This is a genomic window from Paenibacillus nanensis, from assembly GCF_003583765.1.
Taxonomy (GTDB): Bacteria; Bacillota; Bacilli; order Paenibacillales; family Paenibacillaceae; genus Pristimantibacillus; species Pristimantibacillus nanensis.
On sequence record NZ_QXQA01000007.1, the window covers coordinates 1 to 57,671 of the forward strand.

Annotated in this window: 46 protein-coding genes, 6 tRNA genes and 1 rRNA gene (1 of these 53 running past the window's edge); 39 read left to right on the top strand and 14 right to left on the bottom strand. The window is 52.5% G+C overall.

Going from position 1 to position 57,671, the window contains the following annotated elements:
- The 8 genes from D3P08_RS12635 to pdaA all read left to right on the top strand — a co-directional run.
- A 23S ribosomal RNA gene (locus tag D3P08_RS12635) occupies positions 1-225 on the top strand; the annotation flags it as partial.
- Positions 226-364: 139 nt separating this feature from the next.
- Positions 365-440, top strand: a tRNA-Asn gene (locus D3P08_RS12640).
- 6 nt (positions 441-446) lie between these two features.
- Positions 447-534: transfer RNA gene (locus D3P08_RS12645), tRNA-Ser, on the top strand.
- A 30-nt stretch (positions 535-564) separates the two neighbouring features.
- A tRNA-Glu gene (locus tag D3P08_RS12650) sits at positions 565-639 on the top strand.
- Between the two features lie 8 nt (positions 640-647).
- Positions 648-723: transfer RNA gene (locus D3P08_RS12655), tRNA-Thr, on the top strand.
- Positions 724-729: 6 nt separating this feature from the next.
- Positions 730-804, top strand: a tRNA-Gly gene (locus D3P08_RS12660).
- Between the two features lie 6 nt (positions 805-810).
- Positions 811-887 (top strand) — tRNA-Pro (locus D3P08_RS12665).
- A gap of 197 nt (positions 888-1,084) precedes the next feature.
- The gene (pdaA, locus tag D3P08_RS12670; protein ID WP_119600221.1) at positions 1,085-1,861 is read left to right on the top strand and encodes a delta-lactam-biosynthetic de-N-acetylase; all 777 of its coding nucleotides are present in this window, start codon (positions 1,085-1,087) and stop codon (positions 1,859-1,861) included.
- A gap of 50 nt (positions 1,862-1,911) precedes the next feature.
- Here the strand turns inward: pdaA and D3P08_RS12675 are convergent, their stop codons facing one another.
- Genes D3P08_RS12675 through D3P08_RS12705 form a run of 7 tightly spaced genes read right to left on the bottom strand, consistent with a single transcriptional unit; the run spans position 1,912 to position 8,917 of the window.
- Positions 1,912-2,652 (bottom strand): glycosyltransferase family 2 protein, encoded by a 741-nt coding sequence (locus D3P08_RS12675; protein ID WP_119600062.1) that lies wholly within the window; start codon positions 2,650-2,652, stop codon positions 1,912-1,914.
- A complete protein-coding gene (locus tag D3P08_RS12680) occupies positions 2,649-3,881 on the bottom strand; it encodes a glycosyltransferase (protein WP_119600063.1) in 1,233 nt (410 codons plus the stop codon). The genes D3P08_RS12675 and D3P08_RS12680 overlap by 4 nt, the downstream gene beginning before the upstream one ends.
- 14 nt (positions 3,882-3,895) lie before the next feature.
- The gene (locus tag D3P08_RS12685) at positions 3,896-4,750 is read right to left on the bottom strand and encodes an SDR family oxidoreductase (protein WP_119600064.1); all 855 of its coding nucleotides are present in this window, start codon (positions 4,748-4,750) and stop codon (positions 3,896-3,898) included.
- Positions 4,747-5,733 (bottom strand): polysaccharide biosynthesis protein, encoded by a 987-nt coding sequence (locus D3P08_RS12690; protein WP_119600065.1) that lies wholly within the window; start codon positions 5,731-5,733, stop codon positions 4,747-4,749. The genes D3P08_RS12685 and D3P08_RS12690 overlap by 4 nt, the downstream gene beginning before the upstream one ends.
- Positions 5,726-6,817, bottom strand: a complete 1,092-nt coding sequence (wecB, locus tag D3P08_RS12695; protein WP_119600066.1) for a non-hydrolyzing UDP-N-acetylglucosamine 2-epimerase — start codon at positions 6,815-6,817, stop codon at positions 5,726-5,728. The genes D3P08_RS12690 and wecB overlap by 8 nt, the downstream gene beginning before the upstream one ends.
- A 16-nt stretch (positions 6,818-6,833) precedes the next feature.
- Positions 6,834-7,811, bottom strand: a complete 978-nt coding sequence (locus D3P08_RS12700) for a Rossmann-fold NAD(P)-binding domain-containing protein (protein WP_119600067.1) — start codon at positions 7,809-7,811, stop codon at positions 6,834-6,836.
- Positions 7,808-8,917, bottom strand: a complete 1,110-nt coding sequence (locus D3P08_RS12705; protein WP_119600068.1) for a UDP-N-acetylglucosamine 4,6-dehydratase family protein — start codon at positions 8,915-8,917, stop codon at positions 7,808-7,810. The genes D3P08_RS12700 and D3P08_RS12705 overlap by 4 nt, the downstream gene beginning before the upstream one ends.
- Positions 8,918-8,981: 64 nt before the next feature.
- Here D3P08_RS12705 and D3P08_RS27885 point away from each other — a divergent pair, with 64 nt between their 5' ends.
- Entirely contained in the window at positions 8,982-9,116 is a 135-nt protein-coding gene (locus D3P08_RS27885; RefSeq protein WP_276311157.1) for a hypothetical protein, read from the top strand.
- A gap of 13 nt (positions 9,117-9,129) precedes the next feature.
- Entirely contained in the window at positions 9,130-10,137 is a 1,008-nt protein-coding gene (locus tag D3P08_RS12710; protein WP_119600069.1) for a glycosyltransferase family 4 protein, read from the top strand.
- On the opposite strand, the gene D3P08_RS12715 is transcribed toward D3P08_RS12710, so the two are convergent.
- Positions 10,132-10,947, bottom strand: a complete 816-nt coding sequence (locus D3P08_RS12715; protein WP_119600070.1) for a helix-turn-helix domain-containing protein — start codon at positions 10,945-10,947, stop codon at positions 10,132-10,134. The two genes, D3P08_RS12710 and D3P08_RS12715, sit on opposite strands and share 6 nt — an antisense overlap.
- Before the next feature lie 173 nt (positions 10,948-11,120).
- Here D3P08_RS12715 and D3P08_RS12720 point away from each other — a divergent pair, with 173 nt between their 5' ends.
- Together D3P08_RS12720 and D3P08_RS12725 are read left to right on the top strand one after the other, a co-directional pair.
- Entirely contained in the window at positions 11,121-11,918 is a 798-nt protein-coding gene (locus D3P08_RS12720) for a phytanoyl-CoA dioxygenase family protein (protein ID WP_420819034.1), read from the top strand.
- Between the two features lie 28 nt (positions 11,919-11,946).
- On the top strand, positions 11,947-12,750 hold the full coding sequence (locus D3P08_RS12725; RefSeq protein WP_119600222.1) for a sugar phosphate isomerase/epimerase family protein: 804 nt from the start codon (positions 11,947-11,949) through the stop codon (positions 12,748-12,750).
- Between the two features lie 58 nt (positions 12,751-12,808).
- Here the strand turns inward: D3P08_RS12725 and melA are convergent, their stop codons facing one another.
- Positions 12,809-14,110, bottom strand: coding sequence for an alpha-glucosidase/alpha-galactosidase (melA, locus tag D3P08_RS12730; RefSeq protein WP_119600072.1), 1,302 nt, complete (start codon positions 14,108-14,110; stop codon positions 12,809-12,811).
- 167 nt (positions 14,111-14,277) lie between these two features.
- On the opposite strand from melA, the gene D3P08_RS12735 reads away from it, so the two are divergent.
- The 9 genes from D3P08_RS12735 (at position 14,278) to D3P08_RS12775 (ending at position 26,211) form a co-directional block, all read left to right on the top strand.
- Positions 14,278-15,186 (top strand): AraC family transcriptional regulator, encoded by a 909-nt coding sequence (locus D3P08_RS12735; protein ID WP_119600073.1) that lies wholly within the window; start codon positions 14,278-14,280, stop codon positions 15,184-15,186.
- Between the two features lie 285 nt (positions 15,187-15,471).
- Entirely contained in the window at positions 15,472-17,064 is a 1,593-nt protein-coding gene (locus D3P08_RS12740; protein ID WP_119600074.1) for a response regulator, read from the top strand.
- 13 nt (positions 17,065-17,077) lie between these two features.
- Positions 17,078-18,859 carry a cache domain-containing sensor histidine kinase gene (locus D3P08_RS12745; protein ID WP_119600075.1) on the top strand — a complete coding sequence of 594 codons (1,782 nt, stop codon included), beginning with the start codon at positions 17,078-17,080 and terminating at the stop codon, positions 18,857-18,859.
- Between the two features lie 101 nt (positions 18,860-18,960).
- Positions 18,961-20,310 carry an ABC transporter substrate-binding protein gene (locus tag D3P08_RS12750; RefSeq protein WP_119600076.1) on the top strand — a complete coding sequence of 450 codons (1,350 nt, stop codon included), beginning with the start codon at positions 18,961-18,963 and terminating at the stop codon, positions 20,308-20,310.
- An 82-nt stretch (positions 20,311-20,392) separates the two neighbouring features.
- On the top strand, positions 20,393-21,298 hold the full coding sequence (locus D3P08_RS12755) for a carbohydrate ABC transporter permease (RefSeq protein ID WP_119600077.1): 906 nt from the start codon (positions 20,393-20,395) through the stop codon (positions 21,296-21,298).
- 1 nt (position 21,299) lies between these two features.
- The gene (locus D3P08_RS12760; RefSeq protein ID WP_119600078.1) at positions 21,300-22,142 is read left to right on the top strand and encodes a carbohydrate ABC transporter permease; all 843 of its coding nucleotides are present in this window, start codon (positions 21,300-21,302) and stop codon (positions 22,140-22,142) included.
- Positions 22,143-22,259: 117 nt separating this feature from the next.
- Positions 22,260-23,414, top strand: coding sequence for an AGE family epimerase/isomerase (locus D3P08_RS12765; protein WP_119600079.1), 1,155 nt, complete (start codon positions 22,260-22,262; stop codon positions 23,412-23,414).
- Positions 23,415-23,503: 89 nt separating this feature from the next.
- Positions 23,504-25,090: a glycoside hydrolase family 43 protein gene (locus D3P08_RS12770; protein ID WP_206098955.1), complete on the top strand. Its 1,587-nt coding sequence runs from the start codon at positions 23,504-23,506 to the stop codon at positions 25,088-25,090.
- A 209-nt stretch (positions 25,091-25,299) separates the two neighbouring features.
- The gene (locus D3P08_RS12775) at positions 25,300-26,211 is read left to right on the top strand and encodes an AraC family transcriptional regulator (protein WP_119600081.1); all 912 of its coding nucleotides are present in this window, start codon (positions 25,300-25,302) and stop codon (positions 26,209-26,211) included.
- Here D3P08_RS12775 and D3P08_RS12780 read toward each other — a convergent pair.
- Both D3P08_RS12780 and D3P08_RS12785 read right to left on the bottom strand, forming a co-directional pair.
- Positions 26,174-27,058 (bottom strand): hypothetical protein, encoded by an 885-nt coding sequence (locus D3P08_RS12780; protein WP_119600082.1) that lies wholly within the window; start codon positions 27,056-27,058, stop codon positions 26,174-26,176. The two genes, D3P08_RS12775 and D3P08_RS12780, sit on opposite strands and share 38 nt — an antisense overlap.
- Before the next feature lie 75 nt (positions 27,059-27,133).
- Positions 27,134-30,532, bottom strand: a complete 3,399-nt coding sequence (locus tag D3P08_RS12785; RefSeq protein WP_162848453.1) for a dockerin type I domain-containing protein — start codon at positions 30,530-30,532, stop codon at positions 27,134-27,136.
- 297 nt (positions 30,533-30,829) lie between these two features.
- Between D3P08_RS12785 and D3P08_RS12790 the strand changes: the two genes are divergently transcribed.
- The 11 genes from D3P08_RS12790 (at position 30,830) to D3P08_RS12840 (ending at position 41,403) form a co-directional block, all read left to right on the top strand.
- Positions 30,830-31,198 carry a CidA/LrgA family protein gene (locus tag D3P08_RS12790; protein ID WP_119600084.1) on the top strand — a complete coding sequence of 123 codons (369 nt, stop codon included), beginning with the start codon at positions 30,830-30,832 and terminating at the stop codon, positions 31,196-31,198.
- Entirely contained in the window at positions 31,170-31,856 is a 687-nt protein-coding gene (locus D3P08_RS12795) for an LrgB family protein (protein WP_119600085.1), read from the top strand. The genes D3P08_RS12790 and D3P08_RS12795 overlap by 29 nt, the downstream gene beginning before the upstream one ends.
- A 34-nt stretch (positions 31,857-31,890) precedes the next feature.
- Positions 31,891-33,678 (top strand): sensor histidine kinase, encoded by a 1,788-nt coding sequence (locus D3P08_RS12800; protein ID WP_119600086.1) that lies wholly within the window; start codon positions 31,891-31,893, stop codon positions 33,676-33,678.
- Positions 33,668-34,870, top strand: coding sequence for a response regulator transcription factor (locus D3P08_RS12805; protein WP_119600087.1), 1,203 nt, complete (start codon positions 33,668-33,670; stop codon positions 34,868-34,870). Before D3P08_RS12800 ends, D3P08_RS12805 begins: the two co-directional genes overlap by 11 nt.
- Before the next feature lie 194 nt (positions 34,871-35,064).
- Positions 35,065-35,541, top strand: coding sequence for a NanQ anomerase/TabA/YiaL family protein (locus tag D3P08_RS12810; protein ID WP_162848454.1), 477 nt, complete (start codon positions 35,065-35,067; stop codon positions 35,539-35,541).
- A 70-nt stretch (positions 35,542-35,611) separates the two neighbouring features.
- Positions 35,612-37,027 (top strand): ABC transporter substrate-binding protein, encoded by a 1,416-nt coding sequence (locus D3P08_RS12815; RefSeq protein ID WP_119600089.1) that lies wholly within the window; start codon positions 35,612-35,614, stop codon positions 37,025-37,027.
- A gap of 98 nt (positions 37,028-37,125) precedes the next feature.
- Entirely contained in the window at positions 37,126-38,001 is an 876-nt protein-coding gene (locus D3P08_RS12820) for a carbohydrate ABC transporter permease (protein ID WP_119600090.1), read from the top strand.
- Positions 38,002-38,011: 10 nt separating this feature from the next.
- Complete coding sequence (locus D3P08_RS12825; RefSeq protein WP_119600091.1) at positions 38,012-38,860, top strand: carbohydrate ABC transporter permease; 849 nt, start codon at positions 38,012-38,014, stop codon at positions 38,858-38,860.
- A gap of 10 nt (positions 38,861-38,870) precedes the next feature.
- Entirely contained in the window at positions 38,871-39,770 is a 900-nt protein-coding gene (locus tag D3P08_RS12830) for an ROK family protein (protein WP_119600092.1), read from the top strand.
- 2 nt (positions 39,771-39,772) lie between these two features.
- Positions 39,773-40,687 carry a dihydrodipicolinate synthase family protein gene (locus D3P08_RS12835; RefSeq protein WP_119600223.1) on the top strand — a complete coding sequence of 305 codons (915 nt, stop codon included), beginning with the start codon at positions 39,773-39,775 and terminating at the stop codon, positions 40,685-40,687.
- Between the two features lie 14 nt (positions 40,688-40,701).
- On the top strand, positions 40,702-41,403 hold the full coding sequence (locus tag D3P08_RS12840; RefSeq protein WP_119600093.1) for an N-acetylmannosamine-6-phosphate 2-epimerase: 702 nt from the start codon (positions 40,702-40,704) through the stop codon (positions 41,401-41,403).
- Between the two features lie 115 nt (positions 41,404-41,518).
- Here D3P08_RS12840 and D3P08_RS12845 read toward each other — a convergent pair whose 3' ends face one another.
- Entirely contained in the window at positions 41,519-43,363 is a 1,845-nt protein-coding gene (locus D3P08_RS12845) for a cache domain-containing sensor histidine kinase (RefSeq protein WP_119600094.1), read from the bottom strand.
- Positions 43,364-43,367: 4 nt separating this feature from the next.
- On the bottom strand, positions 43,368-45,011 hold the full coding sequence (locus D3P08_RS12850; protein ID WP_119600095.1) for a response regulator transcription factor: 1,644 nt from the start codon (positions 45,009-45,011) through the stop codon (positions 43,368-43,370).
- A 225-nt stretch (positions 45,012-45,236) separates the two neighbouring features.
- Here D3P08_RS12850 and D3P08_RS12855 point away from each other — a divergent pair, with 225 nt between their 5' ends.
- From D3P08_RS12855 to D3P08_RS12865, 3 genes are all read left to right on the top strand, one after another.
- Entirely contained in the window at positions 45,237-46,628 is a 1,392-nt protein-coding gene (locus tag D3P08_RS12855; protein ID WP_119600096.1) for an ABC transporter substrate-binding protein, read from the top strand.
- An 82-nt stretch (positions 46,629-46,710) separates the two neighbouring features.
- Positions 46,711-47,607, top strand: a complete 897-nt coding sequence (locus D3P08_RS12860) for a carbohydrate ABC transporter permease (RefSeq protein WP_476703856.1) — start codon at positions 46,711-46,713, stop codon at positions 47,605-47,607.
- 10 nt (positions 47,608-47,617) lie between these two features.
- Positions 47,618-48,436, top strand: a complete 819-nt coding sequence (locus D3P08_RS12865; RefSeq protein ID WP_119600097.1) for a carbohydrate ABC transporter permease — start codon at positions 47,618-47,620, stop codon at positions 48,434-48,436.
- Between the two features lie 69 nt (positions 48,437-48,505).
- Here D3P08_RS12865 and D3P08_RS12870 read toward each other — a convergent pair whose 3' ends face one another.
- Positions 48,506-49,429 carry an AraC family transcriptional regulator gene (locus D3P08_RS12870; protein WP_119600098.1) on the bottom strand — a complete coding sequence of 308 codons (924 nt, stop codon included), beginning with the start codon at positions 49,427-49,429 and terminating at the stop codon, positions 48,506-48,508.
- Positions 49,430-49,596: 167 nt separating this feature from the next.
- Here D3P08_RS12870 and D3P08_RS12875 point away from each other — a divergent pair, with 167 nt between their 5' ends.
- From D3P08_RS12875 to D3P08_RS12890, 4 genes are all read left to right on the top strand, one after another.
- Positions 49,597-51,348 (top strand): glycoside hydrolase family 35 protein, encoded by a 1,752-nt coding sequence (locus D3P08_RS12875; RefSeq protein WP_119600225.1) that lies wholly within the window; start codon positions 49,597-49,599, stop codon positions 51,346-51,348.
- A gap of 37 nt (positions 51,349-51,385) precedes the next feature.
- Positions 51,386-52,867 (top strand): arylsulfatase, encoded by a 1,482-nt coding sequence (locus D3P08_RS12880; protein ID WP_119600099.1) that lies wholly within the window; start codon positions 51,386-51,388, stop codon positions 52,865-52,867.
- A 91-nt stretch (positions 52,868-52,958) separates the two neighbouring features.
- Complete coding sequence (locus tag D3P08_RS12885; RefSeq protein ID WP_119600100.1) at positions 52,959-54,371, top strand: alpha-L-fucosidase; 1,413 nt, start codon at positions 52,959-52,961, stop codon at positions 54,369-54,371.
- Between the two features lie 531 nt (positions 54,372-54,902).
- Positions 54,903-57,671, top strand: the 5' portion of a protein-coding gene (locus tag D3P08_RS12890; RefSeq protein ID WP_162848455.1) for a GDSL-type esterase/lipase family protein. It continues 459 nt past the right edge of the window; 2,769 of the gene's 3,228 nt are visible here — the first part of the coding sequence; the start codon lies at positions 54,903-54,905; the stop codon falls past the right edge of the window.

Below are 57,671 nucleotides of genomic sequence, written 5' to 3' on the forward strand. Positions count from 1 at the left end.
CGGGATGGACGTACCGCTGGTGTACCAGTTGTTCCGCCAGGAGCACCGCTGGGTAGCCAAGTACGGACGGGATAAGCGCTGAAAGCATCTAAGCGTGAAGCCCCCCTCAAGATGAGATTTCCCAATTAGTAAGACCCCTTGAAGACGACGAGGTTGATAGGTTCGGGGTGGAAGCACGGCAACGTGTGGAGCTGACGAATACTAATCGGTCGAGGGCTTATCCTAAATGATACCCAAAACAGCTAAAACGATCACTACAGCTAAACTTTCGTATCCAGTTTTCAAGGTACAAAAACCTTGGAAGAGCATGGTTGCGTCTTTTCTGAAGTCATTCACGAAGCGTAGCCAGCGAATAACGCCATATTCCCTGATAGCTCAGTTGGTAGAGCACTCGACTGTTAATCGAGTTGTCACAGGTTCGAGTCCTGTTCGGGGAGCCATTTCCTGGAGAAGTACCCAAGTGGCTCAAGGGGACCCTCTGCTAAGGGGTTAGACTGCGTAAGTGGTGCGAGGGTTCGAATCCCTCCTTCTCCGTTCGAACTTTTTCATCCGATCATTACATACGGCCCGTTGGTCAAGGGGTTAAGACACCTCCCTTTCACGGAGGTAACAGGGGTTCGAATCCCCTACGGGTCACCATCTTTTATGCCGCTGTAGCTCAATTGGTAGAGCAACTGACTTGTAATCAGTAGGTTGGGGGTTCAAGTCCTCTCGGCGGCACCACCTTATGCGGAAGTGGCTCAGCGGTAGAGCATCGCCTTGCCAAGGCGAGGGTCGCGGGTTCGATTCCCGTCTTCCGCTCCATAATGTCGGGACGTAGCTCAGCTTGGTAGAGCACCTGGTTTGGGACCAGGGGGTCGCATGTTCAAATCGTGTCGTCCCGACCATTTTCAAACAAATAAAGATTTACATATAAAGCATCGCCATTCGGATAACGAAGGGCGATGTTTTTTTGCAGTCGGCATGGTTTCCCTTCACTTAGGCAATAGTAAGATACGATGACATTACCGAGCGAAGGTGAAAGGAGAACGAGCAGTTGTTTAAGAACTATCGCAAACAAACCTTGTTATCGGCATTCTTGGTTATGCTTGCTTTAACAAGCGGGCTAACGAGCGCGTCTGCCGAGCCGTCGGCCTATCATTTCGGATTCAAGAGGAGTATCGAAGGACGGCTGCCTTCGATTGACCAGGAAGGCTTTAAGCCGATTGTAACGAAGCACGGCGCTTTGTTTCTTGGAGACACAACACGCAAGGAGCTATTTCTTACTTTCGACAACGGCTATGAGAACGGCTACACCGCAAAAATTTTGGATGTCCTTCAACAAAAGAAAGTGCCAGCAACCTTTTTTGTAACCGGACATTACGTGAAGGACCAGCCGGAGCTGCTGAAGCGTATGGTAACCGAAGGCCATATTATTGGCAATCATTCATGGAGCCATCCCGATATGACGCAGCTGTCAGAGCAGTCGATTAAATCGGAGCTGGAAAAGGTGAAAGAACAGGTTACCGCCGTTACCGGACAGCAAGAGATGAAGTATTTACGACCGCCTAGAGGCATTTTTAATGAAAAGGTTTTGGAGGCTAGCAAACGATTCGGATATACGAGCGTATTCTGGTCGATTGCGTATAAGGACTGGGACGTAAACGCGCAGCGGGGGGCTGACTTTGCCATGCAGCAAGTCACCAAGCAGCTGCACCCAGGAGCGATTCTGCTGCTTCACTCCGTGTCAAAGGATAACGCAGAAGCACTAGGCAGCATCATTGATGAGGCGCGGCGTCAAGGGTACGAGTTCAAAAGCCTGGATCAAATCGGCAGCAGCAGCCCGCAGCAGAATACGCAGCAACAACAAACACAGCAATAACGAAACGAAAGCAGCTTATGACCATCGATCGGTCGTAAGCTGCTTTTTGATTACCGGTTTTGACTTATTAAGCGGTCAAACATCGGGTTATACTTTTGTTGAACCATCGTACGTTCCTTCGTTAGAACATCGCCAAGCTTTTTCGTGCTCATACCGCTGTGGACACGGTATTTCACGAGCGGTTCGTTTAAATAGTGAAAATCGTAATGCTGCAGGATTCTGCACCACAAATCATAATCCTGCGTTCCCTTCAAGCTCTCATCAAAATAACCGACCTGCTCGAATACCTCTTTTTTTAACATGACGGTACAGCCATTAATGACATTACCTTTCTTCATTGCCGTATAGAAGGCTATTTTGTTCGGAAAAACGCTGCCGAACTGACCGGTTATTTGATTATGCTCATTTATATGATAAAAAGCCGTATAGCTTGCGTCGGCTTGGCGTGCTTCCATAAACGCTGTTTGTTTTTCAATTTTGTCCGAGAGATACAAATCATCGGAGCTCAGCCATGCGATATAATCGCCTCGAGCCTGCTTGATACCAGCATTTAGAGCACTGCCGGTTCCGCCGTTCTCTTTCTCCATGTACCGGACTTGGCCGAGATAAGGATTGATGTTGTCCTTATGCAGCGTTGAGCCGTCATTCACGACAATGACTTCGATAGCCGGATAAGTTTGAGCAAGAGCGCTCTCCACGGAGCTTGAAATATAAGGACAGTTGTACGTAGGTATCACAATGGACACCAATGGTTTGGAAGCATCCAGCGGAAATTCCCCCTCTCTCATCATGAAATGTCGTCATGCATATTACGAAGCGAATCGGCAAGAGATTGATAGAGGCCGGCTAAACGGGTCTCCATATGCTCCCAGCTGTACTGCTCACTCATTATTTTGCGGGCATTATGACTCAGTCTTAGAAGCTCTTCCCGGTTTTCGGATAAATAACGGAAAGACTCTGCATACTGGCTGGCGGTAGGATTCGGATGTTCAATTACGATCCCGCAATCGTGTTCGCGGACGAAACGGGCCATCTCCGGACATTCGTTCACGACAACAGGCACGCCATTATTCAAATAGCTAAACAATTTATTCGGCAGAGCCACTTGATAATTGATCGGAGTGGAGGATGCTTTAATATCGTAATCGATCCAGCCGACATCAACATCCTCCATGTATTCGGGGATCCGATAATAATCGACCCAGCCGCACAACTGGATGTTGCTTTTTATCGGCTCCGGTATATTTAGCGATTTCCCGGCTACTCCGCCTAAAACCTTGAAGCGGAACGGAAATTGCCTGCTGCATAACGAAGTGATCTCGAACAGCTTGGCGCTGCTGCCCTTATCCTTGTGCATATATCCTTCATAGCAAGCAACAAATTCATCTTTGGAAACCGGCCGAGGCGTATAAGAGGCGGACAGCGGCGGCGAATTATAGAGAGTAACGGTATGCAGCGAAGGCATGTTGTCTGTATACCACTTCTCCATCGCATCCGATACCGTAACGACACTGTCTACCTCCCCCAGCATACGTTTCAATAAAGGGACCTTGTTCCCTTCCGTAATCTCATGGCTGTCGTAGATCAGCTTCACGTTTTTTCCTCTAGTTTGCTGCAGCGCTCGCTTAATCCCGACTCCGGAATATAAGGAATGGTATTCGTGCGCGTGATAGATATCCGCGTTTTGGGCTAGGCCTACTTTAAAAAGCGGGTCATTGAAAAAGCTGTACCCTTCGCTTTGGATCGCCTTCTCCATATGGGCTTGTTGAGGCATGACAGCTTTATAGGAAACGATTTTAACCGATTTGTGAACAAACACGGAGCTGCGAAAACGGTCCTTGAACGGTGTACCGTCAATGTCGTACATAAGCCCGTCCTTATTGCGAGGGACGACCATCGTCACGTCATATCCCAATTTGACAAGACTTAGCGCTTCCCGCTTGAAGATGCGAGCATCCAGGAAGGGGTGCTGGAGCACAAGCATGCATACTTTCAAACGGGGTTGATTGGGCGGATTCAATCTTAGCACCTCCTTTAGCCTAAGTTGTAAGGGTAATTTCTGCCGGATTGATTCATCCATGCTTTTAACTGCGGCAGCATAACCTCATAAGGCAGAGGATTATAGGAGAATTCCTGCCGGGTATTGATTAAGCTTTTGTCGGAAGGAACGGTGTTAACGGGATGAATGGTAAGGTCGTGCCGGTCAAAAGTATCACGGAATAATACGAGAAGGTCGTATTTCGATATTTTCGGCTGAACCGCTAAATGGACAAGTCCGCTTAAACGCTGGGTGAATGACCATTCGATCGCTTTAGCCAGCTCCAGCGTCGTAACGCCGTTCCAATAGACGTTGCGGTAGCCTTTCATATCGCCTTGCTGCCGCATAAACCAATGGAATAATCCAATGCCGTTCGTTTTCAATTCGGGACCGACGATCGAAGTGCGAATGGTAAGATGAGGAGGCTGAACGACTTCGCCTAACGCTTTTGTTTTTGCATATACCGTTAAGCCATCCAACGCGGAATGCTCGGTATAATGGCCCGATCGTCCGGAGAAGACGCAGTCGGTGCTAATATGAATAAGCCGGAAACCGAATTGATTGCCCCAGCCGCTGAGCAAGTGAGGGAAGAGACTGTTCACATAGACAGCCTCCCGTATATTTTTTGCCGCCCGGTCGTTGAGAAGCCCAGTCGCGTTTATGACGAAATCCGGCTTGGTTGTTCTGAGCCATTGTTCGACAGCTTGATAATCGGTTACATCCAAGCGGCTGCAGCGGGGATCCTCGCATTCGCTTCTAACGGTATAGACGACATCAAAGCCCCGCGAAGTTAAATAATCGACGATCATATGGCCGGCCATGCCGCCGCCTCCTAACAATGCGATCTTCAATCGAGAAACCCCCCTTCCTGCAGCATAGCTTTGATTTCCTCTTTGGAGAGGAGCGTGAGATCGGAGTGATATTGAGTGAACCCGGCTTTTTCGAGCGCGGAATATTTGTCATGAAGAGGCTGAGAGGCCCCCTCGGGCAATATGACATAATATTGTCCGCCGAATTTGTACGTACGCTCCGCCTCATAAGGGGATACCAGCACCTCATGCAGCTTTTCGCCGGGCCGTAACCCGATAATTTTCAAAGCGGATGTGCCGTCCGAAAAATGGTCGATCAGCACTTCGGCCAGCTGGTCGATTCGGCACGCTTTCATTTTCATGACATAGGTTTCTCCGCCGACCGATTCAATGGCCGCTTTGAGAAGCAGGTCGATCGCTTGAGACAGAGTAAGGAAAAAACGCGTCATCTTAGGCGAAGTGAGCGGCAAATCTTTTTTCTGAAGCAGCAAATTTTTGAAATACGGCACGACGCTGCCTTGTGTGCCGAGCACGTTGCCGCCCCTCACGCAGACGAAGCGGGTCGTATCGCTTAAGGCGTTTGCCCGAATCATGAGTTTCTCGGCGAACGCCTTCGTCATGCCGTAAAAGTTAATAGGGTCTACCGCTTTATCGGTAGAGACATCGATTACTTTTTTGACGCCATGCCGGATGCTGGCGTTTATTACGTTTTCCGTGCCGATCACATTCGTTTTGAGCGCTTCATCCGGCTGCAGCTCACAGATCGGCACATGTTTCAGCGCGGCTAAATGGAATACATAATCCGCGTTCCGGCATGCTTCGGATACCGCCTCTTGGTCGCGAACATCGCCGATCATAAATCGAAGCGCGGGATGCTCGAAGGAACGCTGCATTTGAACCTGTGCAAATTCGTTGCGCGAGAAGACGCGAATTTCTTTCGGTTCAAAGGAAAGCAGCTTGCGCGTTAATTCCTGCCCCCATGAGCCGGTTCCTCCGGTAATGAGTATTGTTGCGCCTTCAAACATGATGGAGACCTCCTAATACCATATTGACGACTTTCGTAGAAACATCCGGATCCGTATATCCTTCCGGACATTGCCAAGAATGGCGGGTATTCATCATCAGCTTCACACATTCGGCTATCCGGTCCGGCTGCGTGTCCGAGACGACGCCGCTGCCGCAAAGAATGGTCTCCGGTCTTTCGGTACTGCGCCGGATAATGACGGCCGGCACGCCAAGGATGCAGCTTTCCTCCTGCACGGTGCCGCTGTCGGTCACGACGCATCTGGCTTCGGATTGCAGCTTAATGAACTCAAAAAAGCCAAACGGCTCATGCAATTGCAATAGGGGATGGGCGGAATCTACCCCGAATGCTTCCAGCTTCGCTTTCGTCCGCGGATGCACGCTGCAAACAACGGGGATCTGAAGCTCGTCAGCGATGTTGTGAAGACCTTGGATAATGTTCCGCAAATTTTGTTCCCGGTCAACGTTTTCAGCCCGATGCGCGGTTACAAGCACATAGTTGTTAGGCTTAAGCTGCAGCTGCGACAGAATATCGCTCTCACCGATCTGCTCGCGGTAATGCTCGATCACCTCATAGATCGGATTCCCGCTCACCCAAATGCGGGTAGCCGGTATGCCCTCCCTCAAGAGATTGTCCCGCGCGCCTTTTGTATAAGGCAGATTAAAGGAAGAGACGGTGTCGATGACTTTACGGTTAAGCTCCTCCGGAACCCGCAGGTCGTAGCAACGGTTGCCGGCTTCCATGTGGTAGACGGGGATTCCGATTCTTTCGCTTAATACGGCGCACAGCGCGCTGTTGGTATCTCCCAGTATAAGAAGGCGGTCAGGTTGTTCAAGGCGCATAATGGCCTCCAGATCGGCAAATAACTGGCCCACCTGCTGACCGAAGGAATGGGATTGCAGCCCAATCGTATAGTCCGGCTTGCGCAGCTTTAATTGCTCGAAAAAGATATCGTTCAGATAGGGCTGTTTGTTCTGCCCCGTATGAACGAGAATATGCTTTGACGCGAGTTGGTCCAGCTTCGGAATAATTCGGCTTAAACGAATAATTTCCGGACGCGTACCAAGAACCGTCATTATTTTCATGATGCTGCCTCCTCTCTTAAGATGTTGGATCTTGACGGATGCCGCCTTTGCCATCCGCGATGCCGATAATTCGCGTTGGGTGGAGGATGCTGTCCACAACGATGTCCCCTTTTTTGCCAATGACTCCGCCGGCGACATAATGCTGTCCATTTCGGGCTCTGCGGCCGGCCGTCTCATTCATAAATTTGTCCGTATACAAGATGCTGTTAATGACGGAAGGGAAGGCGATTCGAATATCCAGCCTGAATAACCGATGACCTAATGCGTTCGCCCGCTGCACCGCCTCTTCATGAATCGTTCCAATACCGGCGTCGATAATAAGCGCATTCGGGGACAAAACGGTTACCATGTCCGGCGTAATGACAGGTAGCCCCTGCGTAAGCCCAACCAGAAGGCGGGCGCCTTTGGAAGCTTCGAGCTTCGAATCGGAAGAAGCTAGCTTCCCTGACGCATATTTGTTTTTGACCATATTCAAGGCGTCAGCCAGAAGCGGCCCCTTGTCATCTCTTCGGCATAAGCTTACCTGCGCCCCGCGCTCGGCCAGAACAAGGCCAAGCTTGGCTCCGATATTGCCAGCGCCGATGATGGCCGCTTTCGTCTGCGACAAATCCGGAAGCAGGTGGCTGATAAGCAAGTCGCAAGCGAGCACAGTGATGTCGTTGCCTTTATACGTTTTGATCCGGCTCCGCCGTACGACGGACCCGGCTAACGCGAGGAAAGAAGGCGAATCCGGCGTTTTGCTTTCCGCATCGATGAAGATATAATCGGCCTTTCCGTCTGCGAACGAACAAATTTCGAGAAGCTGCGCCGCATGCCGGATGATCAATGAACAGGCAACGAATTCAGAGGATTCCCTTGAAGGAGCGATAATGAGCGGAGGATTGCCGGCGCGGGCAGTTGTGCCGATCATAACGATTGAGGCTCTGCGGCTGGCGGCAGCATGTTCAACCATGGATAGAATGGCCGACTTCCAATCTGCGCTTGCCTCGTTCATTCCGCTGATTCATTCCCGTCCGACAAGTCATCAGCGTTATTCGCAATAATCCGGAGCAGCAGCTGCATTGCGCGGTCAGCATCCTGAGGGGTAAGCTTAGCCAGCTGCTTCAAGTTCCGCGATAAGATGTCTGTGTTCAGCGGCATGGGCTGGATGACGGAAATATGGGGATTAGCGCTTGGGGCGATTCGTTCTTCATCGTAGGTTAATGATTCCTTCACTTTCTCGCCTGGACGGATTCCGATAAACTGGATGGCAATGTCTTTATCCGGCTCCAATCCGGCTTCGCGGATTAACGCTCTGGCAAGCTCCACGATTTGAATAGGCTCGCCCATATCGAGGATAAAGAGCTCGCCGCCTTTAGAGAGGGAACCGGCTTGCAGCACAAGGTGCACGGCCTCCGGAATGGACATGAAGTACCGCACCATATCAGGATGCGATACCGTTAACGGGCCGCCCCTAGCCAGCTGTTTTTTGAATATGGGGATGACGCTGCCCCGGCTTTCAAGCACGTTGCCGAAGCGAACGACGGCAAATTGCGTAGCGCTGTTTTCGGATAGCTGCTGAATAATCATCTCGCTGACCCGCTTCGTTGCCCCCATCACATTGGCGGGATAGACGGCTTTATCCGTTGATATAAAAATGAATTTCCGCGCGCCGCTCTGCTTGGCGATCGTTGCAACGTTTTGTGTGCCCCATATGTTGTTCTGTATAGCCGCGATACGGTTTCTCTCCATCAAAGGAACATGTTTATGAGCGGCAGCGTGAAACACGATTTGCGGCTTATAACGCTGAAACACATCCCGCAGCTGAAGCTCATCTTGAATATCGACGATCAAGCTTTCGACCGGCACATCAGGGAATCGATCCTTTAGAATCAAATCAACCGAAAAGATGCTGTTCTCTCCATGTCCCAGAAGAAGAAGCTTCCCGGGCTGATGCAAGGCAACCTGAAGCGCAAGCTCGGATCCGATCGATCCGCCTGCGCCTGTGATGAGCACAACTTGGCCGCGAATATAGTCGCTGGCTCCATAAAGCTTGCTGATGATGACAGGTTTTCTGCCGAGCAGTCTGCTTACGTCCAAGCCATGGATGTCTTTTTTCATCGACTCCGTTCACTCCCTCCTAAGCTCAATATGTTTCTAGTATATTCAGAGAGTGTGAGATTGCTTGGTTTATAGCCTGTACAGGGAGAGAGGGACGGAAAGCAAGGCGGCTGCCGTTCCGCTTGAAGCGGGTTTGTGTACGATAGAGAGAATGAAAGAAATGACGCTTGCGGCGCAAGTTTTGCTTCGCAAGTCGTAATGGAGGCAAGCATATGAAAGTTCTTCATCTGCCCTATAATCCGGCGGGACAAATGAGCTCGCAAGCGCTGGCGTTAAGGAAGGCCGGCATAGAGGCTTCTTTTTGCTCCTACGGGAGCAATGTATTTAAATATCCGACCGATATCCGGTCGCCTATTGCCAATCAAAGCACAGCCACGGGGCAAAAAAACGCGATCCGGGCATTTATGACGGATGCCATGGAGCGTTACGATATTTTTCATTTTCATGGGGCTTTAACGTTTTCGAACAGCTATCAATATAGCGATCTTCCTCTTCTGGCTGATCGAAAAAAAATAATGAACTTTTGGGGCTCCGAGGTTAGACGATTGTCAATCGCGAAAAGAAGCAATCCTTACAATCGAGTCAAGCACACCGATGAAGCAGCGATTGTGAAACGATTAAAGCTGTTGTCCAAGCATTTTCAACATGTCATTGTGCCGGACTATGAAATTTACGAATATGTAAAGGACTTTTTCCCTAACATCCATACCGTCCGTTATGTGGTCGATCACGAGCGTATCGCCCCTGTCTATCCCGATCCTGCTAAGCCGCGCCCGCTGGTCGTGCATGCCCCTAGCGATCCCTACTTGAAAGGCACCGAGTTTGTGCTGAGAGCCGTTGAAAACTTGCATTCAAAAATAGATTTCGATTTTGAGTTTATTCAGAAGATGCCTCATGAAAAAGCGCTTAGGAGGTACGCGCAGGCGGACATTATCGTAGACCAGCTGTGCATCGGCGTCTATTCGATCCTTTCGATCGAAAGCATGCTGATGGGGAAACCGGTCATCACGTATATAAGGCCGGACTTGCAGGAGCATTACCCGTCCGACCTCCCGATCGTTTCGGCGAGCCCGGATACGATCGAATCAACGCTGCAAGATTTGCTTTTGAATCCGGAGAGACGGAGGGAGCTTGGCATGAAGGGCCGCGAATATGCGATGAAATACCATGCTCCCGAGGTGATCGCGCAGCGGCTGATCGATGTTTACAATCAATTATAAGGCTGCGGAGCGCTTCGTTTTTCTGTAATCGCTGGGGCTCATGTCGAGCCACTTGTGAAACTGGTTAATGAAATGATTGTAGCTTTGAAAGCCGACGTCGTACGAAATCTCGGCTGCGCTTCGGTCGGTATGCTCCAGCAGGAGCGCGGCCTGGCGGATTCGCATTTGGTTGAGCGCGTCGATGATGGACTGTCCGGTGCACGCTTTGAATAAATGGGAAAGACGCGATGCGGACAGATGGACGGAGCCGGCAAGCTCTTCGATCTTAATCGGCTTATGCATATCGCGGGAGAGGCGGTGCAGAACTTCCTCAATGCGGCTGTCCAGCCGCCGCTCTCTTCTGCGCGCCAGCAGGATCAATATTTCGTTCAGTGAATTGAGGCATAGATCATTCCAATAATCGTACTGCTCCCGGGAGTCGGACAAAATTTTCATAAACGCCCGATATATTCTTTTTTTTGCGCTTTCGTTTTGAAGAGTCAGGTTGTAGAGAGGTTTATCGGGCAATACTCTTGTATGCAAATGCTTATCGTCGAAATGCGCCCATACGAAATGCCAGTGCCCGCCTTTTACCGTCCCGTATTGATGAGGGGTGCCCGGTCTCAGCAGCGTGATGTCGTTTTCTTTGCAGACCAGCCGTTGTCCGGGAACCTCGAAGTAGCCTTCGCCGCCAAGCGTATAGGTGATTAACCAATCCTTCATCCCTTCAGCCCGGACGCAAGAATACGTGTCGGGCTCATTGAAGTGCCCGGCAATAACGAAGCCTCGATGGGTCAAGCCGTCTCCCGCGGCAATTTGATCTCGATTCATTCCATGCGCCTCCATTAGAAGAACTATGCTCTCAGCATAACGCAAGTTTAGGGTGACCGCTAGCGGGATAGCAGGATTGTGTGACGATTCAGCTTGTTTGTTACTTCATTGGCCGGACCTGTCATTTTATACTCGAATTAGAACGACAGCATCCAATGAAGGAGGATATGGTTATGCGTTATTTGACTTTAGAGCAAAAGCGGCAATTCGATACGACAGGTTATTTGATTGTAAAAGGGTTATTTACGAAGGAGCAGCTTGAGGAGATTGAGGGAACATTCGAGGAGATCAGTCACCAGGTAATCCCCGGACATTTCGAACCGAACCTGGACGCCGCAGTTTCCGACCCGCTCAGCCGTTACCCGCGCGTCATGCACCCGCATCGATTTAACGAAACAGCCAAAAAGTATATGCTCCACCCCCCTGTCATGGATATTTTAGCGGATCTCTATGGGGAGGAGGCGCTTGCCGCGCAGAGTATGTTCTACTACAAGCCGCCGGGCTCCCGCGGGCAAGCGCTGCATCAAGACAACTTCTATCTGAAGGTGGAGCCGGGGAATTGCATTGCGGCATGGACGGCCGTCGATGCGGCGGATGAAGAAAACGGCGGCCTGCTCGTCGTGCCGAAGACGCAGGATTACGAAATCGTCTGCCCGGAATTGGCCGACTCGAAAGAGTCGTTTACGACCCATTTCGTAAAGCCGCCAAAAGAAGAAAAAGCGATTCCGGCAATTATGGAAAAAGGCGATGTTCTCTTTTTCAACGGCAATCTGATTCATGGCTCTTACCGCAACAAAACAAAGGACCGGTTCCGCAGAGCCTTCATCTGCCATTACGCGAACGAATCGGCATCGCGCATCGCCGGCTATTACAAACCGTTGTATCGGGCGAACGGCGAACCGGTGGAGCTGGAAACCAATCAAGACGGAGGGCCTTGCGGCATCGAATTCGAGAATGTCTATCCTCATTGACGATGGCGGCCGGCAAGGGAGCAACCGTATGAAGTTAAAGGTGTACAAATCGTTATGGGGAATGGCAGGCGATTGCGAAGAGCAAATCGCCCGGGCCGCGGAAGCGGGTTACGAGGGGATCGAGGCGCCGCTGCCCGGCAAACAAGACAAAAAACGTTTCATGCAGGCGGTTGAACGTTATCGTTTATCGTATATCGCTTTGATCTACACGCACGGAGCTCATCAGGACAGCTTTGCCGAGCTGGTCGCGCGCGCTGCGGACTTTCGGCCGGAACTCATTGTCGCGCACAGCGCAAAGGACAGCATGAATGAGAAGGAGCAGGACCGTTTTTTCGAAAAGGCTTTGCAAGCCGAGCAGGAACGGGGCATACCAGTCGGTCATGAAACGCATCGCGGGCGCGCCATGTTCACCCCGTGGGCTACGGCTAGACTATTAAGAAAGTTTCCCGAGCTCCGTATAACGGCTGACTTCAGCCACTGGGTGAATGTATGCGAATCTCACCTTGAAGATCAAGAGGAAGCGATTGAGCTTGCGATTCAAAAGACGATTCATATCCATGGCAGGATCGGGTTTCCCGAAGGGCCGCAAGTGCCGCATCCCGCATCGCCGTATTTCAAAACCGAGCTGGAGCTATTCCTCGGCTGGTGGAAGCGCATATTCGCCCATCAATTCCAAAGCGGCCGGAAAGAGGCGACCTTCACGGCGGAATTTGGGCCTCCGGGATATATGCCTGTCGATCCCTTTACGAATAAGCCGGTTGCAGATTTGTGGGAAGTGAATGAGTGGATGACAGACCTGATGAAGGAACGGTTTCAGGAGCAGTTTCGTTAAAAACGAGAGGCCTGCGCTTCGAGCGCAGGCCTCTTCCTCGTGAACGAATTGAATGGGCTTAACGATATGCGGGAAGCCAGCTGCCATGCGCCTCGATCAGGTCGTCGCACAAGGCGATAATTTGGTCAAGAGGAAGCTCCGCGGACGTGTGCGGATCGAGCATGGCGGCATGGTAAATATGCTCCCGCTTGCGTGTAATCGCAGCCTCAACGGTGAGCAGCTGTGTATTGATATTCGTGCGGTTCAGCGCCGCGAGCTGCGGAGGCAGATTTCCGACGTGAGTTGGCGTGACGCCGTTCCGGTCGACGAGACAGGCGACTTCAACACATGCTTCGGTTGGCAGATTCGTAATCAATCCGGTATTCATCACGTTCCCGTGAATGCGGAACGGGTTGTCCGTCTCGATCGCTTCCAGGATGTAGGAAGCGTATTCATGGCTTCTTGTATGCTGAAGCGCCTTGTCGTTTACGAGCGATTCGCGCATTTCCGCCCAGCCATTGATTTGGTTGACGCAGCGTCTTGGGTATTCGTCAAGCGGGATATTATATCGGTCAATCAGCTCGGGATAAGCGCTTTTAATAAAATAAGGATGGTATTCCGCGTTATGCTCGGACGATTCCGTCACATAGTAACCGAATTTGAACATGAGCTCATAGCGCACCATGTCATGATGCTTCTCCGATTGCTGTCTCTTCATTGCTCGTTCCTTAATTTCCGGATACAAATCGACGCCGTCCTTGCTGATTTCAAGCAGCCAGGCCATATGGTTGATGCCTGCAATATGCCATTTCACGCCGTCGCTCTCCATTCCGAGATGGCGCAGCAATTCCGGGACGCAAGCTTGAACGCTGTGGCACAGCCCGACTGTTTTGATGCCGCCGTACGTATTCATCGCATTCGTGAGCGCGGCCATCGGATTGGTGTAATTCAGAAACAACGCGTCAGGACAAACCTCCTGCATGTCGTTTGCGAAATCCAGCATGACAGGAATCGTGCGAAGGTTGCGGAAAATGCCCCCAATTCCGACCGTATCGGCGATCGTTTGCCGCAGGCCGTATTTTTTCGGCACTTCGAAATCGGTGATGGTGCAAGGATCGTAGCCCCCAACCTGTATGGCGTTCACCACATATTTGGCACCGCGCAGCGCTTCTTTGCGGTTGGAGTACGATTTGATGCTGCACGTGCTCCCGCTTGTACGCTTCAAATTTTGCAGCATCTGCTCTGAATCCTGTAACCGTACCGGGTCAATATCGAAAAGCGCGATTTCCAAACCTTGAAGCGCCGGGGTCAACATAATGTCCCCTAAAATATTTTTAGCAAAAACGGTGCTGCCTGCTCCGATAAACGTAACTTTGGACATCTTCTTTGTCCTCCTGTCTTTTAGGCTTACGGCTGCGCGCACAGCTGCTTTCTTCTTCAGTATAGGATCGATAGAAAAGAAAACATATGGAAGGATATCGGGATAATATGGAGAAATGTCATATTGTTCATGATGCGTTCTACTAAGCGTGTTAAGGAAGTGACGATATGGAAACGCACTACGAGTGGCAGCTGTCGATCAACGAGGCCCCATTAAAGGGAGAAATGTCGGTTTTATTCAGCGGCCAAGGCAAGCCGGTAGAAGGGCATTTTATCGGGCCGGCCGTCCATGACTATTATTTGCTGCATGTCGTGCTGGACGGGGAAGGGGTATTCGAAACGTTGGGGGAGAGCTACAAGCTAAGCGCTGGGGACGCCTTCGTTATATTCCCGGACATTCTCGTGCGTTATGAAGCGAGCCGAACGAAGCCGTGGTCGTATATGTGGGTTGCCTTCGACGGCGAGGGGACGGAGCAGATGCTTCGCGGAATCGGGATAGCTCCGGACAATGCCGTTATCCGGGCCTGTCCGCTAACCCGGCTGCGCAGACAGTTCCTTCGAATACGCCGCAGCATCGGCGCGAGCGGGACGCCTGCGTTATCGAATCTCGAAGCTTCGGCGTGGCTTCGAATGGTGTTGACCGACGTTGGACGAGTGCTGCAGGACGGATCGTCCGGGCAGACCGGTCGAGCGGACCATGCCGGAATGAGCGGAGAGAGGGCTGTCCCTTACTCTGGCTCCGGCCACAGGTCCTTCCGCAGCGTGGATCAGGCGATCCGGCTGCTGACGCTGCAGTTCGGCCAGTACACGTCCATTGACCAGATCGCGCGCACGCTCGGCTACCATCGTTCCCATTTGACGAAGCTGTTCAAGGATGCGACGGGGATGTCGCCAATGCAGTATTTGTACAAGGTTAGAATGAAGAAGGCGGAAACGCTGCTCGCAAGCGATTTGACAGTCGCTCAGGTAGCGGCTTCGGTCGGCTACAACGACCCGTTATTTTTCACCAAGCAGTTCCGCAAATGGAGCGGGAAATCGCCTACTGCGTTTCGGAAACACCAAGCGGAGCGGGAGTGAAGATGAAGTAGAATTCACCAAGCCGGAGCTGTTAATTACCGAAGATTGTTAAAAAAACGCGGTTTTGTCTAAAAAAAGCGCATTCTCCTTTCGCCGGTTATGTCCTACAATGAACGTATTTCACGGTGAACCAATCGATTGCGTTTAGACGAAAGACATATAACCGGGTTATAAAGGAAGGCGGGCAACAGGGGCGCGATCGAATCGCGCCCCTGTTCTGCCTTTGACGTTAGCCCCGGCCGATTAGGCTATAATCGTATTAGACAGAATGAAGGGGGAGCCTCTATGAACGTTACGGTCGTGCTGGCCGACGACGAGCCGCTTATCCTGAAAGGCCTAAGCAAGCTCATTGCATGGGAGGAGCATGGCGTAAGCCTTATTGGATTCGCGTGCGACGGGCAGGAGCTTTTGGACCTGATCGAGGAGAGGAAGCCCGATATCGTCATAAGCGACATCAGCATGCCTCATCTTACCGGCATCGACATCATTAAGGAAGTAAAGCGGAGGAGCCTGCCGTGCAAAGTGATTTTCATCAGCGCTTACCAGGAGTTCGCTTACGCGAGAGACGCGATCTCATACGGCGCGGTCGATTATTTGGTCAAGCCCGTTCGGAAATCCGATCTGGAGGACGTGGTGGCAAGGACGATCTCGCTCATACGCGAGGAGAACGAAGAGGATCGGCTTCGGAGCAAGCTGGACCATCTCGAGCGGAAAAACCGGGATGATGAGATGGGAGGATGGCTGGAGCAGCTGGCCGAGGGGACGCTGTCCGAGCAGTCGGAAGGCTATCGCTATTTGCGGCAAAAGCTGAAGGGGCCCTTGCATGCGGTCGGCGTCGCCAGAATCGATCCGGCAGGCAACGACAATGGACGCTGGCCGGCTGAGACGCAAAAGCTGGTGGAATTCGCCATTCTCAATATCGTGCACGAAAGCATGGAGACGTTCGGTCCCGGTTATTCCTTTGTCAAAGCGGGAAGCTATGTGTTTGCGGTCAGCTGCGAGGAGCCTGACTTGCCTGCGCAGCTGGCGGAGACGATCAAGCAGAACGTCATGAATTTCTTGAAGCTGAAGGTTTCCGTTGGCGTTGGGGAACCCGTGCGAAACCTCTCGCAGCTGATGCTTTCCCGTAAGCAGGCGGAGCTGGCGCTGTCCATGACGTATTTCGCGGGACTTAACCGGGTCATTCCGTACCGGAAGCTTGAGCCGCGTAAAGACCGAGAGAAGGAGCTGTTCGCGCTGGAGTCCGAGATCATTCGAGCGCTGACCGGAGGCTCCTGGGAGGATGCGCGTTCCAAGATGGGAACGCTTCTGCAGGTGGTCGAATCGGCGGCGATCGGCAACCGTCAGCTTGCGGTATCGACCTGCTTCTCGGCGCTGCTTCATATCGTGCAGGAGGTGAAGAAGGCGGAGGTGCCGATATCGGACTGGGGCTTCGATATTCAGCATCTGCAAAACCGATTGGAACAGTACGAGACATACGGAGCGCTGTGCGACGGCGTATACGATATGCTGCAGGAGCTGTTCGACCGGATCGGAGATAACCCTGCCGGCAAAGAGCAGAAGCTGATCGCGCGCGTCATTCAATATATTGACGAGCATTACATGGACGACATTTCCTTGGAATCGGTCGCGGCGATCGCTTTCATGAACCCTTATTACTTCAGCAGCTTCTTCAAAAAGCAGATGAAGCGCAACTTTAAGCAGTACGTAACCGACCTGCGGATGGAACAGGCCATGCAGCTTCTGAAGCATACCGACATGATGGTCTACGAAATCGCTGAGAAGGTAGGGTACAACAACGCCAGACATTTCAGCGACATGTTCAAAAAACAAACAGGCAAGCTGCCTCAGGAATATAAAAACGCGCTGAGGGACTAAGAGGGGGAGCGGCATGTCAGTTATTCGCAAGTGGTGGAACAGCGTGTTCGTGAAGTTTTCAGCCGCATTCCTGATGGTTGGCCTTATTCCGCTCATCGCGCTAAGCGTATTCTCGCTGCAGGCCTTCACCGGGCACGTGGAGCAGTTCACGGTCAACAATTTGAAGCAGATGTCCATGTACATGAGCTACAACGTCGATAATTTTTTCTCCGACTACGACGAAATTACACGTCTTATGTATACGGGACGCTACGAAGGCTACTCGCATACGGAATCGGTAAACCAGACGGTTAACGTGAACGAACGCGAGCAGATCAACAATATTCCGATCGCCGCTTTTCTGCGAACGGTATTGTATAGCGATAAGCATATCCGCAGCGTGTTTTTCGTCCGTTCGAAGGACGGCAAGCTGTATTATGAGACAAGACAGAGCAGGCCGCTGCAGGCGGAGAAGCTGCCGGTAGCCGAGTGGCTGGAGCCGCTGGCCGAACGTCCGAACTATCTGTCCGTCTATCCTACGCACAGCGAGTCGTATTATAATGCCCCGAACCAGAAGGCGATTACGTTCGGGCGCAATCTGATCGATATCTCCGGCAAGTTAACGGCGGAGCCGAAGGTGGTCGGGAGCTTGTTCATCGATGTCGATGCCGGCGTGCTGGACAGCTTCTTCCAGGAGCTCAATTTGAATAAGGAAGACGAGCTGTATGTGCTGGACGGCAATGACCGGCTCTACTACAGCAATCGGCCGGATCCGGAGCATGCGGCGTCCTTCGCGGTTCGCGATGATGCCGGATATCTGGTGTTCAGCGACGATATTCCGTATTTGAAAGGGCGCGTGCTTGTGCGGGTTTCCGAAAAAAGCTTGTTCCAGCAGCTGACCTCGACGCAGTCGGCTGTCTATATCGCCATAGCCGTTTGCGCGGTCGCGCTTCTTGGCATGGGCACCTTATTCTCGCGGAGACTGGCTTCCCCGATCCGGCAAGTGCTGCAGCATATGAATAAGGTCGAAATGGGAAATTTGGACACGCAGATCCGGCACTACGGCAAAGACGAAATCGGCCGGCTGGCATTCGGCTTCAACCGGATGGTGGAGCGGCTTAAGCTGTTCATTAATGACGCATACGTGGCGGAAATCAAACAGAAGCAAGCGGAGCTGAACGCCCTCAAAAGCCAGATTCGCCCTCATTATTTGTATAACACGCTCGAAGTAATCCGGATGAACGCCGTCTACAATGATGACGGAGAAGTAGCCGACATGATATTGGCGCTGTCCAATCAGCTCAAATATGTGATCGACTACGGCGAAGACTGGGTCTCCTTGCAGGAGGAGCTTGATCATCTGCAGGACTACTTCTATATTATCCGAGTCCGGTTCGAAAGCCGCTTCGACCTGCGGGTCCAGGTCGCCGACGACGTCCGGACGAGCTTCCAGCTGTTAAAGCTGTCGCTTCAGCCTCTCGTTGAGAACGCGATCCAGCATGGCATTCGCCCAAAAGGCGGCAAAGGAAGCGTCCTTGTATCCGTTGAGCGCTCGGAGGATCAGCTTGCCGTCACCATATTCGACGACGGAGCCGGTATCAGCGAGAGTAAGCTGAAGGAGCTGCGGGACCTTCTGGACAAGCCGGAGGCGCCGAGCCGGAACGTCGGGCTCAAGAACGTGCACGACCGGATCAAAACGATATGCGGAGAGCCGTACGGCCTTTCGATCAGCAGCATCGAGCATGTGGGCACCTCGATCCGCCTAACGTTTCCGATTATGGAGAAACATCTTAAATTACCTGCACATGACGCTTAAAAAACTTCATTCATCGGCTGGGCTTGCGATGTTAATCTGTTAACAAGGAAGTCGACATCCTTGATAGCAGCGCTGATCACAAAAGGGAGGTTCACAGAAAGATGGCAAAAAAATCGTTTCTGCAGCTGGTTTCCTTCATCATGGCGGTGTCGTTGGTATTAACGGCATGCGGAGGCTCCAATAACAATACGGGAGAGGGCGGCAATTCGCCGTCAAACGCGCCGTCGAACTCGGGAGGCGAGGGGGACAAGCAGGATCCCGTCACGATCTCGATCGCTTACGCGACCGGCGATCCGGCTACGAAGCAGGCGATCGAAACGACGATCGACGCGTTCACGGAAGCCAACCCGCATATCACCATCAAAAATATTAGCGAAACGACAAGCGATTCGTATCTGGATTGGCTGAAAACGAAGGACGCGGTCGGCGAATTCCCGGACTTGGTCGAGATGCGCGACACGAAGGTGTTCGCGGACGCGGGCAAGCTGGCGGAGCTGCCGGCGGAGCTTCACGATTTGTTCACGTATTTGCCGGAGTACGAAGGCAAATTTTATAACGCGCCGCTGACGGGCAATGCCCCTAACGGCATCATTTACAGCAAGAAAGCGTACGCCGACGCAGGCGTGACCGAGCTGCCGAAAACGTACGACGAGTTCCTCGCCGTTCAAGAGAAGCTTGCGGCAACCGGCATTTCTCCGATCGTCGTGGGCGGCAAAGATTTGTTCCATATGGGCTTCTGGGTGAACTACTTCCTCATCAATAACGTGTATAAGGACGATCCAGACTGGAACTCCAAGCGCACGGCGAAGACGGCGAGCTTCACGGATCCGCAAGTGGTTCAAGCGATTACCGATTACAAAGAGCTGTTCACGAAGTATGTGGACAAAGGCTGGCTAAGCACGGGCGACAATCAGACGGCATCGATGCTGGTGACGGGCAAAGCGGCGCAGCTGTACTCCGGGCCATGGATGTTCGGCCAAATTGCGGAAGCGGACCCGAGCTTCGAATTCGGCTTCTACGCGCTGCCGAACCGCGACGGCTCGGTCATCATCAACGGATTGCCGACGCTGGCGGGCTGGTCTCTATCCGCGGAAGCGGCCAAGGATCCGGCGAAGGTTGAGGCGGCCAAAGCGTTCATCCAATTCTTCTTCGATCCGGCCCAGTACAGCCCTTACCTGGCGACGGTTAACGGCATTCCAACGACCAAAGCTGAAGTGACCTACGAGACGAGCGAGCAGATGCAGGAAGTGCTGAAGTTAATGGCGGATTCGTCCGTACCGAAATCGATGATGATCAATCAGTGGTTTGGCGAAAACGCGATTCCGCCGCAGTTCCGCAACTGGTTCTACAAGCTCCTGCAGGATCTGATCGTAAATGACGGGGACGTTACGGAATATATGAAGCAATCCGATGCGGAATACGACAACAACGTAATAGCGAACAATCAATAGCGCCCAAGGCAATGAACACGCGAGATAACCTCTGCCTACCCGGCGGAGGTTATTTCGCTAATAGAGGCAGGAGGAGAGCGTCATGAGTGCCACGGCAACGGGCAAAAAAAAGAATCAATGGTGGCGGAGCTACGCGATATGGTTCATACTGCCTGCGTTAATTCTGTACAGCGTGTTCGTTATGGTTCCCACCTTCAGCAGCGTATATTTGAGCTTCACTTCATGGGACGGCCTTAGCTCGGACATTCGTTACATCGGCTTGGACAATTTCAAGGAAATATGGGAGAGCCCCCGGGTTCATAACGCGTTAAAAAATACAATTATTGTAGCCGTTGCGCTTGTGCTGCTGGAGAATGTGGTAGCGCTGCTGCTTGCGATATTAGTCGATCAGGTACGCTGGCTCCGCAACTTTTTCCGCAGCATTTTTTATTTCCCGGTGCTGATGAGCGGGATCATTATGGGCTTTATATGGATGATTATTCTCAATTACAATTTCGGGGTCGTCAATCAGCTGCTTGATATGCTGGGACTTGGCGCGGTCAAGACCGATTGGCTAGGCGATCCGGACTTTGCTTTGTTATCGATTATATTGTCAACCGTATGGAAGTCCTCAGGCTACTATATGATCATCTATCTGGCAGGGCTGCAGGGCATTCCGCAGGAGCTTCTCGAGGCGGCAAGCATCGACGGAGCGGGGAAGTGGAAGCAATTCCGGCATGTCACATTCCCGCTGCTTGCCGGAGCGACGACGGTGTGCGTCATGCTGTCGATGATCGGCTCGCTCAAGCTGTTCGATCAAATTGCCGTCATGACGAACGGCGGTCCGGGCTTTGCGACCGAGACGTTGACTTACATCATCTATAAAGTGGCGTTCGGCGAGGGCAGGCAAGGCTTCGGCACGGCGCTGGCCATCGTGCTGTTCGCGCTCATCCTGGTCATTTCGCTTATCCAGATTCGCGTGCTTCGCAAGAGGGAGGTGCAGATGTAAGATGGGAGGCAAAGCCAAAACGCCGGTAACGGCCGGCAGCTACCTTGTATTCGCCGTCACTCTCGCGGTCGCTGTTTTGTTCGCTTTTCCAATCTTCTTCAACATCATGTCCGCCTTCAAGTCGAACGCGGAAATTATGCGGGACGCGATCGCGTTCCCCCAAGGATTCTACATTGAGAGCTTTAAATATTTGCTGACGGAGACGGAATATCCGAAAGCGATGCTGAACAGCGCGATTCTGACGCTCGGCTCCATTGCGGCTATGATCGTGGTCATACCGATGGCGGCTTACGCTATCGAACGGACGAACAAGGCATGGACCAACGCCGTCTATGTGTTCTTCCTGTTCGGGATGATGGTGCCGTTCCAGGTGTACATGATCCCGCTGTTCAAGCAATTGAACTTGATGGGGCTGTTCGGCAACCTGCTCGGACCGATCTTTATTTACATTGCCGGTTCCGTCGGCTTCGGCGTCCTGCTGTACACCAGCTTTCTAAAAGGCGTGCCGCGCGAGATCGAGGAGTCGGCCGCAATCGACGGCTGTTCGCGGATCGGCATCTTCTGGCGCATCGTGTTCCCGCTGCTCGGTCCGGTCACGGCAAGTATGGTCGTATTGCAAGGTCTCGGCATCTGGAACGACTTCCTTATGCCGATGCTCGTCCTGCCGTCCGGACAGACGAAAACGATGATCGTCGAGCTGTTCTACTATGTCGGCGAATTTTCCTCGCGCTGGGATATGATCTTCGCGGGCACAACAATGTCGCTTGTGCCGGTGCTGATTGCGTTCCTGTCGCTGCAGAAATATTTCGTCAAAGGCGTGTCGTCCGGCGCGATCAAAGGGTAACCGGATAATAGGCAAAATCTCAACATTTTCGGACCCGTTTTGCAAACTTTGTCCATCTGGACGCTGCTACAATAAACGAAAATGCTCAAGCAATTAATGGAAAGAGGGAAGCGCAGCATGTTGAAGGAATCGGATCGGGTGTGGCTCCAGAGCGTCATTGATAAAATTACGCGCAAAATGGATTGGGTCAGCGAGAAGACGCGCCATAAGATCCCGTATACGACGATCGACGGCACGTACGACGACCGTTCGGCGGTCAACCCGTCAGGCGACGAGGCTGACGGGATCTGCTGGTGGACGAACGGTTTTTGGGGCGGCATGATGTGGCTGATGCATCATGAAACCGGGCTCGAGAAATATAAGGAAATCGCGCAAATATCCGAGGAAAAGCTGGACCTGTGCTTTCAGAAGTTTTACGGTCTTCATCACGATGTCGGCTTTATGTGGCTGCCTACCAGCGTGGCGAATTACCGCGTAACCGGCAATCCGGAGTCGCGCAAGCGCGCGCTGCACGCCGCCAATTTGCTCGCGGGACGGTTCAATCTCGCCGGAGGGTTCATCCGCGCTTGGAACGATCTTGCGGATGGCGATACGCGCGGCTGGGCGATCATCGACTGCATGCTCAATATTCCGCTGCTGTACTGGGCTTCCGAGGAGACGGGAGACCCGCGCTTCAAGCAAATCGCGATGAAGCATGCCGATACGTCGATGGAGACTTTCGTCAGACCGGACGGATCGGTGAATCACATCGTCGAGTTCGACCCGTGGAACGGCGGCGTGGTGAAGACGTACGGCGGACAGGGCTACGAGGAAGGCTCGTCTTGGACGAGAGGGCAGACTTGGGCATTATACGGCTTCATGATGAGCTATATTCATACGGGAAAGGACGAGTACCTGCAGACGGCGAAGCGCATCGCCCATTATTTTATCGCCAACATCCCGGACAGCGGCATTATTCCGGTCGATTTCCGTCAGCCGGCCGAGCCTAGACGCGAGGACGATACGGCCGCCGCGATCGCGGCATGCGGCTTGATCGAAATCGCGAAGCGCGTCGGCGGCTACGAGAAGGATGTCTACCTGAACGCGGCGCTTAAGCTGCTGCGCACGCTCGATGCGTCCCGCAGCGACTGGACGGAGGCGACAGACGCCATTCTGCAGAACGGCACCGGCGCTTATCATTCGAAATCGCACCATCATGCGATCATTTACGGCGATTATTATTTTATCGAGGCGGTATTCAAGCTGAAGGGCAACGATTTGTACCTGTGGTAATGCCGCGCTTGCAGCAGCACAACTGAAAGGAAGCCGCGCGCCGCGCTATTGCGGTACGGGGCTTCCGCTGTATAGAGGAGATGAACCGTTTGGCCGTTATCCATAATCCCGTGCTCCGGGGCTTCAACCCCGACGCGTCGATGCTGCGCGTCGGCGACGATTACTATATCGCCACGTCTACCTTCGAATGGTTTCCAGGCGTGCAAATTCATCACTCCCGCGATCTGGTCCACTGGCGGGTTGTGTCACGGCCGCTTGACCGCGCGGCGCTGCTTGATCTGAGAGGCGTCCCAAGCTCCGGCGGCATCTGGGCGCCCGCGCTTACTTACGATAACGGCATCTTTTATTTGATGGTGACGACCGTCGTGGGACGCAGGGGCGTATTCAAGGACTTGCACAACTATTTGCTGACGGCCAGCGATATCGCCGGTCCGTGGTCGGAGCCGCTTTATTTGAACAGCAGCGGGTTCGATCCGTTCCTGTTCCATGACGACGACGGCACCAAATGGCTGCTGAACATGCAATGGGACTTCCGCAAAGGAAAAAATCGATTCGGCGGCGTTGTCATGCAGCAATATTCGCCGGAAGCGGGCGCGCTTGTCGGTCCGGTGCGCAAGATCGCAACGGGTACCTCGATCGGCGTAACGGAAGGCCCGTTCCTATTCAAACGGAACGGCTGGTATTACTTGCTGCTGGCGGAAGGCGGCACCGGCTGGAATCATGCGGCAACGCTCGCGCGGTCGAAGACGATTGAAGGACCTTATGAATACGATCCGGAATATCCGCTCATGACAACGGCGGATGTGCCCGAGCATCCGCTTCAGAAGGCGGGACACGGCTCGGTCGTGGAGACGCAGAACGGCGAATGGTATATGTCGTTTATTTGCGCCCGCTCGCTGCCCGGAAGACGGCTAAGTCCGCTTGGACGCGAAACCGGGCTCGTGCCCGTGGAATGGACCGAGGACGGCTGGCTCCGGCTGACGGGCGGCGGCAAAGCGCCGAAGCCTGTCGTTGACGCGCCGGCTTTGCCGCCGCACCCGTTCCCCGAGCTGCCGGAAACCGATCATTTCGACGATAGGGAGCTCGGTGTCCAATACTTCACGCTGCGCGTGCCGGCTTCCGGGGACTGGCTCAGCTTGACGGAGCGTCCGGGTTATTTGCGTCTGCGCGGCAGGGAATCGCTGTTCTCCTGGTTCCGTCAGAGCATGGTGGGGAGAAGGCTGGCTCACTTTAGGTGCGAGGTGGAAACCTGCGTCGAGTACGAGCCGGAGCATTTTAACCAGATGGCTGGATTAACGCTGTATTACGACGAATCGGACCATTTCTATCTGCGCGTTAGCTATGACGAGGAGAGGGGCAAGCACATCGGGTTGGTCACGACGAGACTTGGGCAATATGACGAGCCGGATGGCGCGGTCGTGTCCGCCGAAGGCTGGACGCGCTGCTATTTGAAGGCGAGCGTCGATCATGAGCGGGTTCAATTCTATTGCTCACCAGACGGAGAGGAGTGGCAAACCGTCGGTCCCGTGCTGGATTTGGGTCAGCTCTCCGACGAATACGAAGGTAAGCTGGGCTTTACCGGGACGTTTATCGGGCTGTGCGCGCAGGATTTGTCAGGAACGATGAAGCATGCGGATTTCGATTATTTGAAATATACGGCGAACGAGAGCCTATAGCGGACGAAAGCCCCCTGCTCCGAAATGGAGCCGGGGGTATTATTGTATGGCATCGTAAGGCGTCAGCCTCATTTATCGTTTCCGTTTGCTCGTCATCGTGGAGATGAACAGTAAAAATAGAGCCTCTCAAGGTAAAAATCGAGGGATTCAGCTTATTGGATTTGACAGGTATTCTCTAGTTAAACACGCTTTCGAAATGAGGACGCGCCATGGAGACGATTGTCAAATTCCCCAATCTGACGAATACGCTGCAATTGATCGGCTGCCATTTCGGGGTGAAACCGCCTTCTTGGGAGTTTCCCACCCATCATCATCATTTTTTTGAGCTCATCTACTGCGGGGAAGGCGAGATTACCCATCGAATTAACGGCGTTCCCGTCCTTCATAGGGAAGGAGACTGGCTCTTGATCAACTCGGGATCCAGACATTCGACCGTTAACCATTCGCGCCACCATTACGTTTATTTCAACGCTCACTTCGATCTGGATGACATGGAGATGCGCGAACAGTTGGGCTCTTCTCCCTATCGGACCATTACGCGCGAGGAAGCAGCTTCCAGCAAGCTGCCTCGTTATATCGGCGTGATTGAATCTTTATTGCAGCGCGGGCTGCTTCATGATCAAATCATAGAAACGTCGGAAGTTAAAGAGATCGGCTTCTCGCTGACCAACCGGATCTACTTGCAAACGCATGTCCTTCTCATCATTGCGGAAATGCTGTCTTTCCCTCCGAAATCGAAGTCCGATAACGCTATACCGAATGCCATATCCAATTATATGACGGATATAGCCCATGCTATTGAAGAACGGCTAGTGAAAAGCTTGAATACGGATATTTCGATTGCCGATATTTCTTCCGAATTTCATCTAAGCCGTTATCAGTGCTCGAAAATATTTTCTCAAGTATACGGGCTTTCACCGCGTCAATATTTAAGCCGTCTCAAGCTCAATCGAGCGAAGGAGATGCTGGTTACGACGAATATGACGGTGGATGCGATTTCGGAAAGCCTTGGCTTCAGCTCGGTCAGCCACTTCTCAAGGCAGTTCCGCCGTTGGACGAATAAGGCGCCAAGCCAATTCCGTCCTAAGCACTCGATTCCGGAGTCTGATCCGGCACTCTGATTTCCAACGCGTCCTTAGCCCGGTTCATTTCATTTACATAATGCACATCATTCACATACATTTTGATGGCCTGCTCCTTATTCTCGTCAAAAGCGAGATCCAGCTTCGTTCTAGATTTCATGGCCACGATATATGGTTCGTTGTTTCTCGTGTACGGCGCCTCGTCTCCGGCTTGCAAAGAGTCCAGCAGGCTTAAAAGCTCTGGTTCGGTGTTTTCGAATATTCGTCTATTATTATTGTTAAGCTCGAAATGCTCGATCTCATCAGATGCCCCGTTTTCCGACTGCTTGATCAAATCAAATAGGATGGTTTCATCCGAAAATAGATCTTTTATTTCGTCATAATAAGCCCTGCTTTCCTTCACTAACGGTTTACTTTCCTTTTCAGCCATTGCCGAAATGGTTGCCATTGTCATTTCGTCTATGAAATATTCAAAATAATCGCCAAGCTCTAGATGCTCAGGGCCATAAAAGACTTGGCCTTCTTCTTTCATTTTTTTGCGCTTCTCATTTTCCTCGCGGTGTCCTTGCTTCAGCTTTTCGAAGGAATAGGTATCGACAACCCCGTATCGGCCCGCCAGCTGCAGCTTCGCATATACGGTTTTCGCATAGTCCATCGCTTTTTCTTTCAGCTCAGGGGTTAACTCCCTATTCAGCTCGCCGCTGCGGACTATGTCCAGATAAAAGTTAAACTCTTCATCCGAAATCGTGATTCGATTCGTTTCGGTCACAGCTTCGATACGAATTACATTCTTCGAAAGCAGCAGCAGTGCCGTTATCACAGTGATGAGCAAGACGAAGACAGAAGACCACAGAATAAATGGTTTTGAATAGGCTGGAAATTTCATAGGAACCCCTCCGTTTCCATACAGGACAATAAGTCTGCGCATGAACGAAAATGCGCAGACTTATTGGAACTGCTTTTAGGACATTACGATTTTTTGCGCAAGCTCCGCGAGGTCGATAATGTCGATAACGCCGTCGTTGTTCAGATCCAATTGCTTCACTTGCTCCCAATCCGGACTCTCCGTGTTTTTGCCAAAATGCACGGCCAGCATCGCCAAATCGCCGATGCTTACGCGCTCGTCGCCGTTGAAGTCGCCCGGAACTCCAGCAACGCCAACTTCGATTGAGATGGAGGAGGGGGCGGCTTCCCACTCTACGCCGTCTTTATCGGCTAATATCGCTTTAGCGGCGGATATTTGTCCTGTCGCCGCATGTACGGCGGGCTTGGCCTTGAACGCCAGCTCGATCACTTCCCGGTCTCCGGAAACCGCATGCCCGGGTCCTTCGCTGTAAAGCAGCAATCGGATTTGTCCGGACTCATGAACGGTTTCGAGAATCCGGACACCGTCGATCAAGGAGCTCGCCTCTATAAATTCAAACAGGCTATGGTCGTAGTGAACCGTCATATCTTGGGCTAATACCGGGCTTTCCAAATGGCGCAGCCCGAGCTTCACGGAGAACGAATCGCCGCCTCGCACAGACGCCGGGCCAGTGAACGTGACAGATGCAGGCTCTTGCTCCTCCTCGTAATACTCCACAGCTCCAACGTCAGGCAATCCGCTATTCAACGGGTTATTGAAGAAGTCTCGTCCGCCGTTGTTTTCTTCTATACGGCCTGCGTCAATAACCGGCGAATCGGGGAGCGGGCGGTATCCGGCAAGGGTGGAGAACACGTCCGGGCCGTCTTCCTGATAATTGCCGCCTGTCCCAATCGCTTCAAGCATCGGGTCGGCGGTAATCGATCCCGCCGGGGCGCTCGGGAAGCCATAGAACAGGTTGTTGCTGTAATCCACAACATCGGTATGGTAGTTTAAATTCGTGAGTCCGCCTTCGTTATAGACAATGTTATTGAAAAATTGGATCCGGTTATTATAGCTGCCGGATTTCCTCGAGAACACGGTCCGATCGAGTCCTGCGCCTAAATAAATGGTATTGTTATAGGCTTTACTGCCGAAATTGTTGGTGAACAACGCGATAACGCCATAGCCGGTCCCGTCATTCTGGCTAATGTTATACCGGAACGTTCCGTTATAGCTCGGGTAGCCGGGTATTGTGCACCACTCGAAAAATCCGCCGAAGTTATCGTGGGAATAGTTATACTGGACCAGCGTATTATCGTTAAGGGCGTCGATCTCTACGCCTTGAGCGTCATTTCCCCGGCCCGTGTTGCTGAGCTCATTGAATTGAATGACCGTATCGTTCGAATTCCAATTGAATACGCCGGCGGCATATCCGGAATTATTGAGCGCTTTGTAGACTAGGTTGTGCTCGAATACGGCGCCTTGCGTATTATCGAGGATCGTTCCATCACCGTCAATTTCCTTGAAGATGTTATGGCCAATGTAAACGTTGGTGAACGGCGTCCATTCTCCGGCCCCGACATAGCTGAAATTCGCCCATTTCCCATCTTCCGCTTTCCGTGTTGTCCAAGGCGTATGGAAGTTGATGCCGGATCTGCCGACCTGTTCGATTTTGTTGTTCGTAATTTTAAGGTCGTCAATCCAGGTTATTTTTCGTTTGGACACGTCGTCGGGGTTCGTGAAAATATGGACGATGATGCCTCCGGACACTTTGCCTTCGTTATAATAAGGACCTCTGTAGCCGTGAATATACAAATCGTTCAAATAAATATGCTTCAGCTCTCCGGCATCTTCTCCATGGATATAGACACCGCGTCTGTAGACGTCGGTTTTGTAAGGATCGACGCTGCTATAGCCGGGGTCAAAGAGCTCCAGGCTATTAATTTCCCAGTAGGACTGGTTCGAGAGCATCAGTCCGTTATTGACCTTTACGTTTCGGCGTGTCGTATTGACCCATGTCATATACGGGGTGGTAACATCGGGTCCAGGCATAAATCTCGGCTTCGGACCATCCCCGTATTTATCGATAATAATCGGTTTACCTTCCACGCCGGACCCCTTCGGCCACAGCTGTCCGGTCCATTCGCCGCCCGCCTTGAACAGCAGTTTATCGCCGCCGGAGAAGGTTGTCGCGTTAACCTTGTCCAGCGACTTCCACGCGGTCTCTGGGGATAAGCCATCGTTAAGGTCATTCCCGTTCGCATGATCCACATAGTAGGTGTTGCCGTCGCCCAGCGCGTCAACGATGAAGCTTGCTTCGGCACTGTCATCCTTCAAGCTGACAATGATTTTGACATTTTTAGGGCTGACTCCGCGAGAGATGGCGGCAAACGTTAATACAACTTTTTTTTCATTCTCGACATACTGATAGCTCTCGATCGGGAGCTGGACGGCTTCCCCGTCATTTACCGTATAGGCTGCCTCGATATCCGATAAGAGGAGCGGCGGATTAGGCGTATTTTCCAATACGAGTTCGATTTTGCCGTTTTCGGCGTTCATCTCTTCAATGACCGGCTCCACGACCGGTTCGCCGTTAGCGGGAAGCTCATAATCGACCTGCAGCTCGGAGCCGTCCGGCTTATATTTCACTTTATGAGTGATCTGCTGCGCGACAGGGAAGCCAGGCAACGGATCAAAGCGGTAGGTCGCTTTCCCCGCAGCGGCGTCGTATTGGAAGTCGTTAAGCGCAATCGGCACCGTTTGCCCCGGCTGAATGCTGGAAATGTAAGAGGACTCAAAATCGCCCGCTTGTACGGATGGCGGAGCGGTTTTAAAGCTGATTTCCGCAAGTCCTTCATGATGGATGGAAACCGAGTTTATGCTGGATTTTTGCCAGACCTCGTAATCGTCCACGTAGCCTGTGCCGCTTCCTGTGTCTTTCCAGAAGAAAACCCGCGCGCTCGTATTGCTGGATCCGGTTCTGAATATTAATTGATATTGCTTATACTCCGTGTTGTCGACATGTACGGTGCTTTGGCCGCCGCCGAAGTTTTTAACGCCGATGAAAAATTGCGCCGAAGGATTCGTGCTTTTCGCCCAAGCCTGTATCACATACTCTGTATTTGGCTTTAAATCGACGATGTCCTGTTCAAGCGACGAGCCGTTTTGTGTAATAACCGCGGCGCGGGTATTATTCCGTCCGACGTCGGCAGCAACATTGCTTAACCACAACACCCAATTGCCGACATGCTTCGTAACGTCTCTTGTTAAATGGCTGTCGCTCTCGAAGCCGCTGTTCACGATGAAATTTTTTAACGATCCTACGATGGGACCAGGCGCTGCTTCGTTTGCCGGTACTAGACTAGCTTCCGCTAATGGCTGGTCACCGCTTTCGCTTGCCGCATCAGCCGTCCGGGCACCGAGCGCCCAACCGCCGCTATTTGCGCTTAAAATCAACATAAATGCAAGAACGAGAACGATTGCTTTTCGGTACATGTTTTTTGGCGCCTTCATCATTCCTAAATCCTCCCTCATAATGTTCATTTCGATCTTTAGGATACGATTTGTATCACCCCCGACTTTAATTATAGGGAGCCTATTCTGGCGGCTCTATTGACAAACTTGCCTACAATTTCACCAAATGTGAAAAGTCTAAGCGAATGGGAAGGGATCATCCTGGCTAAAAAAAAGGCCGGGTTGAAGTTGTCATATAAGGGCTATAAAGCGGTCAAGTTAAGGGGATATTGCAGAAGAACGGCTTCGGTACAATGAAATAGCAGCATTAGAAACGAACGGCAGGAAAGGGGCTTATCGATGCGGGGCATTGCACTATTTACGATTTTTTACCTTCTGGGTATCGGGCTTGAGAAAGGATTATCGGTTCCGTTGCCGGCGAACGTCATCGGTCTAGCTTTGCTGACGGTATCTTTATCGATTGGTCTGATCAAGCTTGAATGGGTCGATGCGGGCTCGAGCATTGCCATTCGCCACATGGGGCTCTTGTTCATACCGGCGATTGTCGGCGCGGCGGCGTATGGGAATGAGCTTCGGGCGGCATGGCTGCCGGTTACGCTCAGCATCGTGCTGAACACGCTTTTTACGATGCTCGCGGCAGGCGCCGTCATTCGGTTGTGGCCGGACAGGAGGAAAGAGCATGACGTTAGCCGGTCCACTTCCGCATAATCCGCTGTTTTTATTCGGGGCTCTTTTGACGATTATTTTTTATGTTTGTGCCCTTTGGCTTAGGAAGAAAATCCGGTGGGTCCATCCCCTGATTGCGGCTTCAGCAGCTATTATCCTTGTGTTAAAAGCCGGAGGGCTATCATATGAAACCTATCAGGCAGGCGCCGATATGGTCAGCTGGGCGCTTGGGCCGGCAACAGTTGCGCTTGCGGTTCCGCTGTACAAACATGCTGCTCTCATTAGGCGCAGGCTGGCGCCTGTGCTGACAGGCATCACGGTCGGCGCGCTCATCTCGGCGGCTTCTACGGCATGCATGATAGCGATGTCGGGAGCATCCGCCGAGCTATTATATTCCGCGATAGCCAAGTCCTCTTCGGCGCCGTTTTCAATGGCGGTCGCGGCGCGCCAGGGAGGCATCCCGGAGCTGGCAGCCTCTCTGTCTGTGCTAACCGGACTATTTGGAAGTCTTGCAGGGCCGGCATTCCTTCGCATCTGCGGCATAAAAGACGACCTATCCGTCGGCGCCGCAATCGGAACCTCATCCCATGGCATTGGCACCGCTCGCCTAATGTCGTATTCGGAGAAGCAAGGCAGCGTCAGCGGCTTTGCCATGGCCGCGGCCGGCATCATCACGACGGTCGCGATGATGCTGGTATAGATCGATCAGGACCAAAGATGGAAAGGGGTACAACATGAAGTGGTTCAGCAAAGCTTTGGGCCGATGGAATTCCATCCATAACCGGATCTTTTTTTCGATTCTTCTTTTTTTGATCATCCCTGTCCTGTTAACCTTCTATCTGCTGGACAAGCCTTTGGAAAGCGTCATCGAACGAAAAATCGGCCGAACCGCCCAAGATGCGCTTTTTTTGGTCAATCTTAACGTCGAATTGTTTTTGGAGGACATGCTCAAGTCCTCCGTCGATATTACGATCAACCCTAATATGATCGAGCTTCTGAAGGATCCGGACGCATTAACCAGCTACGAGAAGCTAAGGCTGAACAATGAAGTGCTGAATCGCCCGTTCAGCTCGTACTTTACCAATTCCTATGTGACGGTATTCGATCTGAAGGGCAATTGGCTGAGCACAAGCTATATTTTTCAAGCTTTGTACGAGGAATATACGGAGTCGGAATGGTACAACGAAATGATCGGCAAGCCCTATCAGCACCGATGGATGTTCAATGACAAAGCGATGCTCTACTCGGACCGCGAACCGATCATCACCCTCGCGAGAACCGTCACCGATCTGCAAACCTCTCAAAATATAGGGATGATCGCGTTCAGCGTAACGGAGGAGGATATCCGGCAATATTTGACCGGGCTTGAAGGCAGCGTATATCTGGTGGACCGGAACGGCATCGTTGTGTCCAGTCCGTCGAAGGCGATGATCGGAAAGCCGCTTCCCGAAGAAATCGATCTCGAGAAATTAATGTCGGAATATAACGGCCAAAATATTTTGGAGAGGGACGGCGGCAAGTGGATCGTCAATCACGACACGATTCAGCTTAACGGGTGGAAGCTCGTCCAAGTCGTTTCATACGACACCGTATTTAAGGAAATTTTCGATATTCGCGAGACGAATATTGAAATTATTATCGTTATTTTTATCGTCTTTACCATTGTTTCCTTGTCGATCTCCTTCAATATTGTCAAGCCGCTCAAGCTGCTCAAAAAGAAGATGCTGGAGCTCGAGGATAAGCAGTTTTATTCGGCCATCGCCGTTGCCGGTCCGGATGAAATTGCCTCGCTGATCGAAACGTACAACAAAATGGTCAAAGAGATTCGCGGTTTATTGACGCGGGTAAAAGACGAATACGAGCAAAAGGAAGAGATGAGATTCCGGGCTTTGCAAGCCCAAATCAACCCTCATTTTATACTGAATACGCTCAATAATATAAAGTGGATGGCTTATATAAGGGGCAACGGCGATGTCGGAGACATGCTCTCCAACCTGGGAGGTATATTGGAAGGCAGCATCGGAAGAGGCAGCAGTCTCATCCCGTTAAAGGAAGAAATCGAATACATCAAAAATTATATGGGGCTCATGATGATGAAATATCATGACAAGCTTTCGCTGAAGCTTGAAATTCCGGAGGATGTAATGGATCAAGAGGTGATCCGAATCATGCTGCAGCCCGTCATCGAAAACAGCCTTATTCACGGCATTGAGAAGACCGACGGGCCTGGTCTGATCGCCATTCAAGCGCAGCGGGATGATGAGCGGTTTCTGTTAACCGTGTCCGATAACGGACCTGGCCTATCCGCTGACCGGATACAGGAGCTCGAGAGAAGGTTGTCCTCTGGGCCGGAAGAGCCGCCGCCCGAACGAATTGGATTAAAAAACGTTCATGACAGAATTCGGATGCAATACGGCGGCGCTTACGGCATCTCGATTTCCGGAAGTCCCGGAAACGGGACGACGGTTACATTCACGCTGCCTGCACGAAAAGCGGAAAGGAGAATGAACGATGGCATATAAAGTGATGCTTGTTGACGACGAGATGCTGGTTCGTCTCGGTGTAAAGTCGCTCATTCAATGGGAAGAGCACGGCTTTCAGTTCATGGGGGACGCCCCCGACGGCGCGAAAGCGCTCGAATTGATGGCGGACGGGCCTCCCGATATTTTGCTTACCGACATTGTCATGCCGAATATGAACGGTCTCGAGTTAATCGAAAAGGTTAAGGAACGTTATCCGGGCACGCTGATTATCGTGCTTAGCAGCCATAACGAATTCGACTATGTGCGCAAGGCCATGAAGCTTGGCGTGGAGGATTATCTGCTGAAGACGTCGCTGAAGCCTGCGGAGCTGCTGCAATTGCTGATTGACGCAAGCGGCAAGCTCCAGCGGAATCAGATCAAGAGCCTCGAACAAGAACAGTCCGAGGCAGCCTCAAATGAAACCTCGGATTCGCTGAATCGGAAGCTGCAATTGGCGTTATCGGCGGAGACGAGCGATGACGGGTGGCTGGATAATGAGCTGCCCCCCTATAGCTATTTGCTGCTGCTAACAATCAGAGGCATTCGTGAAGGGGTTCCGCAGCATTCCGCATCAAGACTGCTTGAGCATCTGGTCCAGTCCGAGCTTCAAGGGATTGTGCGCGCTGGGCCTATTCAGACGGAAAAGGACAAGCTTTCGGCGATTTTGACTTTGCCTGACGGCGGCTTGGACAAGCTGCAATCACGCATGATCAATCTTGAGAATGCGTCGAGCAGTCTTCTAGGCATTTCTTTAAGCGGATATATAAGCGAACGGATCGGTCGATGGGGAGAAGCGAAGGAACGGATGAATGAGCTCAAGAAGTCCGCTTGCGAGAGGGAGCAATCCGCCTTGGCCAAGGAAGCCTCCCGGGACGACATCAAGCAGCTTCTGCGTTATATGGAGGAGCATTTCGCAAGCAATCTATCGCTTCGATCGGCGGCTAGAATGGTGAATATGAGCGAAGCTTATTTAAGCACCGTCTTCAAAAAGGAAACAGGGACTAATTTTATCGATTGGCTGAATATGCTCCGCGTCGAAAAAGCCGCTTCTTTGCTGATCGAGACGGATTTGCCAGGCTACTTGATTTCAGAGCGGGTTGGTTATGAGAACAGCAACTATTTTGGACGTATTTTCAAAAAAATGAAAGGCGTCAGCCCGCAAAAATACCGCGCGCTGCACGGGACGAAATAGGCCCTCGTCGAAAAAATGTGAACGTTTTCATTTCCATGTCGAAATTTTGTGAACATTCCGCCCGATTGATGAAAATTGTGAAGAAAGTGCGAAAACGAGTTCCTGTTTCGAGCCATTAGGAAGAGCCTATAATGGGCACAGAAGCCTTCTCAACCGAGGAGACTCGCACTATAAAGAGGGGGGTGAGCATTCGCATGATCGCAGGATCGCTCACGCAATGGCCAGACGAACGCCAATTTTCGCATCCTGTCTTACGGAAAGCGCTCGACTATTTGGCAAAGACAGACTTCAAAAAGCTGGAAGACGGAAAGTACCCGATTCAGGATGAGGACATGTACGCGGTGGTCATGACCATTTCAGGCAAGGAAGCTTCGGAGCAGCCGGCGGAGAAGCATGAGACGTACTTCGATATCCACCTTCTGCTGGAAGGAACGGAGATCATCGGATGGCAGCTTCAAGACGGCAGCGAGGCACCTTCACAGGGATACGATTCAGAGAAGGACTTTGCCTTATATGCCGAACTCGGAAACGAATCGTACTTGAAGCTGCTGCCCGGCATGTTCGTCGTGTTGTTTCCGGAGGACCTGCATCGGCCGGGTCTGTCGGAGTCGGTCCCGGCGAGTATACGAAAGGCAGTCGTAAAGATTCGCCACGCTCTCATGAAATTGTAAGCGTTGTAACAGCAAGAAGGTAAGAAGGAAGCACGAGAAAAATGACAAACGTCTAAGGGGGCTACTCCATATGTTAAAAAAACGTTCGTGGCAAATGAGTTTCATCTTCGTCCTTATTCTCGCTCTGGTAGTCGGGTGCTCGAGCAACGGCGGCAATACAAACGGCGAATCGCCCGATACAAACGGCGCTAGCGGCAGCTCCAAAGAAAGTGTGGAAATTTCCGTATGGCTCACTCCGCAATGGAAGGGCGTTCTTGAGGCGACGGAGGAAGGCGCGGATTACGACAGCTTCTTCAAACACGCGGCCGAAAAATTTACCGCCCAGTATGACAAATACAACGCCAAAATTAACGTCGAGGTAATTGCAGGCGACCAACGGGACGAGCTGCTTAACGTTAACTTAAGCGGCGGAACGCCTCCGGATGTGTTCTTTGAAAGCGTATTCGCCATGGGGGATTACGCTCATCGCGGCGCGTTGCTTCCGCTCACGGATCTGGTTGACGCCGAAGCGAGAGGCGATATCGCAGAGGGCTATTGGGAGAACGTCACGTTCGGCGACGATGTCTATTTCTATCCGTTCTCGCACAATCCCGGCACCTTTGCCTATAATGCCGACATGTTCAAAGCCGCTGGGCTTGAGAGCTTCATCGGCGGCGAGACGGAAATTAAAACGTGGACGCTTGCGGAGTACGAGCAAATTTTGGACGGTCTGAAGAACAATCTGCCAAAGGATCAATATTCGAATGCTTATCCAATGGCGCTCTACGCGCTGAACAATCAGGGCGACACTTGGAATCTGGCTTACCTGAGAATGTTCGGCAACCCGTTCTTCGACGAGAACGGCAATATTGTTCTGGACGACGAGAAGGGTGTAAAAGCGGCGGAATGGCTGAAAAAAATGTACGACGGCGGCTACACGAATCCAGGCGCCGAATCCGTCTCCTCCAACGATGCCAATGCGATGTTCCAAAACCAGCAGCTTGCCATCAGCTTTACGAACGCCGTGCTGTTCAACAACGCGAAGGCGGATATGGAATCCGGCAAAGCGCCGAAGTTTGACATTCGATTGGCGAACATTCCATCCGAAGGCGGAGATCCGCTTACCTTCACTTATGTGGTAGGCGCCAGCGCGTTCAAGACGGGTGACGCCAAGCGCGAGGAAGTGGCCAAAGACTTCATTAAGTTTTTCTCCACGGACCCTGAGCTTGTGAAGTCGTCCAAAAACAGCGTGCCGGTTAGATCCTCTGTCGCGAATGAATACAAGGACCAATATCCTCTCTTCGAGGCTTACGATAAAAACTCGGCCTATATGTTTGCTTTCACCGGCAACGTTCCGGGCTACAGCGAGTTGAGACAAGTATTATTCCCTGAGCTTCAAGCGATGTATGTCAATGAGAAAACGCCTGCCGAAGCTGTGAAGGACTACCAAACGAAGGGCAATGAAGTTATCGCGAGTGCGAAGGAAAACTCCACGATTATGAAATAGCACCGCCCTTTCCCGACAAGCAAAATAAATTTCCGAATGCCCGCGGCTGTCCGTTCGCGATGAGGCCGCGGCTTCGGAAAGAAAGGTAACGGATAACCATGAAATTGAGAAACCCTTACTTGAGAGAAAATATAACCGGCTATCTGTTTATTTTGCCGCAATTTCTGCTGTTCCTGCTGTTTATCGTTTATCCCATTATCGAAGGGATCAGGCTTAGCTTTTACAAGGTGCAGTATCAGAAGGAAACTTTTGTAGGCTTCGATAACTACGCAACGCTTTTCAGCGACCCGGTATTTTTCAAATCGATTGTAAATACGGTTATATTCGTTGTTTTTATCGTATTGCTTACGGTCGTTTTTTCTTTATTCGTAGCATCTGCCGTATTCGACAAAAACGCCAAATACGTATCGTTTATCCGCGGAAGCTATTATATACCGGTTATGGTATCCATGGTCGTCATGAGCATGGTCTGGAGCTTCCTGCTCAGCCCGGCAAACGGTCTTATCTCCTATATGGCTCGCGAGATGGATTTGAGCGTTGTCAATTTGCTTGGGAATAAAAACACGGTTCTGCCAGTCATTATTTTCGTAACATTCGCCACCAACGTTGGCCAGGCCATTATTTTATATATCGCGTCCATGATCGGCGTGCCGAAGGATCTGTTCGAAGCCGCGGAAGTGGACGGCGCCAGCCGGTTGAAGGTTATCTTTCAGATCTTAATCCCGCTCGTGAAGCCGACGACGATTTACATTACGATTGTCAACATCATCGCCGTACTCAAAATATTCGTTGTCATTCAGCTTCTGACCGGTGGAGGACCTAATAACGCATCCGTTACGATGATGTATTATCTCTACAACAACGCGTTCAAGTTCAATCAGCTGGGCGTCGCTTCCGCGGTAGGGGTCATTATGTTCATCATTACGATGCTGCTCTCGGTGCCTCAGCTCAGGTCGATGTTCAAGGATAAGTGAGGGATAAGCTATGCTGCAACCAAATACGAAGTCCAAAAGACAACGGGAAAAATACGATGTCGTCTCGAATCTCATTGTCGCTTTTTTCGCCATATTGAATCTGTTTCCGCTGTACTGGCTGTTTACAAGCTCGATGAAAAACAGCTCTGATGTCGTCAAGATGCCTCCGGATTGGTGGCCGAAGACGTTCACATTATCCAATTACTTCGAAGTATTCGAGAGCCAGCCGGCGCTGCGCTGGACCTTTAACAGCCTCTATGTGGCGGGCTTGTCCACCGTGCTGCTTGTCATAACAAGCTCTATGGCGGCTTACGCCTTCTCGAAGCTGCAATTCAAGGGGAAAAACCTTATCTTCGTGCTGCTTATTTCAAGCTTGATGGTTCCAAAAGAAGTCATGATCGTGCCTTTGTTCCGCATTGCGCAGGATTTAGGCCTCGTGAACGATTTGCACGGCATGATCTGGCCGAACGTGGCCACCGCATTCGGCGTATTCCTGCTGAAAGGCTTTTTTGACTCCGCTCCCGACGCGCTGCGCGAGGCGGCGAGAATCGACGGCGCGGGCGAGGTAAGAACGTTCCTGCAAATCATGCTCCCGATTGTGAAGCCCGGGATCGGAGCGTTGTTTATTCTGAACTTCGTGCAAGTCTGGAACGACTATTTGTGGCAGCTCGTTATCGGTCAAGACAGGGAAATGAAAACGCTGATGGTGGGCATCGCGACGCTGATGCAGGATTTAAATCCGAACTTTGCGTACAAGATGGCCGGCGCGACGGTTGCGGCTATACCGATGCTGATCATCTTTGTTCTGTTCCAGCAATATTTCACGCGCGGCATCTCCATCGGCGCTGTGAAGGAATAAGAGGTGGCTTATGCCGGGGAAGCAATGGATTAGCGTGGACGTTGGGGGCACCGAGATCAAATACGCCGTCTTCGCAGAGAATGGGAATATCGTCTGCCACGATAAGCGGAAGACGCCTTCAGGCGCAGCGAATATACGCATTCCCGAAGCTGTCGTAACGATCGTGCAAGAGATGACGGACCGTTACGGTCTCATGCAAGGTGTCGGAATCAGCACAGCCGGAGTGGTGGACACAAGGAGCGGGGAAATCATTTTTGCCGGCGGCACCATTCCCGAATACAAGGGAACCAATTTGAAACGGGCCGTTGAAGAACGGTTCGGGCTCGTTACTAAGGTGGCGAACGATGTAAACGCCGCCGCGGTCGGCGAATGGTGGAGGGGCGCGGCGGAAGGCGTCGACGATTTTTTTTGCATGACGCTTGGCACGGGGATCGGCGGCGCATTGTTTTGCGGCGGTCGGCTGGTTGCCGGCGCCCACTTCCGCGCTGGGGAGATCGGCCATTCTCTTTATGACAAAAACAGCGGCACCACCTATGAGCAAAGGGCATCCATGTCCGCGTTGTTGAAGCAGGCAGCTAACAAGCTGCCTGACTTTGACGGCAGCGGATTTACGCTGTTCGAGGAAGCGAGGGCCGGTAACAAGCCGTACTTGGCCGTAATCGACAGGTGGACGGAAGAGATCGCCAGAGGCATTGCGGACATCATCGTGATGGCTGACCCGGCGCTCATCGTTATCGGCGGAGGCGTATCGGAGCAAGGCGATTATTTGCTGAACAAATTGAAGCTGCAAGTGTCGGGCTTTTTGCCTCCAGGCTTCTCCCAGTCGGAGCTGGCGGTTGCGAAGCTCGGCAATAAAGCCGCGCTGTATGGCGCGATATATCCTTACTTCAAAGAAGAGATGGAGAGATGACGATGAGCAATACCGAAACGTTTGAAGGCATTTACGTCGCGATGTATTCAGCCTACGACGAGCAGGGGGAAGTAGACGCAGAGCGCGTGAAGAAGCTAGCGCGTTATTATGCCGGGAAAGGAATTAAAGGCTTGTACGTCGGAGGAAGCTCTGGCGAAGGCATTCTGCAGACGGCTGAAGAGCGCAAGCTGGTGCTGGAAGCGGTTATGCAGGAAATACGAGGCGAATTAAAAGTAATTGTGCATGTAGGCGCGAATTCGACTCGAGAGAGCGTGGAGCTGTCCAAGCACGCGGAGGCTCACGGCGCTGACGCGATATCCGCCGTTCCCGCCATTTACTACCGCCTGTCCGAGGCCGCTGTTGAAACCCATTGGCAGCAAATGATCGACAGCAGCAATCTTCCGTTCATCATTTATAATATTCCGCAGACAACAGGCTTTCAGCTGTCGCCGAAGCTGCTTGAGAAGCTGGCCAAGCAGCCAAAAGTAATCGGCGTGAAAATGTCCGGGGAGAGCACGTTCGACCTGCAGCAATATAAAGTTGCGGGCGGCGAAGATTTCCTTGTCTTAAACGGACCGGACGAGCAGTTCCTTGCAGGCAGAATCATGGGAGCCGACGGAGGAATCGGAGGAACCTACGGCGTGATGCCGGAATTGTTCTGTAAGCTGAATGAACTGTATTTGGCTAATCGCGTGACGGAGGCGCAGGAGCTTCAATATAAGATTAATGCCGTTATTAAACGCTTGCTTGCTTATCCGTCTCTTTACGGAGCAGCTAAATATATCCTATCGCTCCGCGGCGTAGAAACAGGTCAGCCTCGATTGCCGCTGCTGCCTGTTCGCGAAGAGGATCATGCCTCGCTAGCCGTCTTGAACGGCGATATTTTGGCGCTAGTCGCCGAATACGGCATTCAATAAGGAGATGACCTCATATGCTCGACAAAATAAAAGGCGGTTTGGTTGTATCATGCCAGGCTCTGGAGCATGAGCCGCTGCACAGCTCGTTTATTATGAGCAAGATGGCGCTGGCGGCCAAAGAGGGCGGAGCGGCCGGCATCAGAGCCAATTCCAAAGCGGATATTATCGCAATAAAACAGGAAGTGGAGCTTCCCGTCATTGGCATTGTGAAGCGCGATTACGAGGACAGCGATGTGTTCATAACGGCGACCCGCAAGGAAATCGACGAGCTGCTGGAAAGCGGCTGCGAGATGATCGCGATGGACGCAACGCTTCGGAAGCGCCCCGGCTCCGATACGATAGCCGCATTGGTCGCTTATTGCCGCAAAAAAAATCCGAAAGTGCAGCTGATGGCGGACATATCGACATTGGAAGAAGCGGTCGCAGCGGAGGTGCTTGGCTTTGACTGCGTCTCCACAACATTGCACGGCTATACGCCTTATACGTCTCATACGAAGCTTTACGAACAAGATTTTGCTTTCCTGAAGGCGGTTATCGAAGAAATAAGAGTGCCCGTAGTGGCGGAGGGCAATGTGCTGACGCCGGAAATGTACCGCCGGTGTCTAGAGCTTGGCGCGGCTTCCGTCGTTGTCGGGGGAGCCATTACGCGGCCGAAGGAGATTACGGCGCGTTTCGTGAAGGCCGGCTCTTCTATTCATAACGGAGGCTCCGCATAAGTCACGCAAGGACTGCACGCATTAAAAATGGCGATACAGGGTTTCTCCCTGCATCGCCATTTTTTGCTTCTTGCGTGTATTATTCGCTTCGAACGATGCGAACCCCGATTTGGGGTTAATCATCGGACGGTTTATCCATACGGGCCGCCGGCACGCGGACAGCGACGGTCGTACCGATTCCAAGCGTGCTGTCCAGCGTTAAGCCGTAGCCCTCCCCGTAATAATAGCGGATGCGGTCATGCACGTTTTGAATGCCGATATGCTCTTCGCTCAAGGTGTCGCCCGTCTGCTTCAAGCGCAGCCTTAACCCTTCGAGTGTATCCTGGTCGATGCCCGCTCCGTTGTCGGAAACGGTAATGACGAGAGCTTGTTCCTCCTTAAAGGCTGCCACCTTAAGCATGCCGGGACCGTTCTTTCGCTCTAAGCCGTGAACAACCGCGTTTTCGATGAGCGGCTGCAAGGTGAAGTGGAGTACAGCCATATCCTCCGTGCCGTCTTCCAGCTCCTCGGAATATTGGATTTTGTCGCCGAACCGCATCTGCTGCACTTTAACATACAGTCTTGTATGCTCGAGCTCTTCTTGCAGCGAGACGTTCTCCTTGCCCGTCCGGATATGAAGTCTGAACAGTCTGCCAAGCAGACCGACCATTTCCCCGATATCCCGCTGCCCGGACAGAATGGCCTTCATCTGGATCGATTCGAGCGCATTTGCAAGGAAATGAGGGTTGATCTGACTTTTGAGCGCGCCATATTGTGCAAGCTTATGCTGGGCCATCGTATGCGAAGAACGTTCGATATGCGACTCAAGATCCTCAACCATTTTTCGAATGCCGCGGTAAAGAACGCCGAACTCGTCCTGGCGCTCGCTGTCCAGGCTGACGTCGAACTTCCCCATCCCGACGGCTCTAACCTGGCTGCTTAAATAAATGATCGGCTTGGTAACGCGCGCCGACAGGATCAGAAGGAAAAGCAGCGCCGCTCCGATGGAGCAAAACGTAAAGGCCAGCATCAGCTTGCGGAACAGCTTGGCGTCTTTGGTCATCTCCTGCTCCTCAATATATTGAATGACCTTCCAGCCGGAATAGGAGGAGGTGACAAAGTTGACGTACGACCGCTTGCCGGACAAGTCGGCGTAGAAGCTGCCCGTTTCCTTATGCATGACGCTCTGAAGCGCCGGAGTCCGGGATACTGGGAGGACCAGCGGGGTCTGCTGTTCTTCGCGCCGCTCCTGTTCGGAGGAATAGACGATGACGCCCCTGTCGTCGACGATAAGAAAATTACGGTTCCGGTTCTCCGATAAGCTTAAAATTTCCTTCAAGGAATCCAGACGGATATCGACCAGGATGACGCCGAGCGGGTCGCGCGTGCCCGTCTTGTTAATCACTCTGGCGATGGAGATGACGGGCTCGGACGCATTAACCCGGTTGAACGGAAGATGGGCGCCGATAAGCGTCGCTTTGCCTTCACCCGCAAGCGCCGCCTGATACCATTCCGCCTCCTTGAAGTCGATATCCTCGTAATCGCCTTGATTGAAATTCATGGAGTAGAAGATCCGGTCCCCCGCGTAAATTCGCACGCTGTCGACGTTTTTGATCGTCATCTCGATCATGCTGACGAAATTTTCGATCACGTTGCGGTATTGAAGAGTTTGTTCCACGCCTTCCGTGCTCGTATCGGTGCCCCAGCTTTGAAGCGAGCTTTGCAGCTGCTCGTCCAGCTGAGCGGATATGGTTCCCTTTTCGATGCTTTGCAAATATTGGTCAATATTAAAGGATAGCTGATTTAAAATAAGACTGGCGCTGTCCCGGTACTCTTTCTTGACGCTTTGCACCATGAAGCCGTACGCGACGCCCGACATGCCCAGCAGCGGTATCGTAATCGTGAAGATGGAGAGCAGAAATATTTGATGGTTGACGCGCTTCAGCTGGAAGCGGGCAGTCAGTCGTTTTAGAAAACGCATGGACTCACAATCCTATTCTTTTACGGTAGTCGGTTGGGGTCATGCCAACCAAGCTGCGGAACGTCTTGACGAAGTGTTTATAGCTTTTGTAGCCGCACATGCCGCAAATCTCGGTTACAAGATACCGGGAGTCGCGCAAATAGTCCTGGGCCGCCTGGATCCGGATTTCCGTAACAAATGTCATATAGTTTTTGCGCAGCTTCGATTTGAAAAGTCTGCTGAGATAGGACGGATTATAGAAGAAGCGGTCGGCAACCATTTGAAGGGTAACGTCCTCGCTTATATGCTGCCGGATGAAAGCTTCGATTTGTTCGAAGACGAGATGCTCCTGCGCCGGCGATTTCGTCCCGCGCTTCTTGTAATCTTCGCTCAGCTGCATGACCCAATCCGAGATCCATTCAAAAAGCTCCTCCACCGTAGCGAAGTCGTCTATGAAGGTGAGCCTCAGCAGCTTTTCGCTGTAGATGTCCTCAACCTGCAGCCCGCTTTGATGCGCGAGCCGAAGCGTAACGCTCATGAGTTCTTGAAGGAATGCAAGCCACAAGTCGATTCCTGCAGGAGAGGAAGGACGGTAGGATTCCTTGCAAAGCCGCTGCATCAGCAGCTTGATCTCGTCGGAACGCCCCTCTTCGACGCACGCGATTAACGCTTCGCGGTCTTCCTTCTTCAGTTGAACCGAATGTGCGGAATCGTCGGGATCCTTCGTCCCGTAGGCATCCAGCCGGAACTGCTCGCGGGCGGAATCGAAGTATCGCATGTAGAGCGCTTTGTCCGCCGCTTTCAACTCGGATGCGGCCTGGGCTAAATGGCCTGCGGTCCGGCCGATCGATATAAAAATTCGAAGGGCCGTCTCTTCGGCGGTCGTTCGCCATATCTCCGAATACAGATCGATGACGGCTGCTTCCGCATCGCCGCCGTGGTCCGAATCAAAGGCGAGCACCGTATACAGCTTGCTGCCGCTCGTATAAGTCATCACTCGCCGCATTGCCGGAAGCCGCTGGAGCTCCTCCACAACGCGCTCCTTTAATTTGCGCAGGACAGCGCGGCTTTGCAGCAGCTCATTCGGACTGGCGCGAAGAGGACTCGGGCAGGCGGCAATGACCGCGAGATAGGAGCACGCAAGCGTCTCCAGCTCGAGGAATGGCTGCAAATCGGAGCTGTCGACTACGGCGTCGTCCAGCAATTGCTTAATCGCGTCGCCGTATTTGTAACGCGTATTTTCCTTGGCGGCATCTTCGAGCTCGAGGCGCGAGCTTCGGTCGATCCGTCTTCGTTCGAGCTGGTCCAGACAATCCTTGACTGTAGCCATGCTTTCCTCATACTCCAACGGCTTCAGCAAATAGTTGCGGACATTGCCGATTTTTATCGCGCGCTGCGCGTAATGAAACTCATTGTAGCCGGTTAGGATAACGAACAATGCATCAGGCAGCTCGGGCCTAAGACGCTCGATCATTTCGAGCCCGTCCAGCTCCGGCATCCGGATATCGGTAATAATCAAATCTGGTTTATCCTGCAGGGCGAGACGAACGCCTTCCATGCCGTTCTCGGCTTCGAGAATAACGTCGACCCCGAGGTCCTTCCATGGGAAATAATGCGTTAAACCTGCGCGAATGAGCGGCTCATCCTCGACGATCATTAGTTTGTACATAGCGCTCTCCTAAGGGATAATAGATTCATAGGACCATTATAACGGAAAAATAAAACGCATACATCGAGTTGAACGCTTAAAAAATGCAGAATCAAGCAATAGGTCATTTTAGAGCCATGAATGTAAAAGTAACGGGATTTTCTCAGGAACCCGTCGTCCACTATGCTAGATTCACGGGAGACAGGTCGACATGATCTTCCGAAATAAGAAAACGGGGGTAATGAAATGACAGCGATACGCAAACCATTCGTACTAGGCTTCGTGCTTTCCATGCTGATCATGTTGATTGCAGCGTGCAGCTCCGGGAATAACGGGAATTCGGAAGGCAATGCCAGCTCCGGCGAGAAGCCGGCCGAATCGAATCAGGCGTCCGAGACACCTGCTGAGCCGGTTGAAATTACATGGTGGAATTTTCCTAACTATCAGCCGCTTGACGGCGAAGTCGGGAAGTACGAGAAAGAAATTATTGCAGCATTCAATCAACAATACCCTGACATTAAAGTTAACCTGGAAATGATCACATTCGACGGCGGCCCGGAAAAGCTGAACATCGCGATTTCGACCAACTCGGCCCCGGATCTGATCTATGACGCGCCAGGCCGAATTATCGATTGGGCGAAAAAGGATTTGCTCGCGCCGCTCGACGATATGGTGACGGACGAAGTCAGAAGCGATATTTCGGAGGCGCTGTGGAAGCAATCCATGGTAGGCGGCAAAACGTATATGTATCCGATTAACACCGCGCCTTTTATGATGGCTGTTAATAAAACGGTATTCGAGAAAATGGGCAAGCTGGACCTGCTGCCGCTTGACCGTCCGGACAGAACGTGGACATTCGAAGAGTATAAAACGGCCTTGCAGGCCGTTAAGGACAACGCGCCTGACGTTATTCCATCCGGCTTCTTCGCGAAGAGCCAAGCCGGCGACCAAGGAACTCGCGGTTATATTACAAATCTTGGCGTATCCCGTTTCTTGAATGAGGATTACAGCGCAGTCGCCATTAATACGGACCAAGCCGCCGCGGCACTCGACTGGATCGTTCAAGCGCAGAAGGACGGATTAATTGTAAACGGGTCCGCTTCTTTGGCGGCAAGCGATGTGAACGATTTGTTCCTGCAAGGAAAGCTTGCATTCACCATCAACTATTCCGCGGTATTGAAGGCGCAGAATAAGACGCTTAAGAAAGCGGAATTCGAAGAAGTGCTGCTTCCATTCCCGACTCTGGACGGGTCTGAGCCGAAGCTTGAGCCGTATCTTGGCGGCATGGCGATCTTCAACAACAAAGACGAAGCGAAAATCGCGGCTGCTAAGAAGCTGATCGATTTCATCGCTAACGATCCGGAATGGGGCAAGAAAAACTTGATCCAAACCGGCGGATTATCCGCGCGCAACTCGATCACCGGCCTATATGAAGACGAAGATTACAAATACTCGGAGTTGGCTCGGAAATTCATAACGGATCCTCCGACAATCGCCGACGGTTATGCGGAGATCCGCACTTATTGGTTCCCTGAGCTGCAACGCGCGCTGCTGGGAGCCGCAACCGGCAAGGAAGCGCTCGATGCTTTCGCTGAGAAAGCGAATGAGGCGATCAGCAAAGCGAAGGCTGCACAATAGCTCAGATTGGTTTTGGAGCAGCGTATGAACGGTTCGCTGCTCCTTTCTTTTTACCGCATAAGTAAGGAAGGGAGAGATCCATGTGTTGTCACCAGCTTTAAGAACAAAACGATACATCTGGCGCGACTGGCTGATGAGCTATCTGTTTCTGCTGCCCGCATTGGGATTTTTCCTGCTGTTCGTTGCGTATCCGATGCTTAAAGGGATTTACATTAGCTTTTTTAATCATACGCTGAACCAATTTGAATTTGTCGGCTTGGATAATTACAAGTTTTTGTTCCATGACGAAACGTTTATCAAATCGATGCGAAACACGGTTCTGATCGTGTTGATCGCAGTTCCGATCGTCATTGCTTTCTCCGTTTTCGTAGCGATGACCATTTACAAGAAATCGGAATGGCTGCGTTCGCTGTTTAGAGGCATATTTTATTTGCCTGCCGTATCCTCCGTCGTCAGTATTACAGTGGTATGGGCATCGATTTATGATCCCAACTTCGGGATTTTGAACTATATAACCAGTTTTTTCGGTATGGATCCAATCGCTTGGCTAGGCGATCCCGATACCGCCCTGTATGCGATTATTCTCGTGTTGATTACAACGTCAGTCGGCCAGCCCATCATTCTATATGTCGCTTCCTTGGGCAATATCCCGGCGTCCTACATCGAGGCTGCGCAAATTGACAGAGCCAATTCCGGACAAATCTTTAGAAAAATCATTTGGCCGATGCTGATGCCGACCAATCTTTACATTATTGTCATCACGACGATCAATTCGTTCCAAGTTTTCGCAATTATCCAACTATTGACCTCCGGCGGTCCGATGTACGAGACGTCAACGGTTATGTACGGCGTGTACGAAAAAGCGTTTGTGCTCGGCAACTTTGGTCTAGCCTCCGCTATGGGCGTGCTTCTAGCTATCGTGATCGGCGTTATTTCAATGATTCAATTCAAATTTTTAGGCAGCGATGTGGAGTACTAGGAGGGGGAACATGAGGCTCAACAGAAGTCCTATCATATCCAATATCATTGTGGCGGCATGCGCTTTGTTGTTTATTTTTCCGTTTTATTGGATCATAACGGGCGCGTTTAAGGTGCAGGACGTTGCCGTCGCCATTCCGCCGGAATGGTTTCCGCTGGAGCCGACGCTCGAGAACTTTGAGACATTATTTAAAAATCCGGTATGGCGCTGGACGCTTAACAGCTTCATAGTTGCCGGCGGAGAGATGGTCGGCGTTTGTCTCGTCGCTTCTATGGCCGGATATGTGCTGGCAAAAAAATCGTTCCCGGGACGCGTCATCATCTTCTCCATGTTTGTGGCCGCTATGGCGCTTCCTAAGCAGGTCATACTGGTGCCGCTGTTTACGATGCTTGCCGACTTCGGCTGGATCGATACGTATAAGGGGCTTATTCTGCCTGCGATCGGCTGGCCTTTCGGTATATTCCTGATGAAACAATTCGCGCAGACGATTCCGGGCGAGCTGATGGAAGCCGCCAAAATTGACGGCTGCAGCGAAATACGGATGTTTTACAGCATTATCTTGCCGCTGCTCAAGCCGGCAATGGGCGCGCTCGCGATCTTTACCTTTATTAATGGCTGGAACGATTACTTCAGCCAATTGATCATGACGCGCTCGACGCCGATGATGACGCTGCCGCTTGGCGTTGCGACCTTAAAGGGCGAATATACAACCCCTTACGGCGTGTTGATGGCGGGCGCCGCTATCGCTTCCATTCCAATGATTACGATTTTTGTCTTATTCCAAAAAGCGTTTACGCAAGGTCTTACGATGGGCGCGGTAAAAGGGTAGAAAGTAAGGGTTTGACGGCAGCAGGGAGAGTGATCTATTGTGCCGCCGTAAGCTTAACGCTTCCTATATTTAATAGGGAGCGTTTTTTCTGTCTTCACCTGGCACGTGGCTGACCAGCGCATTTCCTTGATGTCTCGGCTTGAACGCTGTCGGCGAATAGCCGGTCCAGCGCCGGAACTGCCGGGAGAAGTGGCTGGCCGACTGAAAGCCGAGCCTTTCCGCAATTTCGGAGACAGGCAAATACGTTTTGACAAGCATCTCCTTGGCGAGCATTAGCTTTCTACGGCTTACGTATTGCCGCGGCGACAAGCCGTAAACCTTGGTGAACAGCTTGGTGCATTGGCTGCGGCTCATGTTCATCTCTTTCGCCACGCTCGCGATCGAGACATGATCGGATAAGCCGAGCGACAGCCGCTCCTCGATCGCATGGGCAGCGTCGGCGGCGGACGGTGTTACGCTGACCGCATCAAGGGCCGCTTCGCCTTGTACACGGATTAACGCAAGCATCTCGCGGATAATGAGCAGGATGTTCGCTTGGAGCAGCAGCTTATCCTCAAGCGGCGTGCCAGCCCCGGCTGCTCCCCCTTCAGGGACATGCTCCGTCAATTCCCGAAGCTCTTGAATGTAACGGCCCAGCCTTTCGGAGCCCGCAGCCTCAGCTGCGGGCACAAGCCGGTAAGGCGCCGCGCCGAGCAGGCTTCGAATTTCCAGATCGTCCAGGTCGAAATGCACATTAATAAACTCATAATCGGCAGGGGAAGTGTTTGCGCTTTTGTGCCGCTCCCCGGCGTTGATCAGCAGCCAATCCCCCGGTCTGAGAATAACGGTCGTCCGGTTAATTTCTTGTTCCACCTCGCCGCCCAAACAGCATAACAGCTCGAACAGATGATGATGGTGCCGCGGATATTCCCAGCCGGACGGAAATTTGCCGATATGAAATCCGGTCAGCTGAAGCGTAGAGGTCATATTGGGAAGGCTGGTCACATTCTGCATGAAGTATCACTCTTTCGCTCGATATTATGCTTTATTTTATCACAACGATAAGCGGTTCAGGCGAACAAATGGTACAAATGGTAAATAAAATGCACCATTTGGCGATTGAGGCATGGATAGGCATCTCGGATAATGAAGCTGACGTCATCTATTTGTGGAGGGTTATTATGGCTAATCTCGAAGTGAGAGGCTCGCAATTTTGGCTGAATGGGGAACCGATCCGGATTTTATCCGGCGCCATTCATTATTTTCGGGTTGTTCCGGATTATTGGGAGGACCGTTTGCTCAAGCTGAAAGCTTGCGGCTTCAATACCGTGGAAACCTATATTCCGTGGAACCTGCATGAGCCGGAGGAAGGGAAATTTATGTTCGAAGGACTGGCGGATGTCGAGCGGTTCATCGCGCTCGCCGGGGAGCTCGGTCTGCATGTTATCGTCCGCCCGAGTCCGTATATATGCGCGGAGTGGGAATTCGGCGGACTGCCTGCTTGGCTGCTGCGCGAACCGGAAATTCAGCTGCGCTGTATGGACGAACGTTATTTGCGCAAGGTTGACGCTTATTTCGACGTGCTCATGCCAAAGCTAGTGCCGCTTCTCAGCTCAAACGGCGGACCGATTCTCGCCGTGCAAATCGAGAATGAATACGGCAGCTACGGCAATGACAAGAACTATCTGACTCATTTGAAGAACGGTATGCAAGAGCGGGGAGTGGATGTATTGCTGTTCACCTCGGACGGACCGACGGATCAAATGCTGCAAGGCGGGACGCTGCCTGACGTGCTGGCTACGGTGAACTTTGGCTCCAGGCCCGAGGAGGAGTTCGCGAAATTCCGGGAGTACCGACCGGAGGAGCCGTTATTTTGCATGGAATATTGGAACGGCTGGTTCGATCATTGGCTAAAGCCGCATCATACCCGGGATGGAGGAGATGTCGCCGACGTGCTCGACCGGATGCTTGCCGCAGGCGCTTCCGTCAACTTCTACATGTTCCATGGCGGAACGAACTTCGGATTCTATAATGGGGCGAACTTTCAAGACAAATACGAACCGACCGTTACAAGCTATGATTACGATGCGCCGCTGTCGGAATGCGGGGATGTAACCGAAAAGTATATGGCGGTGCGCGAGGTGCTGCGCAAGCACGGCGCCGATGTTCCGGAAGCTCTTCCGGAGCCGTCCCGCAAGAAGCGTTACGGCAAGGTAGCGATGACGGAAGCGGCGGATTTGTTCGCGAATCTCGAGCCGCTGTCGGCGCCTGTCCGAAGCGCCAGTCCGGAGCCGATGGAGAAGCTCGGCCAGAGCTACGGCTTTATTCTATACCGGACGCACGTGACGGGACCGAGAACGTCGCAGGAGCTGCATGTGCAGGATGTGCACGACCGGGCGCAGGTGTACCTGGACGGCCGGTTGATCGGAACGGTCGAGCGGTGGGACCAAAAGCCGATTATCGTGGATATTCCAGCGCAGGGCGCAGCTCTTGATATCCTTGTGGAAAATATGGGAAGGGTCAATTACGGGCCTCGTCTGAAGGATCCAAAGGGCATTACGGAGGGTGTGCGCCTCGATAATCAATTTCAGTTCGATTGGACGATCTATCCGCTGCCGCTTGCCGACCTGTCGGCATTGCCGTTCTCGGAGCTCCCGAACCGGCAGGCGGCTTTTGAGAATCCAACGTTTTACAAGGGTGAACTTGTCGTAGACGAGATTGCCGATACGTTCGTGCGCCTTGAGGGATGGACAAAAGGCGTCGTCTGGATCAACGGCTTCAATCTGGGCCGCTATTGGGAGAAGGGGCCGCAAAAAACGTTGTATGTACCCGGGCCGCTGCTCCGCAAGGGACGCAATGAAATCATTGTCTTTGAGCTGCACGGCGCAACAAAGCTTGAGCTCGAGCTGGCAGAAGCTCCGGATCTTGGTTAGAGGAGAAGCGGGAACATGAAAGGAACGGTGAAGGCTCATGAATGACAACAGACCGAATCTATTGCTGATTACCGTCGATCAAATGAGAGGCGACTGCCTGAGCATCCTCGGGCACCCAGTCGTCGAGACGCCGAATTTGGACCAGCTGGCGCGCAGGGGCATGCTGTTCCACAACGCGTATTCCTCGACGCCGACCTGCGTGCCCGCGCGCGCGGCGCTGTTCACCGGCATGAGCCCGCGTTCGCACGGCCGCGTCGGATATGAGGAGAAGGTGCCTTGGCGTTATGAGCATACGCTTCCGGGCGAGCTGGCCAAAGCCGGCTATCATACGCAGTGCGTCGGCAAAATGCATGTCGATCCGGCGCGCAGCCTATGCGGCTTTCATCACGTGATGCTGCACGACGGCTATTTGCATCATAACCGCTTCAAACATACGAATACGGTGGCGGAGTCCCATGACAGCTGCGACGATTATTTGCCATGGCTGCGGGAGCGCGCGGGGGCGAGCGCCGATCTCATCGATCTCGGCCTTGACTGCAACGCCTCCACCGTCGCCCGTCCTTGGCATCTGCCGGAGGCGCTTCACCCGACGAACTGGGTCGTGACGCAATCCATTGACTTTTTGCGGCGGCGCGATCCGGGCAAGCCCTTCTTTCTATGGAGCTCGTTCGTTCGGCCGCATCCGCCGTTCGACCCGCCGCAGGTGTATTGGGACCGGTATGACGGAGCGGATTTCCCGGATCCGGTCGTCGGCGATTGGGCGGAGCGGGATGATCCGGCGCGCAGCGGTCTCGATCCGGTGGCCCGGTCGGGCATCGTGCCGATAAGGCGTCTGCGGCGAGCGATGGCCGCTTACTACGCGCTCATCACCCATATTGACGACCAGCTGGGCAGGCTTATGAACGCGATGGAAGAATACGGCGTGTTAGACAATACGGTCATCGTCTTCACCTCCGACCACGGGGAGCTGCTCGGCGATCATCATCTGTTCCGCAAAGCGCTTCCGTACGAAGGCAGCGCGAAGGTTCCGCTTCTTATAGCCGATCCGGGAGGTAAGCTCGGAATCCGTCAAGGCGTGTCGGTCGACGCGGTTGCGGAGCTTCGCGACATAATGCCGACGCTGCTCGAATGCGCTGGCGCGGGCATTCCCGACACTGTGGACGGCGAGAGCCTGATGCGCGCGCGGGAACGCGCGCAGGAAGGCAGCTGGCGGCCTTACATTCACGGCGAGCACGCTTACGGCGAACAATCGCATCAGTATTTGACCGACGGCCGCCAAAAATATATTTGGTTTACGCAGACGGGAGAAGAGCAGCTGTTCGACCTGGAGTTCGATCCGCACGAGCTTGTGAATAGAGCCGGGGAGGCTTCGTATGCCGCAAGTCTGCTATTATGGCGCGAACGTCTCGTTCGCGAGCTGGACGGGCGGGAGGAAGGTTATGTGCAAAGCGGCAAGCTTGTCGTTGGACGGGAGCCGCGAACCTGTCTTCGCCACATCTTGCCGCAAGAAGGCTGCTAACCGGATTATGGAATGGAAGCCGCTTGCGGAATCACGAAGCAGAATGGAAGCGGGACTGACCGCGAATTAACGAATCGAAAGGAAGCGAGCTATGGAATGGGTTCGACGCGCAGCTGAAGTAAGACCATCGGAGCGCCAGCTGGCGCTGCAAGAGATGGAGTTCTACACGTTCATTCATTTTTCGGTGAATACGTACACGGACAAAGAGTGGGGAACGGGCAGCGAGGATCCTGCCATATTCAACCCTGTCGCATTTGACGCCAGTCAGTGGGTAGAAGCCTGCCAAGACGCAGGCGCTAAGGGGCTCATTCTCACATGTAAGCATCATGACGGTTTTTGTCTTTGGCCGAGCCGATATACCGAACATTCCGTTAAAAACAGCCCATGGAAGCAGGGGAGAGGCGATATCGTTCGGGAGGTTGCCGAGGCTTGCCGCAAGGGCGGCATAAAATTCGGCATCTATCTATCTCCATGGGACCGGCATGAGCCGACGTATGGCGATTCGCCCGCATACAATGCGTATTTCATCAATCAATTGCGCGAGCTGTTGACCGGGTATGGGGACATATTCAGCGTTTGGTTCGACGGAGCTTGCGGCGAAGGACCGAACGGAAAGCGTCAGGAATATGATTGGCAGGGGTATTACGCCATCATCCGAGAATTGCAGCCGAACGCCGTCATATCCGTATGCGGCCCGGATATTCGATGGTGCGGCAACGAAGCGGGCATATGCCGGCCTTCGGAATGGAGCGTCGTGCCGGCGTCGCTCAGCACGAACGAGATGATTCAGGCCAAGTCGCAGCAGGAGGACAACCGGGAGTTCGCCAAGCGATACGATTCCAAAGAACAGGATCTCGGCAGCAGAGACATTATCAAGCAGGAGAGCGAATTGATTTGGTACCCCGCGGAAGTCAATACGTCCATCCGTCCGGGCTGGTTCTACCATGAGTCCGAGGATGATCATGTCAAGCCTCTTGAAGAGCTTCTGCATATTTACTACGGCTCCGTCGGAGGCAATGCAACCTTCCTGCTTAATATTCCGCCTGACCGCCGCGGATTAATTCATGAGAATGACAGAAAACGGTTAAAAGAGCTGGGCGATGTCGTTCGCCGGACCTTCGGACGCAATTTGGCCATCGGAGCATCGGCCTGGGCGAGCGAAACGAGAAGCGGCAGCAGCCCGCATAATGTGCTGGATGGAGACCGCGATACGTACTGGGCTCCGGAAGACGGTACGGAAGCGGCATCCATCGAGATTGACCTTCATCGCGATATCACATTTGACCATATTGTTCTTCAAGAATATCGTTACGGACAACGGATCGAAGGCTTTGAGCTTGAATACGAAGAAGGCGGTGAATGGAGGGCGTTATACAAGGGGACGGTCATCGGATACAAAAAAATATGCAAATTCGATGCCGTCACTTCGAGGCGCATTCGTCTCCGGATCAAGGAGTCAAGATGGTGCCCGTTGCTAGCTGCTTTTGAAGTATACAAAGCGTAAGCCGGAGAAGTGACGCTCGGTCGTAGTCCTTTTTCTTAAGGCCCGGAAGCGGAGCTATCCGCGAAGCTGAATGTTCTTCGGACGTAAATTTGCTCCTAGGGAAATCGCACAATTCCTTTCCTTTTCGTCACCGAATATTTTTGTCGCATATAGACAAGATACGCCAATGTTTAGGTAAAACAAACGGGATATGATCCGTCCTCCTATCCGCTACAATAAAACTCATCCACCTTAAGAATTGTGCAGCAAGAACGCAGAGGTAGGGAGAATGGCTGCATATCAAAAAGTTATGGTTGACGAGTAGGCGGCTCCCTCGGATGTTCGTCGGACAGGACATGAAGGGGGAGCTAAGGCTTTGAAGCGGCGATGATGAGACGTTTTGTTACCAGCGAAATGGAAGCGCTTCACAAAGCAAGCGAACCGAATCAAGAGATGGAGGGGGGATAAACCCAATAGAAAGCTTTTTTTGATTGTTTTGATACAAAATGTATCTTTTTGATTATGCGCCATCATAAGGAGGAATCTGTATTCATGCTTCAAACCGGGACATGGAAACGAATGCTGCTTTTATGGATGGGGACGCTCCTTATAACGGGAACGGTCTTTGCCGCCGCAACGCCTGCATTAACGGCGATGGCGGCGGCAACTGCCGAGCCTTTGTTCAGAGCCGAAAACCTAACGATCGGTCCTTCATCCTTTCCTGATTTCAGCGATCGGGTAAACGATCTGAAAACGCTGGAGCAAGGAACAATTATCGTGAAGTTTAAGCATACGGGCACATCCATCATGACCTTATTCTCGCTAAGCAACAATACGATGCCGAATGGGCATTTCCATCTGTACGTCACGCCGACTGCGATCGGCAGCGAGAATCGATTCCAGCAGCCGGGGCAAACCTCCTCCAATACGCATGTGAAGGCGGACGGTCTGTCGCTTACTTCCGGTCAGTTCCATACGGTGGCGATGGTCGCGGACAAGGATCAAGGGTACAAATTTTTTGTGGACGGGAGCTTGGTAAAGCACGATACGTCGAGTCCCGTTAAATTTTTGAGCAATATTTATGCGCCGAACAGCGTCAGACTGGGCATGACGGACCGTGCAGAAGGCAGCTTCGAATACCCTTTAACCGGCGAAATTGCGTTCGCGGAAGTATATGCCGAGCCGTTATCGGATGCAGAGCTATTCGAGCTGACGTTTAACCCGGATCTTCCGCCGGAAAACGCGGATATGAGAGCCGTCAAGGCGCATATTGGCGCCGCATCAGGCCCTGCTCCTTTCGTATTCGCAGGTCATGATTGGACATCCGCAGGCGCGAGCAAAGGATACCGGAATTATATCCAGCACTTTGAAGAACGCGTGCGCTGGGAGAACGCGGGGAGCGCCGCGCAGCGCCAAAACTTCATGCTCAATACGGGAATAAACGGCATGACGGCGTCCGAGCTGCTGGATGCTTTCGAAAGCCGCATCGCAACGTTCTCGCCGAAAACCGTATTCCTGATGCTGGGGCCTGGGGACGCAAAGGCGGGCACGGCTATCCCGCAATTCAAAAACGAAGTGCTGGAGCTGGCGGATCGGGTCCGCTCCATTGGCGCGACGCCAGTGCTGCAGACCGGAACGGCGCCGCTTGCGGCATCAAACCGGGGAATAGCCGCTCCGTATGCTGACGCCATGGAGGAAGTAGCTGAACAGGAAGGATTGCTGCTTATCGACCATTACGCAACCTGGTCGGCTTATACCGATCTAGCCGCAATCACTGGCGATGACGGGGAGTCGCCGAACGAGCTTGGCCATCTGCGGCTTGCAAAGGAGCTCATGACGTTCTTCGGCATTGGAGGCAGCGGCAACACATGGGGCCTTAACGGATTCCATGACGTGAAGGAGCCTCTGCTTGAACGGCTGGAACGGGATATCGTCTATTCGATTACAAGCGACGCCCTGTCCGTTTCATTGGCGGATACGCTGGACGGCCTGCCGTTAGACAATATGGAAAAAATTATTGTTACACGGATAAGCGGCTCCGAGCGTTATAGCCGTGAAACGGCAAATAGAACGGAACTCGTAAGTCTTGGAAATCTGGCGGCGGGCACGGGCTATACGCTGACCGTGGAGGTGAAGCTTGCCGGACTGAACAAGATTGTGGCCGCGAATCCAGCCTATATCCGGATGGATCCCCCTCCAGAGATCGCCATTCCGGATGAGCTGGAGCCGCTTGTTACGGGCAGCGAGCCCGTTACCTGGCTGTTTACGGGCGACAGCATCACGCACGGCGCTCTCCACACAAAGGGATATCAATCGTTTGCGGAGCTGTTCGGCGAGCGGATTCGCGGCGAGCTGTCCGCCGTTTACCCCGCAAGAGCTGCCGATATGGTGCTGAATACCGGAGTTTCCAGCATGACGACGCGGGATTTAATGAGCCATTTCAACAACTGGGTAACAGCAATGGATCCGGACGTTGTGTTTATCGCCTTTGGAATGAACGACAGCAGCAACCGCATGGTACCGCTGGAAGAATACAAGTCCAATCTGGTGTCGGCGGTTAAGCAGGTTAGAAGCATCGGAGCGGTGCCCGTTCTACAGACGATCAATACGGTCAGGGCAGACGCGGCTAGCCGCATTGCCCATCTGCCTGTCTATATGGAGGCGATCCGCGAAGCGGCGGAGGAGAACGATGTTCTGCTAGTCGACCATTACCGTTACTGGACGGAAGCCGAGGCCGATGAAACGCATCTGAAATCGACCTGGCTGAATGACTCCATTCATCCGGGCTATATCGGAATGACGCACATGGCGTCCACGATCTTTAAGGCTCTTGGGCTCAGCGACCCGGAGAGCTGCATCGATCAACTGCGTTACGCGGTTGATCAATCGACAATGGCGTTGAATACGGAGACGCCGGCAAGCGCAGGGGAGTCCGGAACAATAACGGTCGGGCTTGCCGAAATCGCGGCCGCTTCGGGCGGCGGAGGGGCGGTGGAGCGAATCATCGTCACAGCACTCGCAGCAGACGGAAGCAAAGCCGTCGCGGAGACAAGAAGGACGGAAGGCGCGCTGACGATGGGCGGTCTGACTCCATCGGAGCGTTATATCGTGAAGGCAGTCGTCAAGAAAAAAGGGCTGAACAGCCTGATTGAATGGAAAGAGACGAGAGTCGCCCTTCCTGTTGTTTTCTCGTCAACACTGACGGGACCGGACATCGTCAGATCGGGAGAATCATTTGCTCTCGAGCTGGGACTGACCGATATCGGGAATCCCGTCATGGCCCATGATATGACGCTTCGGTACGATCATACGAAAATGCGA

Bases quoted from the DNA above. Each gene is read 5' to 3' on its own strand.
- D3P08_RS12790 (WP_119600084.1), top strand. From the start codon at position 30,830: ATGCGGGGCATTGCACTATTTACGATTTTTTACCTTCTGGGTATCGGG.
- D3P08_RS12780 (WP_119600082.1), bottom strand. From the start codon at position 27,058: ATGAAATTTCCAGCCTATTCAAAACCATTTATTCTGTGGTCTTCTGTC.
- D3P08_RS12725 (WP_119600222.1), top strand. From the start codon at position 11,947: ATGAAGTTAAAGGTGTACAAATCGTTATGGGGAATGGCAGGCGATTGC.
- D3P08_RS12870 (WP_119600098.1), bottom strand. From the start codon at position 49,429: ATGCAGAATGTGACCAGCCTTCCCAATATGACCTCTACGCTTCAGCTG.
- D3P08_RS12715 (WP_119600070.1), bottom strand. From the start codon at position 10,947: ATGAATCGAGATCAAATTGCCGCGGGAGACGGCTTGACCCATCGAGGC.
- D3P08_RS12855 (WP_119600096.1), top strand. From the start codon at position 45,237: ATGACAGCGATACGCAAACCATTCGTACTAGGCTTCGTGCTTTCCATG.
- D3P08_RS12800 (WP_119600086.1), top strand. From the start codon at position 31,891: ATGAAGTGGTTCAGCAAAGCTTTGGGCCGATGGAATTCCATCCATAAC.
- D3P08_RS12805 (WP_119600087.1), top strand. From the start codon at position 33,668: ATGGCATATAAAGTGATGCTTGTTGACGACGAGATGCTGGTTCGTCTC.
- D3P08_RS12815 (WP_119600089.1), top strand. From the start codon at position 35,612: ATGTTAAAAAAACGTTCGTGGCAAATGAGTTTCATCTTCGTCCTTATT.
- D3P08_RS12810 (WP_162848454.1), top strand. From the start codon at position 35,065: ATGATCGCAGGATCGCTCACGCAATGGCCAGACGAACGCCAATTTTCG.
- wecB (WP_119600066.1), bottom strand. From the start codon at position 6,817: ATGAAAATAATGACGGTTCTTGGTACGCGTCCGGAAATTATTCGTTTA.
- D3P08_RS12760 (WP_119600078.1), top strand. From the start codon at position 21,300: ATGGGAGGCAAAGCCAAAACGCCGGTAACGGCCGGCAGCTACCTTGTA.
- D3P08_RS12775 (WP_119600081.1), top strand. From the start codon at position 25,300: ATGGAGACGATTGTCAAATTCCCCAATCTGACGAATACGCTGCAATTG.
- D3P08_RS12705 (WP_119600068.1), bottom strand. From the start codon at position 8,917: ATGAAAAAAGACATCCATGGCTTGGACGTAAGCAGACTGCTCGGCAGA.
- D3P08_RS12875 (WP_119600225.1), top strand. From the start codon at position 49,597: ATGGCTAATCTCGAAGTGAGAGGCTCGCAATTTTGGCTGAATGGGGAA.
- D3P08_RS12845 (WP_119600094.1), bottom strand. From the start codon at position 43,363: ATGCGTTTTCTAAAACGACTGACTGCCCGCTTCCAGCTGAAGCGCGTC.
- melA (WP_119600072.1), bottom strand. From the start codon at position 14,110: ATGTCCAAAGTTACGTTTATCGGAGCAGGCAGCACCGTTTTTGCTAAA.
- D3P08_RS12710 (WP_119600069.1), top strand. From the start codon at position 9,130: ATGAAAGTTCTTCATCTGCCCTATAATCCGGCGGGACAAATGAGCTCG.
- D3P08_RS12675 (WP_119600062.1), bottom strand. From the start codon at position 2,652: ATGATGAGAGAGGGGGAATTTCCGCTGGATGCTTCCAAACCATTGGTG.
- D3P08_RS12745 (WP_119600075.1), top strand. From the start codon at position 17,078: ATGTCAGTTATTCGCAAGTGGTGGAACAGCGTGTTCGTGAAGTTTTCA.
- D3P08_RS12825 (WP_119600091.1), top strand. From the start codon at position 38,012: ATGCTGCAACCAAATACGAAGTCCAAAAGACAACGGGAAAAATACGAT.
- D3P08_RS12750 (WP_119600076.1), top strand. From the start codon at position 18,961: ATGGCAAAAAAATCGTTTCTGCAGCTGGTTTCCTTCATCATGGCGGTG.
- D3P08_RS12700 (WP_119600067.1), bottom strand. From the start codon at position 7,811: ATGAACGAGGCAAGCGCAGATTGGAAGTCGGCCATTCTATCCATGGTT.
- D3P08_RS12820 (WP_119600090.1), top strand. From the start codon at position 37,126: ATGAAATTGAGAAACCCTTACTTGAGAGAAAATATAACCGGCTATCTG.
- pdaA (WP_119600221.1), top strand. From the start codon at position 1,085: ATGCTTGCTTTAACAAGCGGGCTAACGAGCGCGTCTGCCGAGCCGTCG.
- D3P08_RS12755 (WP_119600077.1), top strand. From the start codon at position 20,393: ATGAGTGCCACGGCAACGGGCAAAAAAAAGAATCAATGGTGGCGGAGC.
- D3P08_RS12830 (WP_119600092.1), top strand. From the start codon at position 38,871: ATGCCGGGGAAGCAATGGATTAGCGTGGACGTTGGGGGCACCGAGATC.
- D3P08_RS12785 (WP_162848453.1), bottom strand. From the start codon at position 30,532: ATGATGAAGGCGCCAAAAAACATGTACCGAAAAGCAATCGTTCTCGTT.
- D3P08_RS12865 (WP_119600097.1), top strand. From the start codon at position 47,618: ATGAGGCTCAACAGAAGTCCTATCATATCCAATATCATTGTGGCGGCA.
- D3P08_RS12765 (WP_119600079.1), top strand. From the start codon at position 22,260: ATGTTGAAGGAATCGGATCGGGTGTGGCTCCAGAGCGTCATTGATAAA.
- D3P08_RS12735 (WP_119600073.1), top strand. From the start codon at position 14,278: ATGGAAACGCACTACGAGTGGCAGCTGTCGATCAACGAGGCCCCATTA.
- D3P08_RS12720 (WP_420819034.1), top strand. From the start codon at position 11,121: ATGCGTTATTTGACTTTAGAGCAAAAGCGGCAATTCGATACGACAGGT.
- D3P08_RS12880 (WP_119600099.1), top strand. From the start codon at position 51,386: ATGAATGACAACAGACCGAATCTATTGCTGATTACCGTCGATCAAATG.
- D3P08_RS12850 (WP_119600095.1), bottom strand. From the start codon at position 45,011: ATGTACAAACTAATGATCGTCGAGGATGAGCCGCTCATTCGCGCAGGT.
- D3P08_RS12740 (WP_119600074.1), top strand. From the start codon at position 15,472: ATGAACGTTACGGTCGTGCTGGCCGACGACGAGCCGCTTATCCTGAAA.
- D3P08_RS12885 (WP_119600100.1), top strand. From the start codon at position 52,959: ATGGAATGGGTTCGACGCGCAGCTGAAGTAAGACCATCGGAGCGCCAG.
- D3P08_RS12690 (WP_119600065.1), bottom strand. From the start codon at position 5,733: ATGTTTGAAGGCGCAACAATACTCATTACCGGAGGAACCGGCTCATGG.
- D3P08_RS12840 (WP_119600093.1), top strand. From the start codon at position 40,702: ATGCTCGACAAAATAAAAGGCGGTTTGGTTGTATCATGCCAGGCTCTG.
- D3P08_RS12795 (WP_119600085.1), top strand. From the start codon at position 31,170: ATGACGTTAGCCGGTCCACTTCCGCATAATCCGCTGTTTTTATTCGGG.
- D3P08_RS12835 (WP_119600223.1), top strand. From the start codon at position 39,773: ATGAGCAATACCGAAACGTTTGAAGGCATTTACGTCGCGATGTATTCA.